This is a genomic window from Paenibacillus sp. Y280, assembly GCF_056786335.1.
In genome coordinates this window covers 1-56,165 of record NZ_JBXCIW010000002.1, presented here as the reverse complement: position 1 = coordinate 56,165, position 56,165 = coordinate 1, and the positions used below count along the sequence as shown (strand labels likewise).

Annotated in this window: 67 protein-coding genes and 7 pseudogenes (1 of these 74 running past the window's edge); 57 read left to right on the top strand and 17 right to left on the bottom strand. The window is 43.1% G+C overall.

The features are described from left to right. From pucD to fabI, 14 genes and pseudogenes are all read left to right on the top strand, one after another. Positions 1-936, top strand: the 3' portion of a protein-coding gene (gene pucD, locus AC1TPC_RS02985) for a xanthine dehydrogenase subunit D (RefSeq protein WP_482065391.1). The gene continues 1,341 nt to the left of window position 1, outside the view; only the last 936 of its 2,277 coding nucleotides appear in the window; its start codon lies beyond the left edge, outside the window; the stop codon is at positions 934-936. Positions 937-942: 6 nt separating this feature from the next. Next, the gene (locus AC1TPC_RS02980; protein ID WP_482065390.1) at positions 943-1,443 is read left to right on the top strand and encodes a (2Fe-2S)-binding protein; all 501 of its coding nucleotides are present in this window, start codon (positions 943-945) and stop codon (positions 1,441-1,443) included. Next, the gene (locus AC1TPC_RS02975) at positions 1,440-1,925 is read left to right on the top strand and encodes a nucleoside deaminase (RefSeq protein ID WP_482065389.1); all 486 of its coding nucleotides are present in this window, start codon (positions 1,440-1,442) and stop codon (positions 1,923-1,925) included. Before AC1TPC_RS02980 ends, AC1TPC_RS02975 begins: the two co-directional genes overlap by 4 nt. Beyond that, the gene (gene uraD, locus AC1TPC_RS02970) at positions 1,922-2,422 is read left to right on the top strand and encodes a 2-oxo-4-hydroxy-4-carboxy-5-ureidoimidazoline decarboxylase (RefSeq protein ID WP_482065388.1); all 501 of its coding nucleotides are present in this window, start codon (positions 1,922-1,924) and stop codon (positions 2,420-2,422) included. The genes AC1TPC_RS02975 and uraD overlap by 4 nt, the downstream gene beginning before the upstream one ends. Positions 2,423-2,438: 16 nt before the next feature. After that, a complete protein-coding gene (gene pucL / locus AC1TPC_RS02965) occupies positions 2,439-3,425 on the top strand; it encodes a factor-independent urate hydroxylase (protein WP_482065387.1) in 987 nt (328 codons plus the stop codon). Next, on the top strand, positions 3,394-3,789 hold the full coding sequence (uraH, locus tag AC1TPC_RS02960; RefSeq protein ID WP_482065386.1) for a hydroxyisourate hydrolase: 396 nt from the start codon (positions 3,394-3,396) through the stop codon (positions 3,787-3,789). Before pucL ends, uraH begins: the two co-directional genes overlap by 32 nt. Before the next feature lie 79 nt (positions 3,790-3,868). Next, the gene (gene add / locus AC1TPC_RS02955; protein WP_482065385.1) at positions 3,869-4,930 is read left to right on the top strand and encodes an adenosine deaminase; all 1,062 of its coding nucleotides are present in this window, start codon (positions 3,869-3,871) and stop codon (positions 4,928-4,930) included. Between the two features lie 383 nt (positions 4,931-5,313). Continuing rightward, on the top strand, positions 5,314-5,853 hold the full coding sequence (locus AC1TPC_RS02950; RefSeq protein WP_482065384.1) for a hypothetical protein: 540 nt from the start codon (positions 5,314-5,316) through the stop codon (positions 5,851-5,853). A gap of 57 nt (positions 5,854-5,910) precedes the next feature. Further along, positions 5,911-6,186 (top strand): hypothetical protein, encoded by a 276-nt coding sequence (locus tag AC1TPC_RS02945; protein WP_482065383.1) that lies wholly within the window; start codon positions 5,911-5,913, stop codon positions 6,184-6,186. A 534-nt stretch (positions 6,187-6,720) separates the two neighbouring features. After that, positions 6,721-7,185, top strand: coding sequence for a GNAT family N-acetyltransferase (locus AC1TPC_RS02940; protein ID WP_482065382.1), 465 nt, complete (start codon positions 6,721-6,723; stop codon positions 7,183-7,185). Positions 7,186-7,226: 41 nt separating this feature from the next. Next, positions 7,227-7,664 (top strand): hypothetical protein, encoded by a 438-nt coding sequence (locus AC1TPC_RS02935; protein WP_482065381.1) that lies wholly within the window; start codon positions 7,227-7,229, stop codon positions 7,662-7,664. Positions 7,665-7,686: 22 nt separating this feature from the next. Beyond that, positions 7,687-8,541, top strand: a complete 855-nt coding sequence (locus AC1TPC_RS02930) for a DinB family protein (protein WP_482065380.1) — start codon at positions 7,687-7,689, stop codon at positions 8,539-8,541. Between the two features lie 108 nt (positions 8,542-8,649). After that, positions 8,650-8,718 (top strand): annotated as a pseudogene (locus AC1TPC_RS02925) (tunicamycin resistance protein); the annotation flags it as partial. Positions 8,719-8,812: 94 nt separating this feature from the next. Further along, a complete protein-coding gene (fabI, locus tag AC1TPC_RS02920) occupies positions 8,813-9,589 on the top strand; it encodes an enoyl-ACP reductase FabI (RefSeq protein WP_482065379.1) in 777 nt (258 codons plus the stop codon). Between the two features lie 205 nt (positions 9,590-9,794). On the opposite strand, the gene AC1TPC_RS02915 is transcribed toward fabI, so the two are convergent. Next, entirely contained in the window at positions 9,795-10,094 is a 300-nt protein-coding gene (locus AC1TPC_RS02915; protein WP_482065378.1) for a hypothetical protein, read from the bottom strand. A gap of 248 nt (positions 10,095-10,342) precedes the next feature. Between AC1TPC_RS02915 and AC1TPC_RS02910 the strand changes: the two genes are divergently transcribed. Then, positions 10,343-10,834, top strand: a complete 492-nt coding sequence (locus tag AC1TPC_RS02910) for a P-loop nucleotide/nucleoside kinase family protein (RefSeq protein WP_482065377.1) — start codon at positions 10,343-10,345, stop codon at positions 10,832-10,834. Positions 10,835-10,940: 106 nt separating this feature from the next. Here AC1TPC_RS02910 and nagZ read toward each other — a convergent pair whose 3' ends face one another. After that, complete coding sequence (gene nagZ / locus AC1TPC_RS02905; protein WP_482065376.1) at positions 10,941-12,218, bottom strand: beta-N-acetylhexosaminidase; 1,278 nt, start codon at positions 12,216-12,218, stop codon at positions 10,941-10,943. A 220-nt stretch (positions 12,219-12,438) separates the two neighbouring features. Here nagZ and AC1TPC_RS02900 point away from each other — a divergent pair. From AC1TPC_RS02900 to AC1TPC_RS02890, 3 genes and pseudogenes are all read left to right on the top strand, one after another. Beyond that, positions 12,439-13,337: pseudogene (locus AC1TPC_RS02900) on the top strand (cupin domain-containing protein); the annotation flags it as partial. A 6-nt stretch (positions 13,338-13,343) separates the two neighbouring features. Further along, entirely contained in the window at positions 13,344-13,826 is a 483-nt protein-coding gene (locus tag AC1TPC_RS02895; RefSeq protein ID WP_482065651.1) for a helicase C-terminal domain-containing protein, read from the top strand. A 15-nt stretch (positions 13,827-13,841) separates the two neighbouring features. Further along, the gene (locus AC1TPC_RS02890) at positions 13,842-14,540 is read left to right on the top strand and encodes a metal-dependent hydrolase (protein WP_482065375.1); all 699 of its coding nucleotides are present in this window, start codon (positions 13,842-13,844) and stop codon (positions 14,538-14,540) included. 389 nt (positions 14,541-14,929) lie between these two features. Here AC1TPC_RS02890 and AC1TPC_RS02885 read toward each other — a convergent pair whose 3' ends face one another. Continuing rightward, a complete protein-coding gene (locus AC1TPC_RS02885; protein ID WP_482065374.1) occupies positions 14,930-15,424 on the bottom strand; it encodes a hypothetical protein in 495 nt (164 codons plus the stop codon). A gap of 138 nt (positions 15,425-15,562) precedes the next feature. Beyond that, on the bottom strand, positions 15,563-16,933 hold the full coding sequence (locus AC1TPC_RS02880; protein WP_482065373.1) for a S1 family peptidase: 1,371 nt from the start codon (positions 16,931-16,933) through the stop codon (positions 15,563-15,565). Positions 16,934-17,092: 159 nt separating this feature from the next. Here AC1TPC_RS02880 and AC1TPC_RS02875 point away from each other — a divergent pair, with 159 nt between their 5' ends. From AC1TPC_RS02875 to AC1TPC_RS02765, 23 genes and pseudogenes are all read left to right on the top strand, one after another. Beyond that, positions 17,093-17,425: an NPCBM/NEW2 domain-containing protein gene (locus tag AC1TPC_RS02875; RefSeq protein WP_482065650.1), complete on the top strand. Its 333-nt coding sequence runs from the start codon at positions 17,093-17,095 to the stop codon at positions 17,423-17,425. 515 nt (positions 17,426-17,940) lie between these two features. Continuing rightward, a pseudogene (locus AC1TPC_RS02870) lies at positions 17,941-18,171 on the top strand (oxalate decarboxylase); the annotation flags it as partial. 145 nt (positions 18,172-18,316) lie between these two features. Beyond that, positions 18,317-18,894: pseudogene (locus tag AC1TPC_RS02865) on the top strand (MFS transporter); the annotation flags it as partial. Positions 18,895-19,017: 123 nt separating this feature from the next. Continuing rightward, positions 19,018-19,116: pseudogene (locus AC1TPC_RS02860) on the top strand (aldo/keto reductase); the annotation flags it as partial. 155 nt (positions 19,117-19,271) lie between these two features. Beyond that, complete coding sequence (locus tag AC1TPC_RS02855) at positions 19,272-19,670, top strand: MmcQ/YjbR family DNA-binding protein (protein WP_482065372.1); 399 nt, start codon at positions 19,272-19,274, stop codon at positions 19,668-19,670. A gap of 17 nt (positions 19,671-19,687) precedes the next feature. Then, on the top strand, positions 19,688-19,918 hold the full coding sequence (locus tag AC1TPC_RS02850; RefSeq protein ID WP_482065371.1) for a hypothetical protein: 231 nt from the start codon (positions 19,688-19,690) through the stop codon (positions 19,916-19,918). An 83-nt stretch (positions 19,919-20,001) separates the two neighbouring features. After that, positions 20,002-20,679, top strand: coding sequence for an HAD family hydrolase (locus tag AC1TPC_RS02845; protein ID WP_482065370.1), 678 nt, complete (start codon positions 20,002-20,004; stop codon positions 20,677-20,679). 92 nt (positions 20,680-20,771) lie between these two features. After that, positions 20,772-21,524, top strand: a complete 753-nt coding sequence (gene hisA, locus AC1TPC_RS02840; protein ID WP_482065649.1) for a phosphoribosylformimino-5-aminoimidazole carboxamide ribotide isomerase — start codon at positions 20,772-20,774, stop codon at positions 21,522-21,524. 160 nt (positions 21,525-21,684) lie between these two features. Further along, positions 21,685-23,490, top strand: coding sequence for an ABC transporter substrate-binding protein (locus AC1TPC_RS02835; protein ID WP_482065369.1), 1,806 nt, complete (start codon positions 21,685-21,687; stop codon positions 23,488-23,490). Continuing rightward, positions 23,477-23,794: a DUF1905 domain-containing protein gene (locus AC1TPC_RS02830; protein ID WP_482065368.1), complete on the top strand. Its 318-nt coding sequence runs from the start codon at positions 23,477-23,479 to the stop codon at positions 23,792-23,794. Before AC1TPC_RS02835 ends, AC1TPC_RS02830 begins: the two co-directional genes overlap by 14 nt. Before the next feature lie 34 nt (positions 23,795-23,828). After that, complete coding sequence (locus AC1TPC_RS02825) at positions 23,829-24,764, top strand: aminoglycoside phosphotransferase family protein (RefSeq protein ID WP_482065367.1); 936 nt, start codon at positions 23,829-23,831, stop codon at positions 24,762-24,764. After that, positions 24,761-25,186, top strand: coding sequence for a hypothetical protein (locus AC1TPC_RS02820; RefSeq protein ID WP_482065366.1), 426 nt, complete (start codon positions 24,761-24,763; stop codon positions 25,184-25,186). Before AC1TPC_RS02825 ends, AC1TPC_RS02820 begins: the two co-directional genes overlap by 4 nt. Before the next feature lie 87 nt (positions 25,187-25,273). Next, positions 25,274-25,711, top strand: coding sequence for an N-acetyltransferase family protein (locus tag AC1TPC_RS02815; RefSeq protein ID WP_482065648.1), 438 nt, complete (start codon positions 25,274-25,276; stop codon positions 25,709-25,711). Between the two features lie 43 nt (positions 25,712-25,754). Continuing rightward, a complete protein-coding gene (locus tag AC1TPC_RS02810) occupies positions 25,755-25,904 on the top strand; it encodes a hypothetical protein (protein ID WP_482065365.1) in 150 nt (49 codons plus the stop codon). A 62-nt stretch (positions 25,905-25,966) separates the two neighbouring features. Further along, a complete protein-coding gene (locus tag AC1TPC_RS02805; protein ID WP_482065364.1) occupies positions 25,967-26,137 on the top strand; it encodes a hypothetical protein in 171 nt (56 codons plus the stop codon). Beyond that, positions 26,130-26,648: a YfiT family bacillithiol transferase gene (locus tag AC1TPC_RS02800; protein WP_482065363.1), complete on the top strand. Its 519-nt coding sequence runs from the start codon at positions 26,130-26,132 to the stop codon at positions 26,646-26,648. Before AC1TPC_RS02805 ends, AC1TPC_RS02800 begins: the two co-directional genes overlap by 8 nt. A gap of 20 nt (positions 26,649-26,668) precedes the next feature. Further along, a complete protein-coding gene (locus tag AC1TPC_RS02795) occupies positions 26,669-27,064 on the top strand; it encodes a GNAT family N-acetyltransferase (protein ID WP_482065362.1) in 396 nt (131 codons plus the stop codon). A 34-nt stretch (positions 27,065-27,098) separates the two neighbouring features. After that, positions 27,099-27,818: an alpha/beta fold hydrolase gene (locus tag AC1TPC_RS02790; protein WP_482065361.1), complete on the top strand. Its 720-nt coding sequence runs from the start codon at positions 27,099-27,101 to the stop codon at positions 27,816-27,818. A 16-nt stretch (positions 27,819-27,834) separates the two neighbouring features. Beyond that, entirely contained in the window at positions 27,835-28,533 is a 699-nt protein-coding gene (locus AC1TPC_RS02785; protein ID WP_482065360.1) for an SDR family NAD(P)-dependent oxidoreductase, read from the top strand. A gap of 318 nt (positions 28,534-28,851) precedes the next feature. Continuing rightward, the gene (locus AC1TPC_RS02780) at positions 28,852-29,118 is read left to right on the top strand and encodes a hypothetical protein (RefSeq protein WP_482065359.1); all 267 of its coding nucleotides are present in this window, start codon (positions 28,852-28,854) and stop codon (positions 29,116-29,118) included. Then, positions 29,099-29,860: a hypothetical protein gene (locus AC1TPC_RS02775; protein WP_482065358.1), complete on the top strand. Its 762-nt coding sequence runs from the start codon at positions 29,099-29,101 to the stop codon at positions 29,858-29,860. The genes AC1TPC_RS02780 and AC1TPC_RS02775 overlap by 20 nt, the downstream gene beginning before the upstream one ends. 301 nt (positions 29,861-30,161) lie before the next feature. After that, on the top strand, positions 30,162-30,497 hold the full coding sequence (locus tag AC1TPC_RS02770; RefSeq protein WP_482065357.1) for an ArsR/SmtB family transcription factor: 336 nt from the start codon (positions 30,162-30,164) through the stop codon (positions 30,495-30,497). Positions 30,498-30,516: 19 nt separating this feature from the next. Beyond that, the gene (locus AC1TPC_RS02765; protein ID WP_482065356.1) at positions 30,517-31,026 is read left to right on the top strand and encodes an SRPBCC domain-containing protein; all 510 of its coding nucleotides are present in this window, start codon (positions 30,517-30,519) and stop codon (positions 31,024-31,026) included. Between the two features lie 1,066 nt (positions 31,027-32,092). On the opposite strand, the gene AC1TPC_RS02760 is transcribed toward AC1TPC_RS02765, so the two are convergent. Further along, complete coding sequence (locus AC1TPC_RS02760; protein ID WP_482065355.1) at positions 32,093-32,500, bottom strand: hypothetical protein; 408 nt, start codon at positions 32,498-32,500, stop codon at positions 32,093-32,095. Positions 32,501-32,972: 472 nt separating this feature from the next. On the opposite strand from AC1TPC_RS02760, the gene thyA reads away from it, so the two are divergent. From thyA to AC1TPC_RS02720, 8 genes are all read left to right on the top strand, one after another. Then, positions 32,973-33,806, top strand: coding sequence for a thymidylate synthase (thyA, locus tag AC1TPC_RS02755; protein WP_482065647.1), 834 nt, complete (start codon positions 32,973-32,975; stop codon positions 33,804-33,806). Beyond that, positions 33,796-34,323, top strand: a complete 528-nt coding sequence (locus AC1TPC_RS02750; RefSeq protein WP_482065354.1) for an N-acetyltransferase family protein — start codon at positions 33,796-33,798, stop codon at positions 34,321-34,323. Before thyA ends, AC1TPC_RS02750 begins: the two co-directional genes overlap by 11 nt. A 287-nt stretch (positions 34,324-34,610) precedes the next feature. Next, a complete protein-coding gene (locus AC1TPC_RS02745) occupies positions 34,611-35,546 on the top strand; it encodes an ABC transporter substrate-binding protein (protein ID WP_482065646.1) in 936 nt (311 codons plus the stop codon). 144 nt (positions 35,547-35,690) lie between these two features. After that, positions 35,691-36,065, top strand: a complete 375-nt coding sequence (locus AC1TPC_RS02740) for a glyoxalase superfamily protein (RefSeq protein WP_482065353.1) — start codon at positions 35,691-35,693, stop codon at positions 36,063-36,065. Position 36,066: 1 nt separating this feature from the next. After that, positions 36,067-36,912, top strand: coding sequence for an inositol monophosphatase family protein (locus AC1TPC_RS02735; RefSeq protein WP_482065352.1), 846 nt, complete (start codon positions 36,067-36,069; stop codon positions 36,910-36,912). 61 nt (positions 36,913-36,973) lie between these two features. Then, the gene (locus tag AC1TPC_RS02730) at positions 36,974-37,429 is read left to right on the top strand and encodes an SRPBCC family protein (protein ID WP_482065645.1); all 456 of its coding nucleotides are present in this window, start codon (positions 36,974-36,976) and stop codon (positions 37,427-37,429) included. Positions 37,430-37,533: 104 nt separating this feature from the next. Then, on the top strand, positions 37,534-38,499 hold the full coding sequence (locus AC1TPC_RS02725; RefSeq protein ID WP_482065351.1) for a nucleoside hydrolase: 966 nt from the start codon (positions 37,534-37,536) through the stop codon (positions 38,497-38,499). A gap of 2 nt (positions 38,500-38,501) precedes the next feature. Further along, complete coding sequence (locus tag AC1TPC_RS02720; RefSeq protein WP_482065350.1) at positions 38,502-39,014, top strand: acyl-CoA thioesterase; 513 nt, start codon at positions 38,502-38,504, stop codon at positions 39,012-39,014. Between the two features lie 115 nt (positions 39,015-39,129). On the opposite strand, the gene AC1TPC_RS02715 is transcribed toward AC1TPC_RS02720, so the two are convergent. After that, positions 39,130-39,804, bottom strand: a complete 675-nt coding sequence (locus AC1TPC_RS02715; RefSeq protein ID WP_482065349.1) for a succinylglutamate desuccinylase/aspartoacylase family protein — start codon at positions 39,802-39,804, stop codon at positions 39,130-39,132. 295 nt (positions 39,805-40,099) lie between these two features. On the opposite strand from AC1TPC_RS02715, the gene AC1TPC_RS02710 reads away from it, so the two are divergent. Then, entirely contained in the window at positions 40,100-40,243 is a 144-nt protein-coding gene (locus tag AC1TPC_RS02710; protein ID WP_482065348.1) for a hypothetical protein, read from the top strand. Between the two features lie 230 nt (positions 40,244-40,473). Here the strand turns inward: AC1TPC_RS02710 and AC1TPC_RS02705 are convergent, their stop codons facing one another. Then, positions 40,474-40,998 (bottom strand): superoxide dismutase family protein, encoded by a 525-nt coding sequence (locus tag AC1TPC_RS02705; RefSeq protein ID WP_482065347.1) that lies wholly within the window; start codon positions 40,996-40,998, stop codon positions 40,474-40,476. 328 nt (positions 40,999-41,326) lie between these two features. Between AC1TPC_RS02705 and AC1TPC_RS02700 the strand changes: the two genes are divergently transcribed. After that, positions 41,327-43,069 (top strand): fibronectin type III domain-containing protein, encoded by a 1,743-nt coding sequence (locus AC1TPC_RS02700; protein ID WP_482065346.1) that lies wholly within the window; start codon positions 41,327-41,329, stop codon positions 43,067-43,069. A gap of 63 nt (positions 43,070-43,132) precedes the next feature. Here AC1TPC_RS02700 and AC1TPC_RS02695 read toward each other — a convergent pair whose 3' ends face one another. The 3 genes from AC1TPC_RS02695 to AC1TPC_RS02685 form a co-directional block, all read right to left on the bottom strand. After that, complete coding sequence (locus AC1TPC_RS02695) at positions 43,133-43,771, bottom strand: HAD hydrolase-like protein (RefSeq protein WP_482065345.1); 639 nt, start codon at positions 43,769-43,771, stop codon at positions 43,133-43,135. 208 nt (positions 43,772-43,979) lie between these two features. Then, the gene (locus AC1TPC_RS02690; protein ID WP_482065344.1) at positions 43,980-44,516 is read right to left on the bottom strand and encodes a MerR family transcriptional regulator; all 537 of its coding nucleotides are present in this window, start codon (positions 44,514-44,516) and stop codon (positions 43,980-43,982) included. Positions 44,517-45,035: 519 nt separating this feature from the next. Then, positions 45,036-45,521, bottom strand: a complete 486-nt coding sequence (locus tag AC1TPC_RS02685) for an SRPBCC domain-containing protein (protein ID WP_482065343.1) — start codon at positions 45,519-45,521, stop codon at positions 45,036-45,038. A gap of 344 nt (positions 45,522-45,865) precedes the next feature. Here AC1TPC_RS02685 and AC1TPC_RS02680 point away from each other — a divergent pair, with 344 nt between their 5' ends. Beyond that, positions 45,866-46,711: an EamA family transporter gene (locus AC1TPC_RS02680; protein ID WP_482065342.1), complete on the top strand. Its 846-nt coding sequence runs from the start codon at positions 45,866-45,868 to the stop codon at positions 46,709-46,711. Between the two features lie 147 nt (positions 46,712-46,858). Beyond that, positions 46,859-47,230 carry a hypothetical protein gene (locus AC1TPC_RS02675; RefSeq protein ID WP_482065341.1) on the top strand — a complete coding sequence of 124 codons (372 nt, stop codon included), beginning with the start codon at positions 46,859-46,861 and terminating at the stop codon, positions 47,228-47,230. Positions 47,231-47,337: 107 nt separating this feature from the next. Here AC1TPC_RS02675 and AC1TPC_RS02670 read toward each other — a convergent pair whose 3' ends face one another. Both AC1TPC_RS02670 and AC1TPC_RS02665 read right to left on the bottom strand, forming a co-directional pair. Beyond that, positions 47,338-48,342, bottom strand: coding sequence for an aminoglycoside phosphotransferase family protein (locus AC1TPC_RS02670; protein WP_482065340.1), 1,005 nt, complete (start codon positions 48,340-48,342; stop codon positions 47,338-47,340). Between the two features lie 462 nt (positions 48,343-48,804). Then, positions 48,805-49,209: a CBS domain-containing protein gene (locus AC1TPC_RS02665; protein WP_482065339.1), complete on the bottom strand. Its 405-nt coding sequence runs from the start codon at positions 49,207-49,209 to the stop codon at positions 48,805-48,807. Between the two features lie 438 nt (positions 49,210-49,647). Here AC1TPC_RS02665 and AC1TPC_RS02660 point away from each other — a divergent pair, with 438 nt between their 5' ends. The 3 genes and pseudogenes from AC1TPC_RS02660 to AC1TPC_RS02650 all read left to right on the top strand — a co-directional run bounded on the left by AC1TPC_RS02660 (position 49,648) and on the right by AC1TPC_RS02650 (position 50,299). Continuing rightward, positions 49,648-49,872, top strand: a complete 225-nt coding sequence (locus AC1TPC_RS02660) for an S-layer homology domain-containing protein (protein WP_482065338.1) — start codon at positions 49,648-49,650, stop codon at positions 49,870-49,872. Continuing rightward, positions 49,821-49,949: pseudogene (locus tag AC1TPC_RS02655) on the top strand (sugar ABC transporter permease); the annotation flags it as partial. The gene AC1TPC_RS02660 and the pseudogene AC1TPC_RS02655, both read left to right, overlap by 52 nt. Before the next feature lie 71 nt (positions 49,950-50,020). After that, positions 50,021-50,299: a hypothetical protein gene (locus tag AC1TPC_RS02650; RefSeq protein WP_482065337.1), complete on the top strand. Its 279-nt coding sequence runs from the start codon at positions 50,021-50,023 to the stop codon at positions 50,297-50,299. Positions 50,300-50,705: 406 nt separating this feature from the next. Here AC1TPC_RS02650 and AC1TPC_RS02645 read toward each other — a convergent pair whose 3' ends face one another. The 4 genes and pseudogenes from AC1TPC_RS02645 to AC1TPC_RS02630 form a co-directional block, all read right to left on the bottom strand. Further along, the gene (locus tag AC1TPC_RS02645) at positions 50,706-51,719 is read right to left on the bottom strand and encodes a zinc-dependent alcohol dehydrogenase family protein (protein WP_482065336.1); all 1,014 of its coding nucleotides are present in this window, start codon (positions 51,717-51,719) and stop codon (positions 50,706-50,708) included. A 21-nt stretch (positions 51,720-51,740) separates the two neighbouring features. Then, positions 51,741-52,651, bottom strand: a pseudogene (locus AC1TPC_RS02640) (LLM class oxidoreductase). A 179-nt stretch (positions 52,652-52,830) separates the two neighbouring features. Continuing rightward, a complete protein-coding gene (locus tag AC1TPC_RS02635; protein ID WP_482065335.1) occupies positions 52,831-53,136 on the bottom strand; it encodes an ArsR/SmtB family transcription factor in 306 nt (101 codons plus the stop codon). A gap of 127 nt (positions 53,137-53,263) precedes the next feature. Then, entirely contained in the window at positions 53,264-54,337 is a 1,074-nt protein-coding gene (locus tag AC1TPC_RS02630; protein ID WP_482065644.1) for a phosphotransferase enzyme family protein, read from the bottom strand. Between the two features lie 845 nt (positions 54,338-55,182). On the opposite strand from AC1TPC_RS02630, the gene AC1TPC_RS02625 reads away from it, so the two are divergent. Next, positions 55,183-55,467: a hypothetical protein gene (locus AC1TPC_RS02625; protein ID WP_482065334.1), complete on the top strand. Its 285-nt coding sequence runs from the start codon at positions 55,183-55,185 to the stop codon at positions 55,465-55,467. Positions 55,468-55,648: 181 nt separating this feature from the next. Here AC1TPC_RS02625 and AC1TPC_RS02620 read toward each other — a convergent pair whose 3' ends face one another. Continuing rightward, positions 55,649-55,966 carry a hypothetical protein gene (locus AC1TPC_RS02620; RefSeq protein ID WP_482065333.1) on the bottom strand — a complete coding sequence of 106 codons (318 nt, stop codon included), beginning with the start codon at positions 55,964-55,966 and terminating at the stop codon, positions 55,649-55,651. Between the last annotated feature and the right edge of the window lie 199 nt (positions 55,967-56,165).

Below are 56,165 nucleotides of genomic sequence, written 5' to 3'. Positions count from 1 at the left end.
GGCGCTGGTCTTGGCGTCGGTATTCCCGATCCGGCTGGCGGACGATTGGCGCTCGCGGCCGACGGGAGGATTGAAGCGGTGTTCGGGTATGAGGAATTTGGCCAAGGCTTGCTGGCAACACTTGAGCAAATGCTCATTGAGCAGTATGGTTTTGCCGCAGAAGATATTCGAATGATTATCGGGGATACCGATGTCGTGCCCGAGAGCGGATCAACGACGGCATCTCGTGCAACCGCCATGATGTGGAAATCGCTGCAGCGGCTGAAGGAGCCTTTTACGGAACAAATGCTGAAACGCGCAGGTTCTATCCTGAATCTTTCGGAGGAGAAGCTCCGATTAGGCGCGGGGGGCATATGGGAGGAAGCTGATGATAAGCTGCTGCTCTCCTACGAGGATTTAGCAAAAGCGGAAGGCAGCCACATAAGCTGTGAAACGTCATTTGCATTTCCTACTTCACCAACGGATCGGGTTGGCGCTCATTTTATGTACACGTACTCGGCCGTTGCCGTTAAGGTTGAGCTCAATTCATTAACCGGGCGAGTCAAGGTGCTTCAGCAATATCATGCGGTGGCGGCTGGACCTGTCATCAATCCGCAGGGCTTCCTCGGTCAGATCGAAGGAGGCAGCAGCATGGCGCTGGGCTTTGCCCTTATGGAGGACGCCATTATGGATAAAGGCCATTATATAACTCGAAATTTGGATACGTATCTCGTACCGACCATTGTCGATCAAAGCGGCTTGGTCGAGGTTGAGGCCATTGAACACTTGCCGGAAAATGATGACTATGGCCCGCGCGGCATCGGCGAGGTCGGCTCTGTAACGCTGGCTCCTGCTATTGCGGCAGCCATTCGGCAGGCCAGCGGCAAATGGGTAACGAAATTGCCGGTTGAGCCTAGCTTTTTGCAGGAAGCGCCATTTTTTCTGACAAAGGGGTGAGAGGGAATGATTGATAAGGCTGCGCAGTCTGGAACGAAATTTGAACTGCAATGCTTCATTAATGGAGGAGAGAAAACGATTGAGGCAGCGCCTTCAACCCGCTTGCTGACGATACTCAGGGATGATCTGGTGCTCACCGGAACGAAGCGCTCTTGTGATATCGGACGGTGCGGCGCATGTATGGTGCTGATCGATGGCAAGGCGGTCAATTCATGCTTGACGATGGCTTATCAATGCGCAGGATCTGAAATTACGACGATAGAGGGCGTTGCTCCCAGCGGTATCGATCCGATTCAGCAAGCCTTTCTGGAGGAGGGCGGCTTTCAATGCGGCTATTGCACACCTGGGATGATTATATCCGTCAAAGCGCTGCTCGATGAACAACCAGATCCTTCCGATGATGAAATAGCTGAGGCATTGTCCGGCAATATATGCAGGTGCACGGGGTATGGTGGCATTTGGCGAGCGGTTAAACGAGCGATTGAAGGGAGACGTCAAGCGACATGACAAACACGGATAAGCATTTATTCTATTTATTGCGCAGCATCGAAGTGTCGCGGAAGGCGAGGGAGTCTGGGAATACACCGTTCGGCGCTATTCTCGTGAACCCAGAAGGCGAAATCGTGCTCGAGCAAGGGAACATTGAGATTACGGAATCCAACTGCACCGGGCATGCGGAAAGAACGCTAATGGAGGCAGCCTCCAAACGATACAGCAGAGATGAGCTATGGCATTTTAAGCTCTATACGACGGCTGAGCCTTGCGCGATGTGTGCTGGTGCTATTTATTGGGGCAACGTTGGCACGGTCGTCTATGGCATTTCGGAGAAGCGTCTAGCGCAGTTAACGGGTGACGATGAACAAAATCCGACGTTGGATTTGCCTTGCCGCATCGTATTTGCGCAGGGCCGCAAGCCCATTCAAGTAATCGGTCCTTTCCCAGAGGTTGAGGATGCGGCGATCGCGGTTCATGAGGGGTATTGGAAATGAAGATAACGATTGAACAAATAAATGAAAGCAGCCTTGAGCAATTCGTAGAGCTCTTGGGCGAGATTTTTGAGCATTCCACTTGGATCGCCGCTTCGGCTTATGGAGCTCGTCCATTCGCTTCGGTTGAAGCTCTGCATGCAGCCATGATCAATGTGGTGCGGGAGTCCAGAGTAGAGACGATTGTTGACTTATTCCGTGCTCATCCCGATCTCGGAACGCGGCTTGCGGTTGCCGACTATTCCGCGCAGGAGCAGCAAGGAGCTGGACTGGACCAATTAACGACCGAGGAATATGACCGCTTCTACGGCTTGAATCAGACTTATCTGAAAACCTTTGGCTTTCCTTTTATTTTGGCGGTGAGAGGGAAGAAGAAGGAGGATATATGGGAAGCGATGGAAGCTCGAATAGGGAACTCGGCAAGCGATGAAGCAGAGCAGGCGCTGCTTGAAATTGAAAAGATATCCGGTTTTCGTTTAAAAGATCTCATCATAGAGTAGAGAAGGGACGATTGTCATGTTAAAATTACGCAGTGGTCGAACGCTTTATTATGGAAAAGGGGATGTGCTCAGCTATCGAACATACGCAGCCCCGCTCTCGGTTAAATCAATTCCTGAATCGCGCTTCACGGGAGATAGCAACGTAATTTTCGCGCATAACATAACCTTCTCGGTAAGCAGCGAGGTGCTGCTAACCTCCTTCACGGAAGGCGACAATACGCAGGTCGTAGCTACCGACTCTATGAAAAATTTCATTTTGCGCCAAACGGCAAATTATGAGGGAAGCACGACGGAAGGGCTGTTAGCCTTCATCAGCCAAAAGTTTCTTGAGCGTTATCCGCACATTGACGCCATTGAGATTCGCGCTGATCGGCTGCCGTTCAGCTCGGTAACCGTTGCGGAAGGAAGCGATTGGAGCGATAGCCAGCTCGTCTTTCGAAGATCGCATAATGAGCATGCCAGCGCTGCCCTGAAATGGATTCGTGCGACGGACGGCGCAGCGCTTGCAGAGCAGGAAAGCGCATTGTCGCATATTCAGCTTATTAAAGTTAGCGGCAGCTCCTTCTATGGCTTCGTTCACGATGAATATACGACGTTGCCTGAAAGCTATGATCGGCCTTTATTTATTTTCCTTGATATTTTTTGGACATATGAGCATGCAGAGGATGCTTTCGATAGCGAGCGCGGCGGGTATGTTCCTTCCGAGCAAATTCATGATATTGCCCATACGCAGTTTCATTCGGAGAAATCGCCGTCGATCCAATATTTGATTTACCGAATCGGGAAAAGCATTTTAACGAGGTATCCGCAGCTTGCAGAGGTTCGCTTCGAATCCAATAATCGCACATGGGAGACTGTTGTGGAGCCGGATCATGCTGCAGCAGCCGGCGTCTATACGGAGCCGCGTCCTCCTTATGGCTTCCAAGGCTTTACGCTCACGAGGGCTGATCTCGATGAAGGGACGGAGCATCATGAGCGGACGGATCACGACGCATGTTCTTGATCTTGCGGGCGGGAAGCCGGTTATCGGGATAGCGATCGAGCTCTGGTATTTGGGGGAGGCAGCTGGATTGGCTGCTGGAAATTCGGAAGGACTGCAAGCACCTAAGCTGATCGGTGCGTATAAGACGAATGAGGACGGGCGAGTCGATCACCCCTTGCTTGACGGTGACGATATGGAGCCGGGCATCTATGAGCTTATATTCGCAGCTGGCGATTTTTTTCGGCGAACGGCCCATTTGTCAGCCATTGAGGGGAGCATCTTCGAATGGATACCGATTCGGTTCCAAGTTCGCGATGCGAAGGAACACTATCATGTCCCGCTCCTAGTGGCGCCTGGCGGGTATAGCACTTATCGCGGAAGCTAGCAATCGTGCCGTGCTGCGTGAGAGGTATACAAGCTTTTTGGGATGTGAATGATTAGGTACTATGAAGGGGGAGCCTGCGATGACGTTAACAAATGAACAATCGGCAGCAGGTAAGGCGTTATTATCGCAGCTGCCAAAGATCGATTTGCATGTGCATTTAGACGGAAGCGTAAAGCCTGAAACGTTGAAGGAGCTAGCACAGGAGCAAGGCTTGCCGCTGGAAGCAGGCTCGGATGCCGATCTGCTGAATCAAATGCGAGTGGGAGAGCAATGCGAGAGCTTAAAGGAATATTTAAGTAAATTCAGCTTCGTGCTTCCTTATTTGCAGACGGGTGAAGCTTTAGAGCGTGTTGCGTTCGAGTTGGTTGAACAAGCCGCGAAGGAGAAGGTGAGATATATTGAGGTTAGATTCGCGCCTCAGCTGCATCGACTGCAAGGGCTATCCAACCATGAGGTCATTCATCATGTTGTAGAGGGCTTGAAGCGCGGCGAGCAAGCCTTCGGTACGGTAGCGAGAGCCATCATAATTTGTTTGAGAAGCCATTCCTATGAATGGAATAAGGAAGTTATCGAAGAAGCGGCACGTTTTTATAAAAAAGGGGTCGTCGCCGTCGATCTGGCCGGTGATGAAGCATCGTTCCCGGCTAAGCTGTTCCGACAGCTGTTCGAAGGGGCTCAGCAGCTAGGCTTGCCGGTCACCATTCATGCGGGCGAGGCCGCAGGCGCGGAAAATGTTCGCGAGGCGATAACCTCTCTCGGCGCCGTCCGAATCGGCCATGGCGTACGAATGCTGGAGGACCCCGAGGTTGTGGCGCTTGTGAAGGAACGGCAAATTCCGCTAGAAATGTGTCCGCTCAGCAACATTCAGACGAAGGCAGTTTCAGGATGGGATGCTTATCCGCTGCGCCGTTATTTGGAGCAAGGCATTCTCGTTACGGTCAATACGGACAATATGACGGTCACAGGTACGACGATTCAGAAAGAATATGAGCTGCTGATGGACCATTGCGGCATTACGCTGAATGAGATCGTGACAATCGTGATGAACGGCGTACATGCAGCCTTTTTGGACGGAGCAGAGAAGCAATCGTTGATTGCGAGGTTTAAGAGCGAGTTCGCTGCTGTCGGCATTCAAATCTAATAAACGTTTTGTTTGAAGCAAGTGGAGGCTTTGCGCCTAGATATAGGCGCAAGGCCTTTTCTTGCAATCACGCCGCTGGCGGTAAGCGAACCTTAAGTTTCGCTAATTGGGGTTGGATGATGTTTCCAAATGATACTAGCGTTGTTATACTGGAAGGAGCGATAGGCGATTCTACGCTAAAATGGAGGTTATCAATACGATGACTAAAGTACGCGAGAGGGCTTTGTGACGGAGATGCGCTGGCTGGTCCCTATTATGGCACAGGCGCATTTCCAGAAGGATGGATGAATCAGCTGGCAAGATTGGATGAGATTCACCATCTGTGCAACAGATTCGAAGCAGCATTAACCACATAATATTTGCAGACCAAGGGCGGCGATAAGTTGGATCCACAAGAACAAAGAGCAAAAGAGCTGTTTAACGCTTATTTCGGGAGTTACTTCCAGATGCACCGTGATGGGAAGTATGAAGAATATAAAACGTATGAGGTGACAAAGGAAACCGAATCCGAATGGCTTGAGGAATCGATTGCAAAATATACTGCTGAGCTGTCCATAAGGAACTGGGATGCCGTTACTCTGCTATTATCAATCGCCAAAAACTTCCCCGACAGCCGTATACTGGACAATGTGATTGCTTTTACTTCTAGACATCTCATGTCGTCGGATAGCATCGTCAAGCTGATGTATGCCGAGCATATTGTAGCGATACTTAAGCTGGTTAAAGATAAATGCTCGACCGAGCAGCTGCACAATGCTTATAAAGTGACTGCGCTCCTATTAGAGGACATTATTTCTAAGCCGCTAATCATCGATCCTGGTCATGAGCTGTATGACTTCCAAATCAAAGATAAAAAATCTTTGAATAATCGAGCGGCGAAGAGCATTGAATTGATCAAGGAGATGCTGCATGATACGAAATAGGGAGTGATTGTTAGTATCGCGTATAGAGAAAAGGTATTTTGGAGGTTTTAGTTTTATATGAACAAACAGAAAAGAATACTACTAAGCGTGGTATTGATCATCCTGCTGCTAGTGTTATTTCGATGGAACCATTTTACGACTCAAACCATTGCTCAGGTGAAAATAATCGAAGTAAGTGCGGATGAAATCGTCGTTGAGAACATGAGTGGGATCCGTGAAACCGTACAAATACCAAAAGGCATTTTTAAGTTAATTGAAGTAAATAAACAATATTGGATCACGTATGAGCATCGTAAGTGGGAAAGACCGACACTAGTCTCCATTGAGCCTTAATTGGGATATCGTCAGCGTTAGGCATGCTGATTGTAGAGGTGTGGCGTAAGTTAAGTGGCAATGGAGGGTAGTGGAGTGTGCCTAACATGTGCCTTATGGATGCCTTATTGGTGCCATATTGTGCCAAATTGGTACCTAACGTGTACCATATCTGTGCCTTATGGGTGTCTAATGGGTGAATAATGGGTTCCATATGATTCTTACGGGTGCCTTGGGACTTTCCTGCCCCTTCAACTCTCCATTCGACTCATGCAAGCAGGAAGATTAGCATTAACAGGAAAAACTCCTGCTAATTTCGCCAAATGCTCGCTTTTACATGAATTAGCTGGAATTTCTCCCTTTAATTTATAGGAAATAGGTGAATTCACGGGATACTTACCGGATTAACAGGAGAAATTCCAGTTAAATGAAATTCTGTAACATTTATATTGAAAATAACGGGAGTTTTTCCTGTTAAGTGCTTCATTTCTCCATCGGACAGACCTCATGTATTCAAATTAATAATCGACTAACACAATAAGAGGAGTATTTGATATGCAAAATGTTACTTTAACCGTAGTTTCGCCTGAGAACGAGGATTTACAGATGCTGATTCGCCAGCTCGATGAAGATCTGCTGAAGCGTTACCCCGCTGAAGAGATTTTTGGACTGGATTTTACGGATGAAAAGGTTAAAGAGATTGTATTCATCGTTGCTTATTGCGATGGAATACCTGCTGGCTGCGGTGCGATTCGGCCGCTAGATGATGAAGCGACGGAGCTGAAGAGGTTCTTCGTTGCTGAAGGCTACCGCAATAGAGGTATTGCGCAGCAGATATTGTTCGAGCTTGAGGAGAAGGCGAAGTCCATGCATTTTCGCAGCATCAAGCTCGAAGCAGGGAGAGAGCAGCCGGAGGCGCTCAGCTTTTATAGAAAGCATGGTTATACACCAATCGATAGATTTGGCATTTATGTAGATAGCGAGAGCAGTGTTTGCTATGAGAAGCGGCTGCAAGAGTAATTGAATTCAAAATGCTAAACCAAGAAGAATGGGAGGGATAAATGTTGGATCAAACATACGACCAAGCTGCATTTTCGATAAAGCTGCCTTACTCGGCTGCCCATTATGTTGCCATCTTCACTTTGACTTATATTGGATCAGCTTTCGCGACTGAGGCTTTTGACTTTGGCGAGTGGAAAAATAAGTTTCAAATAGGCGTGATCGTATTTATGGTCATTATTGCAATATTGATGCTGAAAAGCATGCTAAAGCACCGCAAGCTCATTATTGAAGAAAGCCGCTTAATCATTGACGGTGTTTCCTTATCAGCCCAAGATGTGACGAAAGCTTCGATCAATACGTTCTACATAGAGCTTGCAACGTCTAAAAAGAAGTGGTTGGAACGATATATTCGGTTTGATTTTAAAGGGGAAGACAAAAAGCTGAACCGAAATCATTTACTCAACTGGCTAAAACTCCATGACATTAAAGTAGAATAGTGTGAGTTGAAAAGGGGTATTGATGATGAATCTGCAACCTTCAAAAACATTTGGCTTGATGATGATGTCGAGTTCGTTCTTCGTTATAAATGCCATTATCCAGTTTGTGAACATATATGAGAAAGATGGCTCCGAGTCTCTAGGTTTCTTATTCTTTCTTTCAGGGCTAATTCTGCTTACTCTTTTAATTATTTTGATTATAGATGTTGTTACTAAAAATCGGTTTAACATCCAAGCTAAGCTGGTCAGCAAGCATAAAAATATCATCTACTTCCTAAGGGAGGATGGAAAGGTCAAGCGAATTAGAATTGTTGTTCCGGACATTTTGGAGCAATTAGTACCAGATCAGCATGTTGAGATTACATTCTCCTCGCTCGCGCGTATCCCGCTCCATATCATCTCAATTGATCAACCTAATACGGCTTCGACGCTCAAAACCTTTAAACATGCAGCTTGGGCAAACCAACAAATTTTTGATGTTTTTCAGAAAGGCAACGGACCTGAGGAGAAGCAACTGCGCTTGTTTGGCCATGTTCTAGCTGCGGAGCAGGTGTGGCTTGCCCGGATCAACGGAGAGGATGCTTTGGTGTTTTCGATATGGCCTGAGTATTCCCTTGAGGAGTGCGAGCAGGTAATGAAGCAAAATATTGTTGGCTATCAAAATTTATTTGAAAAGCTAAAAGAAGCTGATTTTGCTAAAATAATCACTTATCCAAATAGCAAGGGGATTGTGTTTCATACATCGATATTCGATATTTTAACCCAAGTTTCCCTGCACGGCAGTTATCACCGCGGGCAAATCGCAACATTGCTCAGACAAGCTGGAGAAGAGCCTGTCATGACGGATTACATTGTTTATGCGAGACAATTGGAATAGAGGCGATATCAGTCCAGAATGACATAGAATAAGAAATAGAAGTTGAATATGTTAAAAGTTATCGTTAGTATAGAACAGTGATATGAGATTGGCATCGAGGTGACGATCATGATCATATGGATTAATGGCGCTTTTGGTGCAGGAAAGACGCAAACTGCGCATGAATTGCATAGAAGAGCGGAGGTATTTTGAAAAAAGCGTATGACCGCGTATTAACGCAGGTTAAACATATACGATTCTAATGACGGATGAACCAACTAGGAGGAGCAGCATGTCTAACTTAATGCAAAACAAAGTAATCGTCGTAATGGGAGTAGCAAATGAGCGCAGCATCGCATGGGGAGTGGCGAAGTCACTGCATAACCAAGGAGCTAAGCTTATTTTCACTTATCGCAAGGAAAGATCTTTGGAGAAGCTGAAGAAGCTATTGGAGCAGCATCAAATAGAAGCGCTGCAGGCGGTATCCTGTGATGTGCTGGATGATAGCAGTGTAATAGAAGCCTTTAAAGAAATTGAGCAAAAATCGGGAGTTATTCACGGTTTGGTCCATTCGGTTGCTTTTGCCGATAAGGATGAGCTGCAGGGTGAATATGTCGATACGACGAGAGAAGGGTATCTGCTTGCACAGAACTCAAGCTCCTATTCCTTGGTGGCGGTTGCGCGCGAAGCGAAGCGGCTGATGACGGAAGGCGGCAGTATCGTGACTCAAACGTATATTGGCGCAGAACGCGTTGTGAAAAACTATAATGTAATGGGCGTAGCCAAGGCTGCGCTGGAAGCAAGCGTGATGTATTTAGCCGAGGATTTGGGGAAATACGGCATTCGTGTCAACGCGGTTTCAGCTGGACCGATTCGCACACTCGCTGCCAAAGGCGTATCGGGATTTAACGATATTATGTCCACGCTTGAGGAAAGAGCGCCGCTTCGCCGCAATATTGACCAAGATGAAGTGGGAGATGCGACGATGTTCCTTCTGAGCCAATTGTCTAGAGGCATTACGGGAGAAGTGCTGCATGTCGACGCCGGTTTTCATATTTTGGGCATGTAAGCAGCTGATTGGAATAATATCTAAGCAAAAGGACAGTGGATTATCGCTGTCCTTTTGCTCTATTTATGCAGAAATCGTAGGCGTGCGTGCGAGTGAAAAACAAGCTCACTGATGGAGCGAATTCAACTCGACGTTAACGTATAGTGAAAAAACCTCCTGCATATAGAAGCAAGAGGTGTGATTTCGTGATCTTTGACGTTTTGATTTATCTACGTCTGCCGAATTTTTTCCTGATGATCTTCTTATTGACTTTGATCGCGCTTTGACCGCCTTGCTCATCGTTCTTCTTCCCGGCGATTCCGCTTCTCCCGTTGCCGTTGGCAAACTGGGAAAATTTATTTTTCGTTCTTCCGCGAACGGCCGTCTGACCGCCTTGATTCGAATTCGCCCCCACATTGCGGTTGATCTGTCCTCCGCCCTCCGCTCTTTGTTCAATACGTACGTTTTTTCGGATAAAAATGAAATTAATGGTGAGACCACACTTCCGCTTCTTGAAATTTCTCATCTCCAACACTCCAATCTACCAGTTTATTAGTAATGTATGTGAAGAGAATGAAATGGCTTGTATACTTGTTCGGTTAAGAATAAACCGAAGATAAACGACCCGTGTTTACAAGTTAATTTCTAAAATTAATCTAGATGATTCTAATGATGAGGTGATGATTTCAAAAAAAATATTTTTCGAAAAAGTCTATACAAGTCGTGCAGGTACATAAGAAGAATAGCTGAGGTTTTTAGATTGGAGGGATAAATATGTTTGAAAAGTCGAGCATTGATTATTTGATTGATCGAGAAAGAGATATTGATTCTCCTTTAGTCGTATTAATGTGTGGAATAGCTGGATCGGGAAAGACAACCTTCTCTCAAAATATGGAAAAGGAAGGTTTCGTACGTCTTTCTATCGATGAAGAAGTATGGTCAACAAATGGCCGCTATGGAATTGACTATCCAATTGAAAAATACAGAGAATATTTGGATGAAGCGCATATAAGATTACGCAATAAATTAATAAAGTTAATACAAGATAAAAAACAGGTTGTGGTTGACTCTAGTTTCTGGCAACGCTCTGAAAGAGATGAATTTAAACAGCTTATTGAAATCTCTGGAGGTAAATGGAGACTTATTTATCTGAAAGTAAACCCTGATGAATTGCGAAAGCGCCTTAAGATAAGAAGCCAACGTTTTGATGCAAATGCAGCTTTTACTATAACGGAAGAAATTCTAACAACCTTCCTTAATGGATAGAACCAAGAAACGAGGGAGAGATTGTTATAACAAATTAGAGGAAAAAGTTCCATTTACGATTAATGGAACTTTTTTATTTATCGCAATTATGACAATGAACAAGAGCTTATTTCCCCGCTTCTAATGCGTCTTTAATTTGTTTGTTCACCGCTTTAACATCTATGCTTCGCACGGCGGTGTCGGTTATCTCATACTTTGCTTTTAGCTTTAAAATACGATATACGCTCCGATCGAGCATCTCCCTCGTAATTTCGCCATCCCGCGCGCTTTGTTTGAGCGCCTTGAGTACGGATACTTGAATCCCATTATCATGTCCGACAAGAATAATGTCGCTGCCGGCTTGAATCGATCTGACAGCAGCTTCGCCGACATTGAAATGATCTGTAATGCCGCCCATGGTCATATCATCCGTGATAACGACGCCATCGTAGCCCAAATCCTCGCGCAGCAGCTCTTTAATAATCCTCTTGGAAATGGAGGCCGGATACTTCTCGTCGATTTTTGGGATCAATAAGTGAGCTACCATAATGGCATCGGCCTTCTGTTCAATGGCTTTAACGAAGGGAAGCAGCTCAAATGCCTCAAGCTCTTCCAAGGTTTTGTTCACGACAGGCAGATCGAGATGAGAATCAACCGATGTATCGCCATGGCCCGGAAAATGCTTGACGACTGCGGCAACTTGCTTGGACTGTATCGCTTTCATCGTTTCAAGTCCATGTTCTATGACAGTACCTGTGTCAGCGCCAAAGGATCGGTTGCCGATAACCGGATTTTTTGGATTGCTGTTGATGTCGAGGACAGGTGCAAAATCCATATTAAAGCCAAGAGCAGACACTTCTTCTCCAAGCGCTTCGCCTATTAGCTTCGTGTATGCAAGATCGTCTGCTCGTCCGATATCTGCTGCTGGAGGAAGCTTGGCAAACTCAGCAGGCATTCGACTGACTTTGCCGCCTTCCTGATCAATACTAAGCCAAAGAGGAGCGGAATTCGCTTGATTGGCTGCCTTCAATTGATTGAGAAACTTTAACGTTTGTGCTGCGCTCGTTATATTATCTTTATATAAAATAAATCCGCCTATTCGATATTGGTCGATCATTTTTTTGGCATTTTTTCGCATAGAAGTGCCATCTAAACCGACCAGCACCATTTGGCCAATTTTGTCATCCAGCGTCATTCTGGCAATTTGCTCTTTGATGGGATCAATAGTTTCTGTTGGTTCGGGAGTTGGTTCAGCCGTTGGATCAGCCGTTGGCACGGTAGATGGCTGTAGGCTTGGACTACTTATAGGCGCTTGTGATGGAGCTGGATTAATTGCAGCATTCGGCTTGCTGCAGCTGGCACACAGGATTAAAAGTGAGAGAATGGCAACTATTATCTTGATCATTACTTATTCCTCCCTCGTTGCAATATCCCCTTGAACGGGTGTTTGCATACCTTACAATGTTTTTTTATCCTGACGACTGGTTTCTCCCAATAGTTGCAGATGCGATTGTAGGCTTCATTCCAAAGAGGGGGAATAGCAGTATATTGCACATTTCTCAATCATAAACTGTATAGGTTATGAAAGCTATTGTTACCTTATCTGATCTAAGAGGAGGAGACTAATGGACCATTCGCATCGGAGCCCATACAGCTACAGTCATGTTCCGCAGCCTATTAGAAAAAGTGATGGTGCAGGCGGCGTTGACCTGGGACCTCGAGATATAATGCGCGATAAAGAGAATCCGAATATGTTTGTGCCGCCTGTAACGGACGCAGGCTTGCTGCCTAATATGAAGTTCTCCTTCTCAGATGCACATATGCAGTTAAATCAGGGAGGATGGTCGCGCGAGGTTACCGTCCGTGATTTGCCCATTGCAACTACGCTAGCTGGCGTTAACATGAAGTTGACGGCTGGGGGCGTTCGTGAGCTGCATTGGCATCAGCAGGCAGAATGGGCGTATATGCTGCTCGGCAAAGCGCGCATTACCTCCGTCGATTCGATTCAGGGCCTGGAGGGAGGCTGCGAGTTTTTGCTTGTCTTTGATGACGGCAGCTTTTCTGATTTGAATACCTTATCGATTTCGGATTGGTTTGCGCATACGCCAAAGGAAGTGCTTTCTGCCAATTTTGGCGTACCGAGGATGCTTTCAGCGATATTCCGCCCGGTCAGGTTTATATTTTCCAAGATGAGGTTCCCGGCTCATTGGAGAGCCAGCGGGTGCAATCCCCATACGGCACGGTCCCGTTAAGCTTTACGCATCAGTTGCTGGCGCAGCCTCCAATCAAAACGCCAGGCGGCAATGTAAGAATTGTGGACTCCACCAACTTTCCGATTTCCAAAACGGTCGCTGCTGCTTTAGTAGAGATCGAGCCGGTAGGAATGAGGAAGCTCCACTGGCATCCCAATAACGATGAGTGGCAGTATTATCTCGCTGGTCAAGGCCGAATGACCGTATTTGCCGGAAACGGGGTTGCGCGAACGTTTGATTATAGAGCTGGGGATGTGCTGTTCACGAGTTTCGATACCATGAACCAGGTCGCCAAGAAATTCCAACAGCATTGTATCGACTACGGTTATTGCTTGCTTACGCAGTATTCTGGTTGTGACCGGGAGAAGATCATTCACCAACTCAAATCGGATTCACGAACTATCGTATTTGGCTGCTCCAGCTTTTGGACAGGGGTAGATGTCGCCGGTGATGCACTTACAACGCTTGTCATTCCAAAGCTGCCGTTTCCGATGCCTAATGAACCACTTATTCAAGCACAGCTTGAATTGATTGAGAAGGCCAAACGGAGCAGTTTTTTTGACTTCATGTTTCCTAAAATGATGATCAAGTTGAAACAAGGATTCGGCCGTCTCAACCGTTCTATTCATTGTCAAGGAGCTGTCATTATTCTGGACAATCGAATCCGAACGAAGCGATATGGAAAAATGGTGATTAAAAGCCTGCCGAAGTGCAAGTATTCTGGTACCCTGCAAGACATGATCCATATATTGCCTGTTTAGAAAGGAATGGTCGACATGATGGGAAAATCCCACCTGATTATTAGCACTGGCATCACACTTTCCATTCTCGGTATGGCAGACTATAAGATTTCGCTTCCGGTTGCCGCCGTAACTGCTGTCAGCGCGCTTCTGCCGGATATTGACGAGCCTAATTCTCTGCTTGTATCCCGAGCGATCCCAAAGCGCTTCATCCAGTTATTTCAGATCACGCTTCTTGGCCTCGGCGCCGTGATCTTATTCCTGGGTCAAGCATTTGCTCCATGGAATATTCTGCTTGCCGTGCTGGTTGGGCTAGTTTCTTTCATGCCAACCCGATCCCTTCGTAACGTCGTTATGATTCTGATCGCGCTCGGTCATTCCCTTATACCGTGGAGCTATCTTATCGGTTGCTTGTTGATCGTATGCGCGCTGCTGCCACACCGTGGACTGACGCATACGCTTTATGGATTAGTCGGTTGGATTTTGATTTTATTTTTCTCGACTCATCAGTACGATTCTGCAATATGGATAGCAGGTGGTCTATCTTACCTGCTTCACTTGTTAGCAGATTCAGTGACTAATCGAGGCATTCAGCCGTTGCCCCCATTTGAGTGGCGCCTAAAGCTTAATCTCATGAGTACCGGAACATGGAAGGGGAAAATTGTTGAAAACGGCTTTATCGGTCTAACTGCCGTATTGGTGTGGTTCGTATTCTTTCGTGATTTACAGTTATAACTACCTTTTACAGGAGTATCGCCAACAAAACGCGAAAAACGTACGCTAAGGAAATAAGAAGAAAAAGCCGGAATTCCCGTATGCTAAGGAGTTCCGACTTCACGAATCCGATAAAAGTCATTCAGGAGATACTAGCCCAGGCTCAATATGAAACACAGATGTAATTTGAGCTGATGAATGCCAGGTAAGAAAGAATCGGTCAAACTGCATTTACTGCGTTAACGATGATCTGGAAAGTATCTGCTACCACGTGAGCCGGTGCCGAAGTGATCGTCGTAAAGAATTTTATAAGACATTCTAATCAGATAGTTTTTATAGAGTGGCAATTTACTCTCTTTTTGAGGTTTTTCTATTTTAATGAAACTCATACTGTCATATTCAATGTTGCACTAAGAAACTGTAATTTTTAGGTTGTCCTTAGAAATCATATAAGTTACTTTTTTGGATATATCTCCTTCATTTCGAGAGTAAAATTCTTTTGTTGTAACAACCCATTCATCTGGTTTTTCCTCTATTTTCAAAATGGCCGGGTAATAATTATTCCCATTTTTCTCAAACATATCTTCAAATAAAAGTTTCAAAATTGTCTTTTCTGGTTTAGGGACATCGATTTCTGAAAGTGTAGCGGGAGCATTAGAGGGAAACGTACTTTCTACCGCATCTTCTTTGTAACGCACTTCCACTTTACTACCAATTTCCAATTTACTCTTTCCGTCTTTGATAAGAACTAGAGGAGGTTCTTGATCTTTCGTTCCCACTATAACAGTTCTATTATCATCTTTTGTAAATATATACCCTATAAAATCCAGTTCTTTCTTGGCACATCCGTTAGTAAAAACTATAGTAACAATCATCAAAATTAAAAATCCGAATTGTTTATACATTATAACACTCCTTTTACAACCATGAAGCTACAAATAACATGTTTAGCCTTGCTGAATTAGCAAGAGCATGTTATTTGTAGCTTCATAAATAGTAGATAATATTATTTCACATTTGTATTTGATGCCTCATATACGAGACTAAAAAAGTATGTTTATTGGTTGACCCGCTGCATTTGATAGATCCGTTAAGACATACTGTAAATGAGAATACATTGCATCGCCATTACTTAGAGTCCCTTTGTTAACTCCTTTTAACTTATTACCATTATAAACTATACCTCCACTATCACCCCCATTACTAGTGTAGTCCGCTGATCTTAGCTTAGTAAAAGAGTAGCCACCTACAGTAACCGATATATTTGTAGATGTTATATTTCCACAGCTAACGGTGTTAGTATCAGTTGAAGCTCCTGACATACAGACGCCTTCTCCGACAACATCTTCACTTGCATTTTGCGTTATTGTATATCGTCCATTAGTAACGCCATCATTATAGATTTTTCCTCCTTGATAGGTCACACTTGAAGGACCCCCACCTATTATACCAGCGTCGGAATTCCCACTCTGATTTTTGAAAGGCATTTGTCCAAGACTAGTTGTACCTTGATAGAAATATGTCGATATTGCTGGGCGACAATGACCGGCTGTAACAACGTATTTATTTGTCCCATCTGAAACCATAAATCCTACAGAACAACGGTAATTTGTTCCTCCATTAGAGTAGGAAATTTTCGCCCCGGCCTGCATTGGGTTCCAAGTAGAAGCACGATTAGCATCATCTCTTGCTGAAATAGCTTCCGTTACTTCAATTACATCTCCATACTTTTCAAATAATTGTTTTACTTTCTCTTCCGTAAGATCTATTATACCGACTCTAATTTTTTGGTTTATAACGTCTGAAGAGACTTCATTTATGGTAATCCCCGTACTTTCAAGACTATCTCTTGAGTTCCATATCTGATCGTGGATTTCATCTAAATCTTTATTCGATTTTTTCGCTTTCATTACTTTTAGTTTTTTCTCATCCGAAAACAATGCTTTAATATCTTTTAAATCAATATCAGTATTTTTTAAACCAATATTAACTATTCCTCCATTGGCCTGATCAATATAGATTATATAATCACCATTCGTTTTTTCATCAAGCTTTTGTTTTATTTTTGGAATCGTTGTCTCTTGAAATTCAAACCTTTTATCTATTTCCAATTCTTCATCAGGTGACAGATGAACGCCATATTTACCACTCTTATATTTTTTGATTTTATCTTTAACAATATCTTGATTTGTTTCAAGTCCAAATTTTTCCCTAAATTCTAATTCTTTTGCTTCATCTGCGACTAAAACGTCATTGTCTGGATTTTCTTCTGCGACTGTATTTACTGAGCTTTCTTCAGAAACGGTATTTGCTTTGCTTTCCTCATTAGTGTTATTGGCTAAAGCAGAACTCCCCATTAATAAGGTGGTGACGATTGACATTATTGCGATTAGAGTAAGAATTTTACTTTTCATTATAGAGCTCCTTTTTAATTTAGTAATCAGAATATATAGAGAGTACATTTTAGCTTGCCTAATCACACCTCCCAGCATTCTAAAACACAAACTTGGAATTTCTACCATAATATAGACGTTCGAATGCAGATAAAAGTTGCGTAAGGTAAGAATAAAACGATCTGGATTGGGAAAAAAGAAGGGAACTTCAAATATCTCTCCGATATAGAATATGCTAGAGCTGAGAGGAGAGCGACAGAGTACCTATATTTTAAACAATGGGCAGCGCCTGCCGGGTATAACTTTCATATTGCTGGAACTAAATATTTGAATGGCATGGGAATTATCTTATACGGAGAATCCTCTGGAGAAATTTCTTACAATTTGAACGGGAATTATAAAAGGTTTTCTGCATTAATTGGAATAGATGACTACACTAAGAATGCTAAGGCTCTTGGTCGAGTAACGATCATCGGTGATGGTACTGAGTTGTACTGGTTGGGGGCGATTTAGCAAAAGAAGTAAATTTGGATTTAAGCGGAATTTTAAAGTTAGAAATTAAGTTTAATGGTTTTAATGACTACGATCAGCTAGATATTGTTCTAGCTGAGGCCAAATTGTACTAAATAAAAAGTTGCTTAGCGCAACTCGAATTCGCAAGCGGCTTTTACATAGTGAATACCATTTATCGTAACAGTGTTTTCGTCTTGCTTCTCACTTATTTTCCTAGAAATTCAGCACAAATAGCCGAAAACCCGTCGGTTTTCAGCTAAATTATTAATTTTGCTTCGAGTGCAAACTTAATAATCGAGTCGACTCGTTGTTTAAATCATATGTAGCAGCGCCGCAAATACGATTTAAGAATAGTATTTCCAAATGGTAGAATTATAGACATGTGCATGAAGAACTTCAATAGAGGAATGTGGAAAGTATGTCCGCATGCGGACAAGAATCAAAATGATAGGGGAGACCATCGGCTGGGAGTCCTCTCGGGACGATTGCCTGATTCGTTGCCTAAAACAGTTTATCCGGGCGCTAATGGACACTACATTCAAAATACGGGTGATCAGTCGTTATGGTTTTTGGAAATGTTCAAGAGCGACCGGTTTGTCGATGTGTCTTTGAACCAATGGATGGCTTTGACGCCGCGCGCGCTGGTTGCGGATAATTTGCATGTCGGACCGGAGCTGCTGGACGAGCTGCGCAAAGAAAAATGGCCAGTTGTGCGATATCCTGGCTATACTTATGTGCCGGAATAAGATAGCTATACAAAAGAAGAATTTCCAGATTGCAAATCAGGCAATCGGAAATGCTTCTTTTTGTTATTTATTGAGGATACTCTCTTCCAGCATTTCAAGCTTGTTGCCATATACCTTTACGATATGATTTTCTCCCCAAGAACAATCTTTTGGAGCACCGATCCTGACTTCTTTAACGTCGAAAATACCGCGAAAAGCGTTGTTGCTTTGGATAATGGTCATTTTTATTATGGGGAAACACGATTGCGGCAACTGCTTCATCGGTTGAGATTCTTCTTATCACTAGAATCATTTCAGCGTTGTCGCATGGTGTATTTATGTCGATTGGCTCAACGATAGCAGCTGACGTCGTACCGCCGAATCGGCGATCAAGCGCAATTGCCATCATGTTTACAGGTCTTATTGCTCATCTTTCTTATTACGGCATTAGGGTAGATGGGATTGTTCCACTTCATGAATGTGGCGGGTCTACAGGTTTATGTCGTTACGCTTGCCGAACACTTTATGCCCGGCGGTGTGGATGTAGCATCCGCACTCAATATAGCCGCATTTAATGCCGGCATTGCAATTGGCGCCTATTCAGGCGGAGTCGTTACAGATTCGATCGGTCTGATCCACACCTCTTGGTTCGGAGGAATCATGGTTGTTGCAGCTGTCATCTTGACGGGCTGGAGCATGACTTTAGAGCGCAAGGATCCACAAAAAGCATCTAATTATTTATAACGAATTAATCATACCGAATTAATCATAACGAATTAATCATACAGAACAAATTATAATTGGAGGAAATAACATAATGAATCATTTACAAGCAACAACAACTTTGCATAACGGTGTAGAAATGCCTTGGTTGATTTTGAACTGTCACCAGAGGATATGGAGCGGATCAGCGGACTGAATGAAAATCTTCGAGAAGGACCGGACCCGGATAACTTTGATTTTTAATAAATGCTAATAGATGAGAGTAAAGCGTTAAGACAAAGAATTCATTTCTTTGTCTTTTTTGCTGTACGCTGCGCTTCGAGAATTATTTTGCTCAGTTCAACTGACGATATGGTAAAATATATCCAAGATGCTAAAACGGTTGGAGGTACAGTGACGTGGAGCAAGATGAAATGGATCATTCATATGGCGAATTATTTGATCGAATAAGAGCATTATGTTTGTCCTTCCCAGGCACTAGCGATCGAATAAGCCATGGTGCGCCTTCTTTTTTTGTGAACGAGAAAAAATCGTTTCTGCAATATCGCGTAAACCATCATAATGATGGGAAGCTCGCTTTATGGTGCGCTGCGCATCCGGACATGCAAGCTCAGCTCATTGAATCGAATCCAGACATTTATTTTAGGCCTGCCTATGTCGGTCATCTTGGCTGGATTGGGGTTAGGCTGGATCGTGATGCAAGATGGGATGAGCTGGTGGGTGTTATGCAAGAGGCTTACTTAACAAGAGCGCCTAAGAAGTTGCTTGCTGCGCTGAAGTATGATTCCACACTTTGATTTGCGGAGGTCATGAAATGGATGAAAAGCCAAACAACATTCATGAAACGCAGGCATCAACGAATGATACGGGAAGAAGCGGTTCGTTTGATTCGCAACTTGAGGATGCGCAGCGAATCGAAGGCGGGGGAGCTCCGCAAAAAATTATTTGGAGTACTTTGCCAACAGGGATCAGAGTGGTCGGTTATGTTTTTGCAGCCATCGTCGTTGCGATGCTCGTATTTGCGCTAAGTACTAATTTCTTTTGAAATTGCAACGAAAGAGAAGAGCATTAGCATGTGAATTAACGAACATATAACAATCATTTGTGAGAAAGCAGGGAATAAGCCACATGATAAAAGCACTCGTATTTGATTTTGACGGATTGATTATTGATACGGAGACGCCGTCTTATTATGCTTTTCGGCAAGTATATCAAGAGTATGGCGTAGAGCTTCCTGTAGCTTTGTATGCCAAATGCGTTGGAACATCCATGGATCATTTTAATCCTTATACCTACATCGATGAATGCGTTGCGGAAGCTATTGATTTGGAAATGTTCAAGTCGAAGTTTAAAGCGATTTATGCGGAGCTATTGAAGGATGCTGTGATTCGTCCAGGCGTTCTTGCCTATTTGGAGGAGGCGAAGCGGTTAAACCTGAAGGTCGGACTCGCTTCAAGCTCGCATATGGACTGGATTGAGCCTTATCTGATTAAACATCAATTAGCTGGTTATTTCGATAGCTTTAGTACAGCGGATGAGGTTGCGAACGTGAAGCCAGATCCCGAGCTGTACTTGCTTGCCCTGCAGAAGCTTGGCGTAACAGCAAGCGAAGCCGTTTCCTTCGAGGATTCATTAAATGGATTCCGGGCAGCGAGTGCGGCTGGTCTGCATACGGTAATCGTACCGAATGAGCTGACGAAGGACTTTACGTTTGCTGATTACGATTTGATGATTCCTTCTATGAAGGATTTGAGTCTTCCCGATTTGATAGACTATATGGCAAGCAAGTCGCAACTCACGAAATAGATTGGCTGCTATAGTTGATTTATAAATGACTTTTAGGTTATTTTTCATATAAAGACATTCGATCATAGAACATACAGAATAGAGGAATCATGTTGAAGTTTAGACCTTGTATCGATTTGCATGATGGGAAAGTGAAACAAATTGTTGGTGAAACGCTTAATACCGAAATCATAGAAAATTTTGTGTCCAAGCAAGATTCGGCCTATTATGCCGAGCTATTTAAGAAGGATGCGCTAACGGGCGGCCATGTCATTATGCTTGGCGGCGGGAATGAAGCGGCAGCAGTTAACGCGCTTGAGCAGTATCCTGGCGGCTTACAAATTGGCGGCGGCATCACCTCGGACAATGCATCGTTTTATTTGGAGAAGGGCGCATCCCATGTTATCGTTACGTCCTATATTTTCAAAGACGGTCAACTGAATGAGGAGCATTTGGCGAAAATCGTGTCCGAAGTCGGCAAGGACCGCTTGGTAATCGATCTGAGCTGCAAGGAGAAGGACGGCAAATGGTTTGTCGTAACAAACCAATGGAAGCAGTTCAGCGACTTTGAAGTGAACCAACAAAATATAGCTTACTTGGAGCAATTTTGTGATGAGTTTCTCGTTCACGCCGTGGATGTGGAGGGGAAACAGCGCGGCATTCAGCAAAGCCTTGTAAGTGCGCTCGCCGATTGGGTGACCATCCCGACTACTTATGCCGGTGGCGCTAGATCGATTGCGGATATGGATCAATTTAATGAGCTGTCAAACGGCAAGCTGGACATTACGATTGGCAGTGCTTTGGATATATTTGGCGGCAGCTTATCTTATGATGAAGTCGTTGCTTACAGTAAGCAGCAAAAGTAAATATGGAATGACAGCGATAGAGAACTACTGACTGATGCCATCATAGTCGGTAGTTTTCTTTCATTTGACCGTGCTCCAGCTGTAAATTATACTTTTGTAAAAAGAGGAAGAACATGCGAAGCCTGCTTCAAAAGGGTTTCGTCTTTTAGGCGGTGTGTACATGGAAGTCGATGATTATTATGGCATGCTCAGAAAAACCTTTGTTCATGTACCCGAAAGGGAGAGCTTTCCGCTATCAATGGATCGCATTTGCGACATTCTCTCCTGCACGCGCAGGAACGTACAAATTCTTTTGACCAAAATGATTGAGAAGCAATATATCGAGTGGCTGCCAGGGCGCGGACGCGGCAATCTCTCGCAGATCGTATTTCTCATTTCTTATCGCGAGATGGTGTCGAGGAAAGCCAAAGGTCTAGTGGAGAAGGGCAAGATCAATGAAGCATGGTGCATGCTGGAGATGGATCAGGACCAGGCCATAAAGTCAGAGATCATGGGATGGTTAACCGAGCACTTTGGCTTGAAGCGGGATACGGAGGAGAAGGATGTTCTGCGATTTCCATTCTATCGTCGCGTATTGCGATTGGACCCGGCTTTTGTTAGTCGGCGTACGGAAACGCATTGGATCGAGCAGGTTTTTAATACGTTGATCAAGTATTCGCTGCAGGAGGGCAAATTTATTCCGCAGCTTGCTCATCACTGGGAGAGTGACGATACGAAAACGAAATGGACGTTCTTTTTGCGAAAAGGGATTCGATTTCATCATGACAAGATTATGACCTCACGGGACGTTGCATTCACATTCCATAGGCTGCTCGTTAATTCTTCTTCCGAGTGGATGACCTCCATGATTAGTGAGATAAGAGAAATCGGGAAGTACTGTATATCGTTTGAATTAAAGGAGCCGAATGCATTATTTCTTCATTTCCTTTGCACGGAGCGTTACTCCATCATACCGGATCTGACAAGTGAACCGGGCATTGAAGAGAGGTTTGAAGCGCTGCCAATCGGTACAGGCCCCTTTCATATCATCCAAAATAATGAATCTATGCTTGTTGCTCAGGCAAATGAGCATTATTTTGAAGGCTGTCCTCATTTGGACCGGATCGAGATGTGGGTATGGCCAAATTATGAGGAAAATCCGCGCTTGTCTCAGCCGGAACAAGAGGAGCAGCTCGTCTATTTTGACGCTCAAATCAAGAGGGGCTTAAGCAACGCATTAACACAGCTAGAGCAAGGGAGCACCTTCCTGACTTTTAATGAGACAAAAAATAATATCATTCAGCAGATCAAGTTCCGCCAAGCAATTCATTACGGAATAAACCGACAGCAAATGATCGATGATTTGGGAGGCATTAGACAGAAGCCTTCTGCAGGCTTTATTTTGGAAGAGAGGGATGATATCTACTGCTCCTCATATGATCCAGCCCATGCCGCCCAATTGATGGAAGAGTCCGGGTATAATGGTGAAACCTTGACCTTGTACACGTACGAGATGCCAGCTAATGAACAAAGCGCCAAATGGCTTCAAGAAGCAAGCGGAAAAATCGGGATTTCCATCGAATTGGTTGTCTTGCCGGTCGAAGAGCTTTATAACCCTGCTATTATTGCACAAGCGGATTTAATACTAAGCGGCGAGGTGCTTGGACAGCAGCCGGACCTTTCACTCATTGAGATGTATATGTCAAGAAATAACTGCATTACAAATCACAGGAATCCAGCGGACAAAAGCTTTATTCAAAATCAAATTTCCATGTGCTTGAAGGAAGAGAATCTGGCGATTAGAATGGGTTATTTGGCAAATATTCAGGCGCAGCTAAAACGCAATTTCAGTTTATTATTTCTTCACCATAGTCTGCAATTAGTCGGCCATCATCAAACTCTTCAAGGAATCTCACTTAATGCTTGGGGCAAAATCGATTATAAGGATGTATGGTTAAGAAAGGAGCAGCCCTTTGAAGACGTATAGCTTTAAGGCTGAAATATTGAAGCATGATGGTATGGATGCCGCTTATATTACATTTCCGTATCAAGTAGAAGAGGAATTTGGCGTTAAAGGACAAGTGAAGGTAAGATCGATATTCGATGAAACCGTTGAATACAGAGGCTCTCTGGCGAAAATGGGGCTGGAATGCCATTGTCTCGGCTTGACTCAGAAAATAAGGAAGCAGCTGGGCAAGCAGGCTGGAGATGTTATTCGCGTGAGTCTCCATGCTGATCTAGAGCCAAGTAGACTGGAAGCTGCGCTTGGGGAGCTGAAATTACGTTCATAGAGTTGATCATATGCTTAAGTCAGGGGGAGATCGATTGAACGGAGAGGGATTATCCGAACGATTAGTAAATGAAATTAGTCTGCTCCATGGAAGCAGTCGTATATCGAAAATTAATAAAGGTTATTCCAATGACCAAAAATTTATTGTAGAGAACGATGATCAGACGTATTTGTTAAGATGCTTTTCGTTGGATGAGCGATCCGCTAAGCAGGCTGAATATGATGCGATCTGTCAAATGGTAAGCTATGATGTCTTATGCTCGAAACCAGTAGAGATAGGCGTTTTGCCAAATTCAAATATCGGATATATGCTTTTGACTTATATTGAAGGGGACGAGGCAACGGATATTTTGCCTGCCTATTCGCCTTCCATTCAGCAAGCGATCGGATTGGAAGCAGGCGCGGAGCTTGCGAAGATGCATAGGTGGCAAGCACCAGCAGCTACAGCTCCTTGGCATGAGCGCAAGCTTGCAAAGCACAAGCGTTATATGGAGCAGTATTTGAACGGTGAGGCACGAATAGCGGGAGATGAGCAGTTTTTAGCATTCATTGATCGGCATCTGCATCTGATGGAGGGAAGGCCAAACGTCTTCCAGCACGACGATTTCCATGTTGGCAATTTGATCGTGAAGGATAAAAGATTAGCAGGTGTTATTGATTTTAACCGTCTAGACTGGGGAGATCCTGTTCACGAATTTTTGAAGGCGGGAATGTTCAGCAGCGAGGTAAGCATTCCGTTCACGATTGGACAAATTAAAGGATATCATGATAACAATGAGCCAGATGAGCAATTTTGGACGCTATATTCGGTTTATTTGGCGATGACAATCGTTTCTTCTATCGTTTGGATCTTGCAAGTGAGGCCATCCGAGCTTGGCATTATGACGCAAAAGCTGGAGAGAGTGCTTCGGGACCATGATCATTTTAATAACATTATTCCACGGTGGTATTTGGAGGAGCAGCAGCGATGAGAGCAGATTATTATAAGCTAATGTACGATTTTGTAAAATGGGCAGGCGGGCAATCGCATATTGCAGGCATCGCTTTGGTTGGCCCCTGTGCAGATGATGAGAATGAAGAAGCGGATGCGGATTTGAGCTTCCTCATTATTTCAGATAAGAAGACTAAGACATTGGAAGCTATTCTTCATCAGTTTCCATTCGACAACATCGAGCAAGCGTCGAAGGAGGAGTGGGGACTGCTAACCTCCTTGCGAATCGAATATGCGAGCGGACTCGAAGCCGAGTATGGCGTTGCAGGTGAAGAATGGCTGCAGCTGCCAGTGAATCAGGAGATGGGTGACGCCGTTATGAAAGGATTCAAAGTGATTTGGGAGCGGGAAGAGCTGTTTGAACAGATTTTGAGATATATTGCGACTCATGAATTTCAATAGACTGATCAATTGCCACCTTAATCTTATCAATAGGTACCTTGTTGCTCCATTAGTCGACTCACATTTAGTAAAGGAGATTAGCATTTGATGGTCATACGTCCGTATCAAGCTGACGATGTAATGGACATAACCGAGCTTATGCTGGATTTAGGCTATTCTACATCTATTGAGCAGATGAGAATTAGAATGAGCAAAATAGATTCTTTGCAGGGTGCCTTTACCTTCCTTGCAGAAATCGAGGGAAAAGTTGTAGGCATGATGGGACTTCGCGAGCTTTATTCCTATGAAGAGGAAGACCCTGTAACGCAAATCTCCTTGTTGGTTACGAAGAAGGAATTCGAGGGACAAGGCATCGGAACAGCCCTCGTTCAATTTGCAGAGTCGTGGGCACTTGATCGGGAATCGCATACCCTCTATTTGACCAGTGGAATAAAGCCTGAGAGAATGCGAGCGCATCATTTTTACAAATCGCTAGGGTTTGAGTCGACAGGTTATCGATTTGTAAAAAAACTGACTATTCGTTAGCTCCTAATAGTTGTATAATCATGAAAATGAAGGGGGCTTTGATGTGGCGGATATTAAAGCAGTCATCTTTGATTTGGATAATACCCTATTGGATCGTACATATACATTTAAGTTATTTGCTGCCTCGTTTCTGAGTCATTATTTCGAGCATTTGGAATCGCATGATCAGCTGCTTGCTCTCATTATCGAATGAGATCAGGATGGCTATAAAGACAAGCGGGAGCTTTTCCGAGAATTGATGGATCATTGCCATGGATGGACAAGCCAGATCATCAAGAGCTTATGGATTACTACAGCGAGCATTATGTAAGAAGCGCGGTTCTTGCCCTGGCGCGAAGAGTTATCGGCAACACCGCTGCATACGGTTACAAAATTGGACGAACTGCTAGCTATTCTATAAGTAGAAAGAAGGATTTGTATGGATGAAAGATATCCGATTGGAACATTCAGCCTAACAGGCGAGATTTCGGTGCAGCAGCGAGAAGCTTGGATTGAGGAAATCAAGCAGCTGCCAAGCCTTCTCCGCAGCAGTGTTGACGGTTTAAACGAGGAAGAACTGAATACCCCTTACCGCGAAGGCGGATGGAAAATCAAGCAAGTCGTACATCATGTTGCGGATAGTCATATGAACAGTTACATACGTTTTAAGCTTGCATTGACAGAAGAGACTCCAACGATCAAACCCTATTACGAGGAGCGGTGGGCAGAGCTTCATGATACAGTAGATGCGGATATCGAGCTTTCATTAGCCCTTCTTGACCATCTGCACAAGAGATGGGCCATTTTACTGCGATCATTGACGGACGCGGATTTTAAAAAGCTATTTTTCCACCCGGGGTCGAAAGAAACCTATGCACTAGACTATACACTCGGAAATTACGCTTGGCATGGCAACCATCACGTTGCTCACATTTTGGCATTCCGGAATAAACAATAGGATGGTCATGGAGGGCAACTATGATTCGCTATGAAAATAGTAAAGCATTATCTGCGTCTGATCTTTCGCAAGTATTCGCAAACTCAGGCATAAAGCGCCCCTTTCAGGATTTAGAGCGTTTGCAAAAAATGATTGATAACGCTGACATTATCATTAGCGCCCGGGACGGCGATAAACTTGTTGGCGTTGCTCGCGCCATTACGGATTATGCTTATTGCTGCTATCTTTCGGATCTGGCCGTCGACAGGGAGTATCAACGGCTTGGCATTGGCAAGCAGCTGGTCGACAGCTTACGCGAGTCGCTTGGCGCGGAAGTTTCACTCGTACTACTTTCTGCGCCTACAGCTGTCGAGTATTATCCGCGTATCGGCTTTACCCAAACAGATAAGTGTTTCCTTATTGCTAGAGAAAGATGATTGATGATTAGGAATCGCTTGAGGGGGTTTACCTATGTTTGAATCAGGTCTAGCTGCTAATCAAGATGTTAATATTCATTATCTGGATACTTTGCGTGTGGCTGATCATCAGCTCACACCTATCATTATTTGCCCAGGATTATCGGAAGCGGCAGAAGAATATGAGGATTTGTTGGCCTATTTGCTGCCGCGAAGAGCGATCGTTCTCTCGTTTCGCGGGAGAGGCCGAAGCGATACGCCGCGAACAAAATATGATTTGGCAGATCATGTGTCTGATTTGTCAGCGGTTGTTCAAGAGACAGGTATTGAACGTTTCCATTTGATGGGCAACTCTCGCGGTGTATCCTATGCGCTTGGGTTTGCTCAAAATCATGCAGATCAGATCGTATCGCTTATTGTCGAGGACTATCCTGCTGAACATAAAGAAATGTCTGCCGAATGGGCTGACCACTATATCAACCAATATCTGATTCCAACGGGCAGAAATAAGTTCATTCGGCAGCAGGCGGTAAAAGGCATACAACGGGAATCAACGCAAATACGGATGGAGGCTAAGCTTGCGCTTCCCGCCATGGTTATTAGAGGTATGCTTGAAGACTCATTGTTAAGCGAAGCGGATTTGTTGCATTACAAGGATATGTTCACTGCGGTAACCGTCAAAGAATTTGCTTACTCTGGACATGCCATACGCGAGAAGGAGCGGGATAAGCTTTATTTATCCATAAAGCAGTTCTTGGATGAGCAGGAGGCATAAGGTAGGGAGGTGTACGTTGAAAGCATTTATAGTGACAGGTACGTCTCGTGGATTAGGTTTCGAAATTTGCAAGCAGCTTATGAATCCTAACCACCTTATCTTCTCGATATCAAGAAGCGAGAATGATAACCTAATTTCACTTGCAGCAGAACATAACTGTGAGTTTCATTTTATGAAATATGATTTGCAGAACGTAGAGGGCATCTCTACTTTCATGCATGAAATGTTCAAACTTATGAATCATTCCGATATAGAATCCATTACATTAATTAATAATGCAGCAAAAGTAACGCCTCTTGGCGCTATCGATTGCTGCTCCTCTGAAGACTTGATTAGAAATGTACAAATTAACTTGCTTGCTCCAATTTTGCTTACTCAATCATTAATAAAGGAGACAGAGCTTTGGGATGCGCACAGAATAATTGTAAATGTCTCATCAGGTTCAGCCCAGTATGCAGCAGCCGGTATGAGCATCTACTGCGCATCGAAATCGGCTTTAAATATGTTCACATCATGCGTCCAGCTTGAGGAGCATCGATCAGTTACAATCTATAAGGTAGACCCAGGCATGGTTGACACGGATATGCAGGCAGAAGCGCGCAGCGTAGAAGGTCAGCCTATATTTGATTATTTTAGGCAAGCGATGATAACTGGTTCTTTGAAGACCGCCGAGAGCGTTGCGGAAAATATTTTAAAAAGGGTCTTATCGTCTTAAAAGAGTCCTGCTCTCATCAATTGCAATTGGAATTACAAAATAGTCAATAACAAGTGATATCCATTGAACCTTTTGCGGACACAGAATCCGTTATATGCTTTAAATCTGCTGTTTTCTAGATACTTTCGGACTCAGAATCCGTTATTCACTCTAAAAATCATGGATTAGCTTAAATATGTAAGAAATAACGGAACTGGTGTCCTCTTGCACGTTCAAAATGATAAAAAACACAGAAATAGCGGAACTACAGTCCTCAAACTATACTCAAATGCAATTTCCATCAATTAAAGCAAGCGGTTAACAACGAGCCCGGAAAGCTTGACAAAGGCAAATGCATTGGACTTTGACTTTACAAAGTTACTAAAGAGTGGACTTTTTGCAGCGGCGCTTGCAATAGGACCTACGGCAGCTGTGCCATTTTCTCAGGCGGCTGCTGGGTCAACGGCAAAGGATCTTTTCAGCGGGACTCCGGCAGGTGATTCAACCTTTCATTTTAGCGATATACAATTTCTTAACGGGACAACTGGACGCGCGGCAGGCAACGGATTCTTGATTGGAACTTCGGATGCAGGTGCATCTTGGTAGTATCGCTCTTGAGCGTATTCATTTTACAGATACAAAAAACGGCTTCGGATATACACGGGCTATTGCCTATAAAACGGCGGATGGCGGGAAAACTTGGACGAAAATAACGACGCCAGCTAATACTCGCTATGCCGAATTTACGGATGCTAAGCATGGATGGACGCTTATCATAGTACCAGGCTTTGGCTACAAGCTATCTCGGACAACGGATGGCGGTGCGACTTGGTCAACAAAACTGAGTGTGAAATCAACGGAGATCAGCGGTGGTGAGATTTATACGAGAAGCAGCCAAATTTGGGCTGAGTTTTATGGAGGAGCTGGCATGTCCCAGCAATCATATTCTCTCTATGCCTCATCCGATAATGGATCAAGCTGGAAAAAAGTGATTAGTCAAGTTACAGCAGGAGGCGGCCAAGCTCCGGGTGGAGCTGTCGGTGTAGTGAAGCAAGGGCCGGCTTCGCCTGACGGTCATCCCAGCAACATGGTGCTGGTCGAAGGAGCAGCTATTTTTGGAGGCTATTCTCCCGCAGGTGAAGTCATTGGAGTTGGCCGTTCTTTAGATGCAGGAAAGTCATGGACCAATCTCAAGACCATTAAAGGGTTTGAGAGTGTTATTTCGTTCACAAGCAAGGATTTAGGATGGATGGCTGATACAAGCACGTCTAGCCCTGCGGTGTATAGAACAACCGAAGGCGGCAAAACTTGGTCGAAAAAAATAAGTATTCAAAGTACAAACAATTAAACATCGTATGTGGAACGAGGCATGAATAGAAAATGACTGAGATTGGTACCTGACATGGTGCCAGTCTTTTTTTGTGTAAAAGCAAAAGATTCGAATGTAATAGCAGCGAAATGAAGCCAAACAGAAATGGAGTGATTTTATTGAATATTCATTGACAGGAATATTCCTTAAGTGGTATATTGAGTTCAAGAGATAGAAGCGCAAACGAGATGAGGTGGATTGATATGAATGGTTTTGGAAGTAAAGCATGTGCTGCGCCTGATACAACAGCTGGTTCAACCATTCACGGAAAATCAAAATCATGAACACATCGACTTTTAGCGCACTCGCCGAGCCCAATCGCTTACGAATTGTGGAGCTTTTGCAAGGCGGCCCCTTAACGGTAGGGGAGATCGCCGATCGACTTCATATCCGCCAACCTCAAGCCTCAAAGCATCTGCGCGTTTTGCTTGAGGCAGGACTAGTTGAAGTACAGGCTGATGCCAATAAGCGGAACTATAGTCTCCGAATAGAGCAGTTCAAAGCTCTCGACGAATGGCTCGAAAGCTACCGAAGGACTTGGAGTGAACGATTCGACAACCTGGATCATTACTTGCAGAAGCTGCAATTCGAACAATTAAATAAAAATAAAAACTAATTTTCAGGAGGAATTTTCGATGACAAACAAAATGATTACCAAGATAGAGGGTCAAGAACTTATTCTAGAGCGTGTTTTTAATGCACCGCGCGAGCTTGTATTCAAAGCTTTCTCGGAGGCAGAGCATTTAAAGCAGTGGTGGGGACCTCGCGGTTGGACACTGACGGTATGCAATGTCGATTTTCGTCCGGGTGGTATTTGGCATTACTGTATGAAGTGTATGGATAAGAATCAAGGGGACTTTTTCGGTTTCGAATCTTGGGGTAAAGCAATCTATCAGGAGATTGTGCAAGATGAAAAAATCGTCTTAGTCGACTTTTTCTCAGATGCTGAAGGTAATGAGGCTGAAGGAATGCCTTCCGCTCAGGTTACAATAACTTTTCTAGAGCACGAAGGCAAGACGAAGATTGTTAACCGAGGCAAATATGCTTCCGCAGAAGAACTCAAAAAGGTTATGGAAATGGGAATGGAGCAAGGAATTGCTGAAACTTGGGATCGCTTTGAGGAGCATCTACAATCGTTGCAATAATGGCTTATACGTAAAACCTTCAACGATGATCATAAAGCAAGTGAAAGACTGCCGGGTGTTTTATTGACATTGTTTACGACTTGAAGATACACGAAACACAATATTAGATATGATGTGACACAATTAATAGCCCCTTAGAACTTATACAACGTTCTAGGGGGCTATTTCCGTTCATCCATTAGGCTATCGTACCCGTAAGATTAACGATAGAAGTAGAGATTAACATTCTTACAAAATTGGTCTTGAGCGTCGATTTCCCTTCCGTGGAACAATCGTAAAAAAGGACCGTGTTCGCATCGTTTGCGACCGGTCCTTTTTTTCATTTTCTTAGGCTAGCTTTCAATTGCTCTGTTTTTCATTTTTGAAGAGGCTGGACTTCTTCACAAAATGAGGAATTTTGTACAGATGTCCGCTTTCCTATCAAAGAATTTCTCAAAATTATTTAAAGGTAGAATAACTGTAAGCGTCAAATAGCCCAGATCCTGTGATCAGGTGTGCGCTATTTCTACGTAAAATCAATCCCAAAAAAAGCAGCTTAGCGAATTGTTCGCAAGCGGCTTTTCGTATGAAAGGGTATTCGTAGTATAATTAATTGTTAAAATCGAGTCATTATTGTAAGTGAATACGACAAAAATTTGATGATCTTTCGAAATCAAAAAATCTTTCTCTACAATCTGATCATTTACCTCTACTTTAAACTTGAAATTTTCTTTTGGAAATTTAAAATAATAATTTTCGGTTGCTGCAGTAACTTTACGTTGCGTATCAATGAACGAGTGAATTCTACATGGATAGCGTTATATAATCTATAGAGTCCATCATTGAACTCCCTCAGTACGATATAGTTTTCTCACGAATGCTGGATTTCAAAGAAAGCACGAGTACCGGATGCATTAAACCAAAGGGCACCGACCCGTACCGTTAGCAAGACCGGCCTCCACCCCTTGGATAGGCGTAACGAAGGAATGAGAGGGCATAGACCCGTTGAGACGTGTGAGTGGAGAACCTCCATGGGCGGCGTGGAGAATGCGTGCAGTAAATGGAATTATCTAGGGCAGCAACATTCCTACAAGTCCTTTGCAACCATTTCAACTCGTTTATCTTTAGGGGTACGGGAACCTTCGTAGTTATAAAAAATCAAGACATTCGCGACCTGGTATCTTCCATGTTCCGTCACATCTGCCGCTGCCGTATTATCCTCGAAATCCTTTATTCCTTTCTTGACGCCAGAACTGGATGAATAGACATAAATACTGATTATCTGTTCATCATTAATAATAAAAGGTTCAGGTGTGACACCATTTAAAGTCATTAGAAATACACTATCCATATTTAATTCTATTGGCTTTACTAAAGGAATCCCATGTTTTTCAAATAAATCTTTGATCTGTAATAACGTAATTTTTTTCTTGTCATTAATGCACCCTGTTATAATGCAGCAAATTGCTAGCAAGACTATCATAAATTTTTTCATTATAATCCCCCTTTTCAGTATAACGTTAGGAGATGGATGGATGTTGCAAATAACATGGATCTATTGAGCTAAACTGCCGGTAAGCTTAATGGTTGAAGGGAAATAGCCCCCTAGAACGATGTATAAGTTCTAAGGGGCTATTAATTGTGTCACATCATATCTAATATTGTGTTTCGTGTATCTTCAAGTCGTAAACAATGGCAATTAATAAAACGAGCGGCAGTCTTTTCTTTAGCTTTTGTGAATATTGAAATCTTATAAGATGAAGTTTTACTCTTTATGGTCGTTATTTTCGTTGTGAAGACCCTTATTATGATCAACATATCTTTTTATGCCAACAATTAGATTTAAACCCCCTGCAAGCATGACACTGATGAATGATATTATTTACATACATTGTATCATTTAGTTTATGTTAGGTGTCTGTTTCGATATAATTAGTAAGCACATGAATGATAATGGAGGTTCTATGATGGGGAAAGCTGATCAGATTTACAGTGAATTAGTCACTGAAATTCTTCATAATGGGGATTGGGACAAAGATCAGAACATAAGGACAAAATGGGCAGATGGTACAGCAGCCTATACGAAAAGTTTGATATCCAAACAACTCCAATTTGATAATACTGAGGTTCCTATCCTTACAACAAAAAGAGTGCCGTGGAAGTCGGCCATACATGAGCTGTTGTGGTTTTATGTTAAGCGAACAAGCGATTGCACCTATCTGGATGAAAATAATGTGAAGATATGGAAAGAGTGGACAAACACGAATAATAATATCGGCAAGGCGTATGGTTATCAGCTAGGTAAGCCTATCATGCTGAAAGGTAAGATTACAAACCAAGTTCATCATTTAATTGATCAACTCATCCATAATCCTGCATCTAGAAGGCATGTCATATCCCTTTGGAACATTGATGATCTTGATCAAATGGAGCTTTTTCCATGTGTATGGAACAACCAATGGCTTATAAAACAAGGAGCACTCCATCTAGTGGTCAATGCAAGGTCAAACGATATCGGATTAGGAAACCCTTTTAATGTATTTCAATATTACGTTTTACAACGAATGATTGCCCAAGTAACGGGATATAAATTAGGAACATTTACGCTCAATATTAATGATGCTCATATTTATGAGAGACATATAGATCCGTTGAAGGAGCAGATTCAACGTCTTGCCTACCCTGCGCCTGAGCTTTGGATAAATCCAAATATAAAAAGATTCGATGATTTTACGATTGATGATTTTGAATTAAAAAATTATGTGTATCATCCTTCCATCAAGATGGAGATTGCTATTTGAAATGCGGATACGGCAGGCTTCTATCGATGATGCCCCTGGCATTGCTCATGTTCATGTTGCTAGTTGGAAGACAACATATAAAGGAATGATTTCGGATGAATATTTGAACAATCTAAGCGTTGAAGAGCGCATAAATAATTGGAAATGGGTATTTCATCATTTGAATCCCGATGAAGCAAACTTCGTATTGGAAAATGACGCTGGAGAGATAGTCGGTTTCTCAAATGGCGGAAAGTGCAGAAGCGAACAATATAAATACGACGCAGAACTCTATTCCATATACTTGCTGAGAGAATACCAAGGAAATGGTTATGGAAAAGCATTGTTTTCTACTATCGTAAATCATTTGAGACAACATAACTATCGATCATTAATGGTATGGGTTTTAGCTGATAATCCCGCGACAACCTTTTATTCCAGATTAGACGGCAAGGTTTTTGCGGAAAAGGATATCCAATTTGGCAACGGCCATTTGGTCGAAATGGCATATGGTTGGGATGACCTCTCAATAATATAAATTGTTCATTCGAAGGAAAGGAAGTGCTTTAAACGATGCCGCCTGATGGTGGGGTGATGACGTTGCAGGTGCATGCATAAACATTTCGAACAAGAATTTATCAGATGAGCTGCCTCGGTGTCCTAGATCGCAGGTTTAAAAATTTAAACCGCGCGATTGACAATGAAAATGATAATTGTTATCATTAGTTGTCTTTGAGGTGAATGAGATTCACTTCAACAATAATAAGTCATTTAGGGGGAACGATCGTGTTTATTCGCAATAATAAGAGATTTGTACTTTTACTTATGAGTTTGATTGTGATGTCGCTTTGGCTTGCTGCTTGTGGAGGAAACAATAATAATGAACCGGCTGCAACTGATGCACCACCTGCTGCAGAAACGCCTACTGAGCTTAAATTAACGGATGCACTTGGAAACGAAGTAACGATACCTGCAAACCCACAGCGCATTATCGCTTCATATTTGGAAGACCATCTTGTAGCTTTGGGAGTTAAGCCTGTCGCACAGTGGTCCGTTCAAAACGGTACGCAAGATTATTTGAAAGATTCGCTCGACGGCATTCCTCCCATTCCTTATGATCTGCCGTTTGAAGCGGTAACAAGCTTTAACCCTGATCTTATTCTAATAGGCGGTAATAGTGCAGTTGAGGGCGACAAATATGCGCAATATTCAAAGATAGCTCCTACCTATACACTTGGCGATGAAATTAACGCTGATTGGCGCAAATCGTTGTTGAAAATCGGCGAGGTTCTAGTAAAGAGTGAAGATGCTCAAAAGGTTTTAGATGATTATGAAATAAAAGCGAAAGAAGCAAAAGAGAAACTTCAAGGCGCAGCAGCAGGCGAATCTGCCGCAGCAATTTGGCTAGTTCAAAAGAGCTTCTTCGTCGTTAGCGATAAATTATCAAGCGGCGCTGTCCTTTACAATGACCTCGGTCTAACGGCTCCTGAAGTCGTGAAAGAAATCGCTGCAACCGGTACTGGCAACTGGAATGCTATTTCTCTAGAGAAGCTGGCAGAGCTGGATGCCGATCATATCTTCCTCATCAACAGCGATATTGATTCTGGCTCTGAAACTTTGAAGGATCCGATCTGGCAAGCGATATCTGCAGTTAAAAATGGAAAGCTTTACGAATATCCAAACACGGCAAGCTGGTTATATTCAGGTGCTATTGCAAACTCGCAAATCATCGATGATGTGTTGGAGAGTATCGTAAAATAATTGGTGCTAAGATGAATAATGGACTGTATCTGTATGCGATTGTCGCAAACGGGTACGGTCCTTTTTCCTGTGATCAACCTTCCGTCCCACGAGGAATAAATGTATAATCATGAGGATATCTCACTGGATAAGGAGGTGTGACCGATGACTTTTCAGATGAAGTGTACTGTACCTATACTTCGGATTTTTGACGAAGAGAAGGCCAAAGATTTTTATTTTGATTTTTTGGAGTTCAAATGTGACTGGGAGCATCGCTTTGAGTCAGGCATGCCGCTTTATATGCAGATTTCGAATGGTGACTGCATCATCCATTTATCCGAGCATTACGGTGATTGTTCACCAGGCTCGGCTGTACGCATCCAGGATGATGATGCCAAGGGGTTGCAGCAGTATTTGCTTGGAAAAAAATATAAATTCGCTCGGCCGGGCTTTGATGACGAATGGAATCAAGTGAGCTTAACGGATCCGTTCGGCAATCGGCTCCATTTCTATACAGATAAAAAGAGTAATGATCAGTAATGTGGCTGATAGTATTGAAAAAATCAATAGAGCGGGGATCGACACTTTGGATCAAGTGACGTTGAATAGGGCAAGGGAAGTGGCGATAGCTGCAGCATACGAAGCGGGACGGCTCACGCGCGAGAAGTTCGGAACACTGGATCACTATGAAGAGAAGGATGACCACGGCGATATTGTAACGGAAGTCGATCATTTGGCTGAAGCTATTATTTTGAATAAAATTAGGCGTCTTTTTCCAGACCATAAGATTCGATCAGAGGAATATGGCGAAAATGATGTGCAAAGCGACTGGATGTGGCTGGTTGATCCGCTAGACGGTACGAACAACTTTGCGATAGGCATGCCCTTGTTTGGCATATCGATAACGCTTGTATTTGAGAGAAATGTTGTTCTTGCGGTTATTTACGAGCCGATGACGGATCGGCTTTATGTTTCAAGCGAGAACGAGGGTACATCTTGCAATACTAAGCTAGTCAGAATGGGTGCGGCAAAAGCATTTAATAAAGCAAGAGTAGGCTGGATTCTGGGTCATGCGGTTCAAAATGAACAGCGAGCCGTTAAGTTAAGACATTACATAGACGTCAATACGAAACGGATGATGAGGCTTTGGGCGCCAACGCTCCAATGGACGATGCTCGCAAGAGGCGATTTGGATGCTATAATCTTGTATAACTCGGAAGGCGAGGATTTGTATTCGGGTGTTCTCATAGTGAAGGAAGCAGGAGGCGTCATCTTTGATTATGACGGTAATCCGTTTACAGGCATGAGCGGGCAGCCTTATTTGATCGCATGCCATCCCGAGCATAAGTCTTATTTTATGAACATGATCAAAGAAGGCTTATCTTAGTTGTATGAAGTAATTGTATGCATACAGTTTTAGAATTTGAGACAGAAGAGCGGTGAATGGGTTGGTCGAAGTAACGACGAGCATAATTATAAAGGCACCGATAGAACGCTGCTTCGACTTGGCGCGAGATATTGATGTACATACGAGAACAGTTTGGAAGCATACGCGTGAGCGAGCGGTAGCCGGAGTGACGACAGGCTGTATAGGAGCAGGTGAGTTGGTTACGTTTGAAGCGACGCATTTTGGAATTAGACAGCGGCTTACATCGAAAATAACAGATTTTAATGTTCCTTATCTATTCGTCGATGAAACGCAAAAAGGAGCATTCAAGAGCCTAAGGCATGTTCACACATTTGAAAAGCATGAGGAAGGCACGCTAATGACGGATACGCTGCGCTTCGAGGCCCCACTTGGCTGGCTTGGTTGGATAACGGAGCGCATAGTTTTAAAGGCATACATGAATAAATTTTTGGAGCATCGCAATGAACAGCTAAAGCAACTGGCCGAGTTAGGCTAAACTTGGATTGTTATTATTAAATAATGAATAATTTTATAAAATAGGCTTGGTTATTGCTTCATTAATTGTTTACAATGAACGAAAGCAGAAGGGGGAGTTATGACATGTCAAACATAAACAGAATGCTGCTTGACGTAGATACAGGCATCGATGACGCCTTAGCCATTTTATACGCGCTCTTATCTCCAGAGATAAAAGTAGAGGGCATCACGACCGGAGTCGGAAATATTGATGTTGAACAAGCGACTGAAAATACATTGCGCGTCGTTCAAGTTGCGAACTGCGGGTATGAGGTTCCTGTTGCTAAAGGTGCTGCAGGACCGCTTAAACGTATATTTCCTGGGTCCGTGTCCCATATCCATGGGCATAATGGTATAGGAGATGCCATTTTGCCGCCGTCTCCCAAGCAGCTGGAAACGGAAACTGCCGCACAGTTCATCGTTCGAAAAGTAAATGAAAGCCCTGGCGAGCTTACTCTCGTTACCGTAGGCAGACAGACGAATTTGGCTCTTGCTTTGCAGCTGGACCCTACTATTGAAACCAAAATCAAGAAGGTTGTCATTATGGGAGGCAGCGTATTTGTACCAGGAAATAGTACGCCTGTCAGCGAAGCTAATTTTTACGGCGATCCGGAAGCAGCTGCCATCGTATTCGAATCGCAGCTTCCGCTTACGATAGTAGGTCTTGACGTTACGCAGAAGACTCGGTTAAGCAAGCAGCATATGGCCTATTTGTCACGTGAGATTGCAGAGGACAAACGAGAAATTTTCGATTTTCTGAATGTAGCATTAGAGCCTTACTTTGATTTCTATGCGTTCTCGAACGAATTTGATGGGGAATGCGCGATGCATGATCCGTTAGCTGTTCTCGTAGCCATTAACCCGTCACTCGTCCAAATCGAAACGATGAATGCGGTAATCGATTGTGGGACAGGCTATACGGCTGGAATGATCATTACGGATCGCAGAGTGCGCTCAACTGTCGGTCGCCCCATTGATTTTTGCTTAGAAGTCGATCAAGAGAAAGCCATTGCGCAGCTATTATCCGTTTTTACTAAAGGGGAAAAATAACCATGGAGCAAAGGTACTCGCGTGAATCCAAATGCTACAAAACGGCAAGGGTATTTCCCCCAGACGTTAACAATCATAATACGTTATTTGGTGGTAAACTAATGGCTTACATTGACGACATTGCTTCCATTGCTGCAACCAAGCATTGCAGGCGATCAGTCGTGACAGCCTCAACGGATTCCGTCGATTTTCTCCAGCCCATTAGACCTTCGGATTCCGTATGCCTGGAGTCATTCGTAACTTGGACAGGCCGTACTTCTGTTGAGGTTTTTGTTAAGGTGATTAAGGAAGATTTGTTAAGCGGAGAGCGCAAAGTTGCCGCAACGTCATTTTTGACGTTTGTCGCATTGGATGAGAATCGGAAGCCCATTCCCGTTCCGTTAGTCGTTCCAGAAACGGAAGAGGAGCTCAAGCTGTTCGAGACTGCTCCGCACCGCGCAGAAATGCGCAAGATTAGAAGAGATGAGAGCAAGAAGTTCGCTGGATTTTTGACTGTGAAGCAACCTTGGGACTGATTTGCGATATAGCAGGGTAGGCTTGTGATACCATTTGAAAATAAATGAAGACTGCATTGGCAGCTGCTGCCAATGCGGTCTTTTTGGTATTGCGTGAAGTGTCGCCATTATCTGCTTATTTCAATTGTAATTCATTCAAAAAACGATCTAGAATTGCCACTTGAAATTTAACGCGATCTGAAATAGGCAAACCGATAGAGGTCTCAATCGTTACTGCGTTTGCTTTTAAGTAGGTGTTGACAGCAGTGCGGCCAGAACCAGGCAAGTGATGCAACCGAGTAGAAAATTTTCTTTTTTTGTTGTTGATGGAACGATTCATATGACAGACGATTCGTCTTACCGTTGGGATTGCTTCACTCTTGGGATTCGTAATCAGCGTCTGACCAAGAGATCGTGGATTTACTTTAAATAACCCGTTTGCTTCATGCAGATCAAGATACCAGCTCGGCTGGAATTGCTTCGTTAAATGAAATAATGCTGCCGAAAGAGGATGATATGCTGCGCGATTAGGTCGTGGAAAAGTTCGATTCAAATCGGGCTTACCCCGGCTGCAGCTTTTATAGGCTTGTTGATTGACAATAGGAACAATGATAAGAACTCCTCTTTTGATATGGAGTGATCTTTTTTTTAATTGATTTAAAAGATGCTTTGCTCCATAAATGCTGCCTATTTCACTTCCATGGACTCCAGCCGTAATCATTACCTTGTTACCTTGCGAGTCACCCCGGACAACATAATAGGGCGTCTCAAATTTCGTGTTTTTCGCTAATTGATGCCTAGTTATATGCATAAAGCGACGATCACCTCCAACATTAACCACAATATGAACTAATCAATCGTATAGTAACGGACAGGTACCTATTTGTTGTTTTATTTGCATGTTTTAGCAAAAAAAGGGTATTTTATTCGAAAAATCAAATGTGCATAGAAGACACTGCTGCTCGGAAGATATGTATCTGACATTAAACCATTTAACTTACAAGGAACAAATGTTCTCAATGGTGTGAAGGGGAAAGCAGCCCACCTCCAGCTCTGATCGACAAGCTTGAGCGGAAAATTCAACAATTAAAAAAGGATAATCAAGCATGAGGTGGCAGCGAGCAGGAGTATTGGCAGTTCCAAATAAAGATATTCCTGCCGGCAAAGAGGTTGTCATTACAGCTTGGACGAAAACAATGGAGCTAACCGAAGCTCAACGCGGCCTGGCGCTAAAGAAGCCAGCACGTTGAAATTTTCTGCTATGATGAAGAGAAAATCGCCACTTTTAAATATAGCTATATCAATGAAGGGCCTGAGAAGATCCCTGCATCCATACGCGGTGGTGGCGGAACGATGTAAGAGGGGATTCGAAGTGAAAAGGGAGCTTTGAAATGAAAACGGAGCAATAAAAATAAACCGCGAGGTAATCGTTTGATTACTTCGCGGTTTATTCTTGTTGTTCAAGTGAGAAGGGAGTTCTCTATTTGATAACTCCGCATGCTATTCGATTTCCTGAGTTTCCAGATGGATCTGTCACATAATCATCCGCTTTTTCATGAATAATGATGGATGTTCCTTCAGGTTGAAATAACGAATTGGGTTTCCCATGTGCCAATGTTACGGTTTCACTAGTGATCATAGCTTTTACTTTACCATCTGCACCAACCTCAATGTTTGGCAAATCTCCATCATGGAAACCTTTTGGGTTATGGAAGCCATGTTGTTTGCTTTGAGGGTTGAGATGGGCGCCGGCAGTCGTGAAATCAGGGACATCGCATTTGCCTACAGCGTGGAAATGGATGCCATGGGTCCCTGGAGCAAGATTTTCAGCCTCAATGAGGATATGTACTTTATTAGCTTTTTGCGAGAGCTCCGCTGTACCTATCTGCTTCCCTTCACCATTGATGATATTTACGTGGACCGCATTTGCGCTCGCATGGTTCATTGCAGTTGCGAGAGTAAGAGCGGATATGATCAAACCGATTAACACCATTATTTTCTTCATATCATTCCTCCTGGTTTCTAATTAATGGGATTTCTATTTGTGGTCACCTACCTATTTTTAACAATAATTAATATTTTATGCGTTTAGCTATTCCTCCTCCAAAAGTAATTGGCGACTGTATTTGAGAGTATTTTATCCCTCTTTTATCCATTTTTGCTCTTGAGAAGAAAAGAGGGGATGGATTAAAGTGGAAATGTACGGGGCTTCTTGAGTGGATGATGATCATGACGGTATTATTTTGGATTTCTGAGAGAGGCGGTGGTTTAGGCTGCAGTATTTTTTCGGATAGCGTTTTGGTAACTGTATTGACAATTTAAGGAGGAATCTTATGAAGATTGTTTCGAACAGCCCATCGACTTTGAAGAAAATTTCAGCTATTTTGCTAATTGCAGTTTTAATCATCGCTTTAATGCCAGGAATGGCCAATGCAGCTGACCGAGGTGCTTGGGCGCCTAACACATCTTATGCCGTAAATGATACCGTAACTTATGGCGGAGCAAGCTATAAGTGCATACAAGCGCATACATCTTTAACAGGTTGGGAACCGTCTAACGTGCCTGCTTTATGGGGACTCGTCCAAGGAGGAGGAGGCGGCGATACGCAAGCGCCAACTGTTCCTTCAAATTTACGTGCAACCGGATCAACTACATCCAGCATATCGTTAGCCTGGAATGCATCAACTGATCAAGTCGGTGTTACTGGATACCATTTGTATCGGGCTTCTGCACTCGTTGGAAGTGTGTCAGGCAGTACATTGACCTTCACGGAAACGGGGTTAAGTGCAAGCACGACTTATACGTACACCGTCAAAGCGAAAGATGCGGCAGGCAATTTGTCCGCTGCCAGCAACTCTCTTAGCGTCGCTACCAAAAGCGGGGGAGGCGACACAATCGCTCCAACGGTTCCGAAAAATGTTAGCGTATCGGGAACAACATCGTCCAGCGTTACCTTATCTTGGACTGCATCTACCGATAATGTTGGAGTAACGGGGTATGACGTATACAGAGGAGGTTCATTGTCTGCGACAGCAACGGGTACAACGGCTACTGTAACAGGACTTGCAGCAAACACTACTTATTCTTTTACAGTGAAGGCGAAGGATGCCGCAGGCAATGCTTCAGCCGCAAGCTCAGCGGTTAGCGGCAAAACCAATAGCTCAGGCGGAGGAGGGTCACTGCCGAAACATATCCTCACAGGCTACTGGCAAAACTTCGTAAATGGCGCAACGAATCTCAAACTTAGCGCAGTGCCAAGTCAATATGATATCATTGTGGTGTCTTTTGCAGATATGGACATGTCCAAACCAGGCGGAGTCACTTTCAATGTAGATTCTTCATTGTCCTCGGCACTTGGAGGCTATACGAATGCCAATCTTATTAGCGATATTCAAGCTAAGCGTTCGCAAGGCAAGAAGGTTATCCTCGCTATTGGAGGGCAAAATGGCAACATTGATTTGAGCAGCTCGTCTCCGAATGTAGCCAATTTTGTAAACAGCATGTACAGCTTAATTACGCAGTTCGGCTTTGACGGCATTGATATCGATTTAGAAAATGGGATGAACGTTGCCAATTTAACTAGCGCAGTTCGTCAGCTTCAACAAAAAGTTGGACCAAGCTTCATCTTAACGATGGCTCCGCAAACGATTGATATGCAAAGTCAAAATACAACTTATATGCAGCTCTATAAGAACCTCAAGGATATTACGACGGTTATTAATGTACAGTACTACAATTCCGGCTGTATGCTCGGCCGTGATGGCGTATGTTATGCTCAAGGCACAGTTAATTTCTTAACAGCGTTGTCCGACTTGTCGCTGCAGTGGGTAGCGCCTTCGCAGCTTGGTCTTGGTCTTCCAGCTACGACATCCGCAGCTGGTGGAGGTTATGTCAGTCCTACTGTCGTAAACAATGCGCTTAGCTGCTTAGCAACAGGGAATAATTGCGGAACGTATAAACCTGTTGCGAAATATGCGGATATTCGCGGCGCGATGACGTGGTCGATTAACTGGGATGGGAAAAACAACTATGCTTTTGCAAACACGGTGAAGCCTTTCTTAACAAATATGCCATAATTTATAATATCGTCAACGTATGAAGAATTTAGGCGGCACATGGGATGATCATTGTGTCGCCTTTTATATGAGAAAATCGTGAGGAAGTAATTCCATGATTTCGTGAGGTTCATTTACTATAAAATCTGGATTGTAACTTTGAAGCAGCTCAATTGAATCATAACCCCAAGTAACGGCAATCATTTTTATGCCCACCCGTTTGCATGCCTCTATATCTCTTAACTCATCACCAACGTAAATCATTTGTTCTTTGGATATATGATGTAATTTGAGGTAATTATTTATAACTCGATGTTTACCGAAAATATTATTCCCACTAAATATTGAACCAATCGTATCCGATAAATGATTCCGTTCTGAAAATGTCTTAATATTTTCGACGGTGTTAGAAGAGATAATATCTGGTTTAAATCCGTTGGCCGATAAGGATGCAAATAAGTCGGAAATTCCTTTCACTGCAGATAACGTATGTACTTTATCCTTGTAACATCTCTTAATATCAAGAACAAGCTTTGGCAAATGAACAGCCGGAATATTTAGTTCTTTTATTCGATTTGGAATACTTAAGGAACTAAGATGAGGTACATGATGCTGCTCAATTCGTTTATAACCTCTTGCACCAGCTAATTCGTTATAGATCTCAATAGCAAGTGGTTTACTATTTACCATCGTTCCATCAAAATCAAATACAATTCGTACCATTCGCAGCTTCACCTCGTTGCAAATTTTTGTAGTGTAACCAGTAAACTAATTTCAGATCATTATCTCTTTCGCAGCTCAGGCAAGTCAATACTAGCTATTTGATCATTTCGATCGATAGGGGATCGGATCATGTGCGCATAAATAAAAGAGGCAGCCTTGGACTAATCGAGTCCAGGCTGCCTCTTTTTTCGAAATGAGCGAAAGCCATTTACAAGAATGAGAAAATGGATTTCAAAAGGCCGCGCTTCCTTGGCGAAGCCTGATGTTCGGCGATGGGAGCGGGGTGAATCACCTCGGGTGACAAATTGGTTTTGCTGCTTGAAATTTGTATCGTTTCTATGGATGCAGCTAGCTGTACGATCATTTGGCGCAGCTCCTCCAGTTCCTCGCGCTGCTGAAGCAACTGCACCGAGACGACTTCGTCGGCTTTCTGATCTAGCGAGCGCTCGATATCCTCGACACGGGTTAACAATTCCATTGACGGATTATGTGTGTGTACCGGAGTCTCATCGTGCAAAGTCTGAGGCGGCTGCTTGTTAGTCATGAGAACAATGCGGTCCAACGTTTCGCCATGATCGATTCGGTCTTTAATGTGAATAAGCAGGTCAATTTCCTGCTCCGAGAATATATAGTGGCCAGACCGATCTTTTTGAAAAAAATCGGGAAAAGTGGAAGCCCAACGTTTGATAGTCGTTTGGCTGACAGAAAGCAGATCTGCGGCATCTTTCGTTTTCAAAATACCCATTTCGATCCCTCCGTTTCAGGTGTTCTGTTATGGATATTCGCTGTTAGTAAGAGACTCCCTGCACGGGTGACAAAGGAAGTGCTGATTCGATAAATAAAGTGTTAATACGAGCGAAAAGGCTATTGTAACCTGTTTTTTTTACGAATGGAACCAAATAAAGGGATAGTTTAATAAAAATACCGATGATCCAAAGCAAGACAAACAAAGCATCGACGTTCTGGATAAAGTCCATTACAGAAATATGTACCTCGGTTCGCTTGTGGCATTTTGGAGATTGTTTATCTAACTTGTTAAAAATGACTCGGGTACACGCCACAGGCTGACAGGGTGGAGGATCGGAGATTTTCTTGATGGAGACCAAATGGAGATCCATAGTCGCAACCATACTTTACGGCTGTATCCACTTTTTACAGAAAACGTGAACATTTTAGAGTAAAGTGATTCTTCATAGAGGGAGGATAGTTATAAACAAAAAAACACCGGTGGTCGGTGTTTTTAGCTTCAGCAATATCAAATTGTTTATATCTTCAGGTATTCGGCTAATTGATCGAAGGTTCCGGTAAATCCGTTCTGAACGATCTCACGTGAAGAATTGAAGGTTTTATTCTCTTCCTCAGACGGGGACACGGGAACAATAATCGTTGTAAGAGTTGTTTTTCCATTGTCCTCGATGAACGTCATGGTATTCAATGTTTCAAGTGGCCAATTTACGTCAAAGGGTGCACGTACAACGTTACCTTCCTCATCAGAAAAGAAACTGGTGTATACGATTTTCTCCGATGCAACAATTTCACTATATACAAATTCAACCCACATGATGTCGCCGTCAGCAGGTTTCTGGCTGTAGTGAAAGACACCGCCCGGCTGGAAATCTGCTTTCTCAACATGAAACGCCCAACCTCTTGGTCCCCACCAGTTCCGCAGATGTTGTGATTCGGTGAATGCCTTAAACACAAGTTCTCGTGGAGCGTTGAAAGTATAAGTAATTTCGATTTGAGTTGACATTGCGATTCCTCCAATAATCTTTTTTGTATTCCTCTCATTTGCAGATCCTTCCACGAGGAAATACGAGGTTCGAGAAAGAAAAAGACTCATTGGTATGATGTTAGTGGGTCCCAGAGCTGGCCGGCGACCGGACCAAAAAAACCAAAGAGACTACAAGATGAATTCTACTCAAAATGAACGCATTAATCAACGAATGGTTTCAAAACAAGCACGAAGAAATAGAGGCTAACACGATGGATAGAGGGAGTATACATGAATTATTTTAGAAGACAACTCACGCTGTATGTGGATTTTATGGTAAAATGTTGAATTATTCAGACTGATATTGGATGGTGGCAGATCTAGTGTTTAGTTTAGCTGTGATACTCGTACTCTGTTCTGGTTGCCTTCATTCCATTTGGAATCTTTATACTAAAAGAAGCATAAATAAGAATGTTTTTCTTTGGTTTTGTCAACTTGTCGCAATTATCATATTTTTGCCGTGGGCTATAGTTGAATGGGATAGCAGCATAACGATTACTGGGTGTTGGGCAATATTTGCATCCATGTTCCTGCACGGACTGTATATCAAATTACTAGCTGCTACATATTCAGTAGGTGACTTGTCACAGGTTTATCCAATAATGCGAGGAACTAGCCCATTATTAGTACCACTTTTAGGAGTGACTTTACTTAACGAAAAGTTAACTACCTTTGGTTGGATAGGTGTAACCTGTATTGTTTTAGGAATCGTTTTGCTAAGTAACATAACACTCAAGAGTAATGAATTATCATCATTAAAGGCACCGTTATTGGCATTGGCAGTGGGGGTATGCATCGCTAGTTACATTGTTATTGATAAGATAGCATTAAACTATGTTTCACCGGTAGTTTTAAACGAAGCAACAAATATAGGAAATTTACTAGCTCTTTCATGGACAACTTTTAACTCCAAAGGCATACGTAAAGAACTCAACATTAACTGGAAGATCATTTTGTTTGGTGGGATTATAGCACCCGCTGGTTATCTATTGTTCTTGTTTGCCTTATCACTTGCCCCTGTAGCTCAGCTCGCTCCTATGAGAGAAATAGGAACAGTATTTGGTACGGTCATGGGAATAATTATTCTCCAAGAAAAACAAGGCACAAGACGGCTACTTACATCTATTTTAATTACGCTAGGAGTTATCATCGTAGGAGTATGGGGGTAATTTCCAAAAAGAATCAATTCATTTCTGAACATATTTTGTTACGCTAACTAAGGACGAGCGTTCAATTGTAATTTGACTGGCGTACGAGCAACGATAGTTTGTTCAACAACTGATCCTAATTAAAAGCATAGAAGGATGATGAGTAAAATGAAAGATAGTATTTATCAAGAGTGGCCATCCAACGAACATGCTAGATGGATCAAAATGGGGCATTTCTTCGGTAAGACACTAATGGATGAAGTTAAAGGGTATGCAAAAGGGAAAATTAATCCTAATTGCTCTTTAGAAGAAAAAGATGTTGCAGAAAAAGCTATCAGCGATACCTTGTATGGTTTAATGATGCTATTGGATGGAGTTATCGAAAGTACTATCGATAAGGATCATGGCGTTGAATTTGCATTGGTTGCAAGAGTATATGATCAAAATACTAGAGAATATTTAGAAGAAATCGAATTGGCCCCAGATGGTGATGGTTTGTGTATGGGGATTCACATGTGGGAAGATGGAGAGTTTGAATAGAGTTGGTGAAAAGCCAACGGTTAATGATAGCACCATGCACAAGGCTGCCGGCCAACCGGCAGCCTTTATTGATGTAACAAGCAGGTGATCGCGGTGCGGCCGCCGCTTTAACTGTCGCCATATTTGGCGAGATACAGCGGGTACGAATGAAGATGAATGGCCCTGGCCTTGCGCTGGGACTCCTCCCGATACTCCGGCACCTGCTCAGCCTCGACATAATCAGCCAGCACGTCGATGACATCGTCGAGCAGCTTCGCCCGAAAATACAGTTCCAACCGTTTGACTGCCGCAGCACCTGCTCCTGCCAGTACTTTCTCTATCCATATCTGCCATGACGGATCATGCGTTAGTGGCCAAAGCAGTACCGAGTAGTCCATCGCCGCATCGCCTTGGCCGGAAAGGTCGTCCCAGTCGATGATCCGGAAACCGTCCCTGCCGCAAGTTAGTACGTTGTTGCCGTTAAGGTCGTTATGAACAACATCGACCGCAGGGAGTTGAAATGCAGGTGTCTGACGGACTGTTTCCCTCAACCTTCTGATCTCTTCCCCAAACCACGAAATCGCCTCGTCCGACACGAAATCCCTGAGCAGATCGCGTGACTTTCGGATTCCGTCGAGATCATCCGAAAACCGGGAAATATACTCGTCCTCGAATGCCTCCGCATAAGTACGCGTCTCAGCCTTAGGCAGCATTCCGCGAAGACGATCGTCGTGATGGAGCTTAGCGACGGTCGCTATGACACCTGTCATTGCGACCTCGGGATTCCGTACTTCCGCAAGTGGGGTCGCATCTTCGATATATTCGAAAACTAGGCCGTAGGGATATCCTGGCACGATCTCGCGGTCAATCGCATGAACCAGCTTGGGCGCGGCGTAGTGCTCAGCAAGATAATCGCTGACGTCTGCCCACTGCCGCAGCCGAGCGGCTTTGTCAGGTGGGGCTAGCTTAACGTGAAGCCGCGTGCGGTCGTCTGTCAAACGGATAGACAAATTGCCGAAGCCTCCGGGGTTATATATATATGACGCCTGGATCTTATTCGGGACTAAGCCAATTGCATCGGCGTTCGCCGATGCCCACTCGGCAATCATTCGTTCTGCTAGTTGTACCTGCATATCTACAATATGCCTCCTTGGCCAAAAACTTAATGGATTCATTATATTATCTTTTTATTTTTATTAGGTTTGAACCACAGAATCCTGTACTATATCAACTTTTACAAAAGTACCAATACTGGTTTCATGAGGACTTAAAAATTAATCATAGTTCAATTCGAAAGTTAATAAATGAATTGAAAATAGTTAAAGATCACACATACAAAGCAACTATTATCTCTGAACTTAAGAAGATAAGATTGTTTGAAGGAGCTAAAAATATGAAAAGGATTTATCAAAATATACTTCCGATCGAGTACATTTTAAAAAGTTTAATAAATGTTATAGATCAAAAGGAGACTGAAAAGATAAGTATTATCTCTATCTCGCGACGGGTAACGATAGCTCGCTAAACATTATGAACAAAGATAAGGCTACCGGCGAACGGCAGCCTTCATGATCCGCAAGATCAGGTCTTTCCAACTAATCAGCAATATTCCGGGTATAGTATTCGATAATATCTTTGCGGCGAATAATACCGAGGAAGACGCGATCGGCGTCTACGACCGGAACGAAGTTCTGATCGGCTGCCAGCGTCAGCATATCGTCCAAATCGGCGCTGATCTCGACGCATTCGACTTTCAACCGCTTTTTGATGGAGACGACAGGAATTTCGTCCATCGTATCGAAGCCGAGGCCGGGTGTGCCTTTCAGCTTCCATAATAAATCTCCCTCGGATAGCGTTCCGAAATATAAGCCGTTATCGTCCAAGATCGGAATGGCTGTATAATGGCTCGCCTCCAATTTATCCAAGGCTTCTTTCATATTAGAGGAAGTCATGAGGTAAGAGACCTTGTTCTTGGGATATAGAAACGATTTGATGTCCATTGAATCACGCTCCTTTGGTATATTAAAGCATATTTCGTCGCGGGGCGCATTTGGAAGTGACTGGGGTACTACTTTGTCCCAACTCAACACGTTTCCCAGCTTCTCTCGTATTGGTAAATCTTTATGTCTTAATTGTATCATAGGATTAACCAAATAAAGTCCTCTGAAAGTTATATTTTCGTCCTTAGATATTAGTCAACATCTATCTCAACTACCTCGATACGATGTGGGAAAAACGGTAACGGACCGAGACGGCATGCCCGACGTCTGAGAACAAGCAAAAGGATTGAACCCGAATGATTCGTGCGACGGAAACGGTGACAACAATAGAGATGGCTATACCCATCTGGAAGATTATTTGAACGAGCTGGCGATTTCCGGATCCCCTGCAAATATTCCGCGCATGTATCAAGTGGAATTTATGATGCTGCAGCAGAAATGGTCACATTTGAAACCACCCGTGCGGGGACATTCACCGTAGTGTCTGTTTTTAAAACATTTGACGATCTGGAACAATACGCATGGGCAAAAAAATCGGTAAACGTCTTGGCATCTAAAGGCATTTTCAACGGAACCGGAGATAAACAGGATAGTGATAGCTGTCTATGTTCCATATTACACTGCCTACTTTGTTCCCAACCATACTTGTATTGTTCCTATTGAATATTGGGAATTTCTTGGAGCTTGGCTTTGATCAGATTTATAATTTATTGACGCCGATGACGTATTCAGTAGGGGAAGGATAAACGAACGGTAATGTAGCTTCCCGCTGTAATAGTAAAACAAAATCAGACCGAACTGGTTCTCCGGAATGAATGACGATGGAACGGATTTCGGAGCAGTCATGCGGATCATTCCGGAGGGCGGCAGCATCAAAGCGGAGGGAAACGTAATTCGCATTGAGGGAGCGAGGCGGTTACTAGTGCTTATGAAGTTGTTCGTCCTGGGTGAGCGCTCCAAGGACTGGGAGCGGCTGAAGCAGGAACTGGCCGAGCTTGTTGTTGATTCCTCCTATAAAATACGGCTTGAGCGCAAAATTGTCATGGATCGCTGTACCATTCAGCCACAACTGGAGCTCAAGCTGAAGTAAAAGGAATGTAATAAGATGTATTTCTGAGATTGCTTTTAGATTATCCTGATATGAAAAAACAATCTGTTGAATTTAATAATGAGACGATGAAGAACGCTACATTCACTATTGGACAAATCGTTAATTGAAAGACCTCACAAATAGGATTTTTCTTGTTTTTCTTTTTCGTGTAGGGAATGAGACAAAGTTCTTGTCATCCGACAACAACATACAAGGCTAAAGTAAGAATTGATTTTCTACTTTACATACTTCTTCACAAAACTCGTATTTTATACATATGTCCGAATTCATGAGTCTGAGTGAGGAAGCTGAATCATTTCGAGGGAGTTGAACAAAGACAACCGATCATATTGACCGGCTGCCTTTGTGTTCTTATTGAATTATCGTGTCCCGTAGTGTAATAATGTTATTCGGATACACGGATAACAATTTTCCCAAAAGCCCCTCTGTCGAGATGCTTGTATGCTTCTTTTGCTTCGGAGAATGGGTAAACCGTATCAATAACCGGCTTAATTCTCAGTTCATCAAATGCTTTATTCATATCATCGAAGGATTTACGATGGCCGACATAAATACCTTGTACACGGGCTTGTTTTGCTAAGAGTGAAAACAAATTAACCTCTGCCATCATACTTTTTAGAAAACCGATGATATAGATATGCCCTTGTGGAGTAAGTGCATTGATAGAATGATTGATGCTATCTCCACCAACAACTTCCAGGATATGTTGGGCTCCTTTACCATTCGTAAGCCTTAGGACCTCGTTTTCCCAATCAGGATTTTTTACGTAGTTAATGACTTCCTTTGCTCCTAATGCCTTGACTCTCTCGCCCTTTTCATCGCTGCTTGTCGTTGCGATTACACGTGCTCCCAAAGCCGATGCAATTTGTATCGCGTATATGGATACTCCTCCTGTCCCTTGGACAACTACTGTATCGCCTGCCTTCATTTTTCCATACTCCACCAAGGAGAACCAAACCGTTAAGGCTGCGATCGGAAGCGTAGAAGCCTCTTCGTCCGTCAAATTGGACGGTGTCATTACGGCTGCATCTTCATCAAGGAGCATGTATTCGGCAAGTCCACCATTATTAGGCCCTCCAATTGCGAATGGTGCATCATCATCGTTTGGAGCACCCTCAATCCATTTCGTGTACAAATGAGAAGTTACTCGGTCGCCGACATTAAAACGGGTTACATCTGTACCAACACTTACAACCTCTCCGGCTGCATCCGACACCGGTGTGAAAGGCTTACTCATTAAATAAGGCAGATAAATGCCATCAATAATCGCTTTATCGCGGAAATTAAGCGATACTGCTTTTACACGAACGAGTAGCTGCTTAGGACCGGGTGTTGGTGTTTCCACCTCCACTAATTTCAGGTTTTCCAAACCTACGCCTTGTTTTTGCCATGCTTTCATATGATCATTTCCTCTCTGAATTTAATTTGTAATGGATGGGAAAAATGGGACTATCTCTTCACCTAGCTCGTCAATAACCTCGGCCGCTGGCCGCTGACTATTCTGTAAAACAAATATGACATGATTAACGCCAACCATTTTCAAGCGATAAATGAGTTCCTTAAGAGCGTTTCGACCTATTCTATATCCAAGATGAATGGGAACAGGTTGTTGATTCGGGTCATCCGATAAATCAATATATAATGACTGTACAAACGGTTTAAAGTCTGACGTTAACGATCGCCATTCTTGTATGCGCTCATACTGCTGGCTTACATTTCTCGGATAATAAATCCAGCCATCCCCATGCTCTGCAATCCATTCCAAAAATTGGGAAGAATGACCTGTAATGAGTAAAGGAATAGATGAATAACGCGGCTTAGGCAGTAGATCGCCCTCCTCCATATGGATACGAGACGTTTGAATAATCTGGTGACGATCTTGCCACACTTCCCTCATAACCATGATCGCTTCTTGAAAAAGGCTACTTTTTTCATGGGGATCTACTTGAAAAGCAGGAAACTCAATGGGCCGATCTCCGGTTGCAACGCCAAGGACTAGGCGCTCTCCAGAGATCCGATCGACTGATGCTGCTGTTTTGCAACATGTAACGGATGTCGGACTGTCAGTAGGATACTAGCCGTCCCAAGTGCAATTTCTTTGGTATGAGCTGCTAGATACCCAAGAAATACAATTGGATCATAGATCTGTCCAGCATCGCCAAACCACGGGTTGTATAGTGGAACATCGCGAGTAAACAATGACGCAAAACGAAGCTTTTCAGCCCGTTTGGTTAGAGCCATTTGCTGCTCCAAATTCATTTCCGGAATGCCGCCTTGGTAAGCCTCTAAAGGGAAAATCAGACCAAGTGTCAATTCATCTTCTTTAAACATACGTGCGTAGCCTTTGTGTTTCTTGTTAATGAGTATCACCTCCTTCCAAAATAAATTAACACTTCGAAATATATCAATATGTTTGAACAAAAAAATAAATTCATAAATTGCAAATTGTCGATATATCGTAAGGAAAGAAAACTGAATTCATTGTTGAATTCAGTGGCTATTATGTCACACTACGAATCTTTTTGAAGAAACAAACCAATACGATTAATTGCTTCTTCATTTCGTTTATAGTATGTCCATTTTCCTAAACGAGTTGCATGGACCAGCCCAGCTCGTTGTAATAAAGAGAGATACTGAGACGCGGTCGATTGATTCATATTTAATTTATTGGTAATCTGGCTTACACATACCCCAACATCAATGAGATCAATCCCTTCCTGGGGCGAAAAATGGATTTCAGGGTCCTTTAACCATTCTAAAATTTGAAGTCGGGCTTCATTGGATAATGCTTTGAAAACGTCAATTGGATTGGTCATGGGTCTGATTATATATTATAAGTTTGAAATATGTCAAATCATCCACATGAACATTTTATAGCAATAAGAGTTCAAAATAAATTCGTACAGTTATTGGAAGTAACCTGCTCATTAGGATTCCTGTAAACTAAATATTTCGTTCCTCATATTCAAAGGGTTCTTCACACGAGTAAATTTCATGGAAAAATCCCATATACGGGATATCTTCTTCCAGGCATTTTATACGATACGACAACTCCTCATCACACTCCGGCTCTTCGCCGTTGTTCCGCATTACCTCGAATGCATCTACAATAGCTTCCATGAGGGTTACTTGGATAAATAAGGGCAATTTATCCAATATCGAATTTTCGATTCCGGTCTCGGATCTGTATCCCGCAAGGACTGTTTCAAAATAATCATCCATAAACTTTTTGCGTTTAACGGCGTCTTGCTCACGACTTATCCAGCCCACTCCGTTCGTCCAGAGACCCGCTAGGTCAAACATATACCAACCGAAACATGAATTATCGAAATCATATACGGTTATTTGCCCGGTATCAAAATCTATCGAATAATTCCCATCGTTGTAATCAAAATGGATCATACCGTAAGACTCACGGCTCCTGTCCATTTCTTCTAAGGTTTTAAGGAGTTGTACCAGCTTCTCCTTGAGCAATGTTAACGAGCTGGGTATCAGTTTATTGATATATTCGGCATTGTATTTATCAAAAAATCGATACCGGCGATTTACAGGAGTATATCCTTTCGATAATTCGTGAAGTTTTCCCAAAACTTTACAGCGATTATAAAAATATTCGGTAATCGGAACTCCATCCCGGTACCGATAATTATTTTCCACAAGCATTTTACCTTTGGCCTTTTTAAACAGGCAGATAAAAAAGGTATGATTATTATGAGTAATCTCTTCCAGCAGATCCCCTTTCCGGGAGCTGACTACATCGGAAACACTTCCGCCATGCTCGAATAAATACCTGACATACTCAAGTTCACCCAAAAAATCTTCCCGGCTTCTGTCATTTAAGAAGGCGATTCTAAGTATTTTTGCATCGGTGCCTTCTTTCTCGCAGGTATAAATGACATTACGCCCTCCGTCATGTGCTTTAACCGGCTTGATTTCATAGCCTTCTAATCCGTATAACAATGATACGAATGGAAGTAAATATGCATCACTGATTTTAACAACCTCGTTATATTTTATAATATTTATTTCCTCCAGTTAAAATTGTTGCAACGACTTCCAACATTGAAATTACCACAAAAGAAACCCGAAAATGAAAAAATCGTTCTGTGGACTTAAATGATAATCACCTTGTTTAACATGGAAACATCACTCTTTCAGCTTTTTCTACCTTATATTTTACCTAAAAATGCCAACTGAATTATAGGGAAACTTTTTATATATAAATTCTTTACCAAACAACATTCATTTCTCTGAACCATTTGAATTTACGTCTAAATCGAGTTGCTGCCAACGATGTTGTTATGGACCATTTGATTTTATACTGATTCTTGGGAAATCTTCAGGGATAGTGCTGCCTCTATACTGACTTAAAAAATCACTATATTTTTCGATTATTCCCCTGTTATAAGGGGTCAATATGAAAGCTATACTCACCTTCGAGCGACTCCAGAATGCTCCTTATTTGCTCAATTAATGCGATGAGTTCTCTGCTTTCATCAGCATTATAATATCCACCTCGTCCAGGATCATTTAGTGAAACGGCTGAGAAGGCCGTTTTTGTTCGTCTTATGGGCATGTACGTCTGGTTCTCGCCTTGTTTCCCGGCACCGATTTGCTGCAGAAGGCCAGAAGTGAAGAAAATTGACCGCTGGATGCAAACAGCTGCCACCGTTCTCTCCGGTGATGAAACGAAAAAGTTACTTTTTTATTGACATTTTAAGTTACTTTAATTCGAGAGGGGTAGTTGATATGAATTGCATGAACTGTGGTAGCAATCACGACGTTATTGATTTTTATCGGGGAGAGGAAAGAGCATTCTGTGCGCCGGCTGCCGGTATAAGCTTGCCAACGGCCAGAAGGTCGTGGCTGTCAAGCAGATCGGCAGGCCGTCCCTCGGTGTTACGAAAAAGGTGTCGCTCACGCTGCCAGAAGCCGTTTGGGAGCATCTTGACAGCGAAGCGAACGGGAGCCGCTCGGAGTATCTCCGCAAACTGATCGACCGCATATGTGGTCACAGATCGGGAAGCAGAGAATCGAAGCTACGTGAAGAAAAACAAAGTAACGTATATTTGCACTTTTCGAATGAAAACGGGCTTCATGATACGGTTTCACCGCAGCGAAATCGCCCCCTCCCTAATCTACTGTAACGAGCGTTCAGAGGTAATCCTTTGGGCGAAATCAAGGGGTGAAGGCGACCGACCACGAGATAAATACAATAAAAAAGATGATTTCTGATGAATACAGAAGTCATCTACTGTGGCTAGTTAACCAGAAGGCTGTTTATAAACATTATCCCCACTGGATCAGTTTAGGAACTCGCTTGTGATTTTATTTATCTGCTTGCCAAAGGAAAGAAATTTTCTCCCCTGTCTCTGCATCATAAATATTTGTAATTAAGGGTTTATTGATCTTTTTTCCTTCATAATCAAGTTCTTCGTCAGACTTTACTTGGATAACATAAACCATTCGATCAGGATCGATTTCATAAATGATTTGATCGGTATAACCTTGATTGTAGCTCTCTTCATAAGTCATTAGATTCTTTGCTTTATATTTGGCATTTTTCAATTTTTCATCTGAAACAAATCCCGGGAGCTCTTCAATCTTTTTAAATTGATCAACGTTTTTTTGTTTGTTAGATTTCAACCTTACATCATCTTGCTTTTTTGTTGTTTCTTTATCGATTTGAATTTCATCTTTGGCTTGTTTATAGGATTTTCCACCAATTATCCTGAATTTCGAAAGTGAAATCTTATAAAAACGTAAAAAAGTGCCCTGATCTTTGGTAGAATGGTGTTTGTCTAGAACACATCACCCAAAAGAGAGGAGCACCTTTATGGTGAAG

Bases quoted from the DNA above. Each gene is read 5' to 3' on its own strand.
- AC1TPC_RS02930 (WP_482065380.1), top strand. From the start codon at position 7,687: ATGATGAATCTGCAACCTTCAAAAACATTTGGCTTGATGATGATGTCG.
- AC1TPC_RS02740 (WP_482065353.1), top strand. From the start codon at position 35,691: ATGACTTTTCAGATGAAGTGTACTGTACCTATACTTCGGATTTTTGAC.
- nagZ (WP_482065376.1), bottom strand. From the start codon at position 12,218: ATGATCAAGATAATAGTTGCCATTCTCTCACTTTTAATCCTGTGTGCC.
- AC1TPC_RS02850 (WP_482065371.1), top strand. From the start codon at position 19,688: ATGGATGAAAAGCCAAACAACATTCATGAAACGCAGGCATCAACGAAT.
- AC1TPC_RS02715 (WP_482065349.1), bottom strand. From the start codon at position 39,804: ATGCATATAACTAGGCATCAATTAGCGAAAAACACGAAATTTGAGACG.
- AC1TPC_RS02805 (WP_482065364.1), top strand. From the start codon at position 25,967: ATGGACAAGCCAGATCATCAAGAGCTTATGGATTACTACAGCGAGCAT.
- AC1TPC_RS02945 (WP_482065383.1), top strand. From the start codon at position 5,911: ATGAACAAACAGAAAAGAATACTACTAAGCGTGGTATTGATCATCCTG.
- AC1TPC_RS02745 (WP_482065646.1), top strand. From the start codon at position 34,611: ATGAGTTTGATTGTGATGTCGCTTTGGCTTGCTGCTTGTGGAGGAAAC.
- AC1TPC_RS02835 (WP_482065369.1), top strand. From the start codon at position 21,685: ATGGAAGTCGATGATTATTATGGCATGCTCAGAAAAACCTTTGTTCAT.
- AC1TPC_RS02690 (WP_482065344.1), bottom strand. From the start codon at position 44,516: ATGGGTATTTTGAAAACGAAAGATGCCGCAGATCTGCTTTCTGTCAGC.
- AC1TPC_RS02645 (WP_482065336.1), bottom strand. From the start codon at position 51,719: ATGAAAGCATGGCAAAAACAAGGCGTAGGTTTGGAAAACCTGAAATTA.
- AC1TPC_RS02675 (WP_482065341.1), top strand. From the start codon at position 46,859: ATGAAAGATAGTATTTATCAAGAGTGGCCATCCAACGAACATGCTAGA.
- uraH (WP_482065386.1), top strand. From the start codon at position 3,394: ATGAGCGGACGGATCACGACGCATGTTCTTGATCTTGCGGGCGGGAAG.
- AC1TPC_RS02710 (WP_482065348.1), top strand. From the start codon at position 40,100: ATGAGGTGGCAGCGAGCAGGAGTATTGGCAGTTCCAAATAAAGATATT.
- pucL (WP_482065387.1), top strand. From the start codon at position 2,439: ATGTTAAAATTACGCAGTGGTCGAACGCTTTATTATGGAAAAGGGGAT.
- AC1TPC_RS02880 (WP_482065373.1), bottom strand. From the start codon at position 16,933: ATGAAAAGTAAAATTCTTACTCTAATCGCAATAATGTCAATCGTCACC.
- AC1TPC_RS02815 (WP_482065648.1), top strand. From the start codon at position 25,274: ATGGTCATACGTCCGTATCAAGCTGACGATGTAATGGACATAACCGAG.
- thyA (WP_482065647.1), top strand. From the start codon at position 32,973: ATGGGGAAAGCTGATCAGATTTACAGTGAATTAGTCACTGAAATTCTT.
- AC1TPC_RS02910 (WP_482065377.1), top strand. From the start codon at position 10,343: ATGTTTGAAAAGTCGAGCATTGATTATTTGATTGATCGAGAAAGAGAT.
- AC1TPC_RS02650 (WP_482065337.1), top strand. From the start codon at position 50,021: ATGAATGACGATGGAACGGATTTCGGAGCAGTCATGCGGATCATTCCG.
- AC1TPC_RS02795 (WP_482065362.1), top strand. From the start codon at position 26,669: ATGATTCGCTATGAAAATAGTAAAGCATTATCTGCGTCTGATCTTTCG.
- AC1TPC_RS02940 (WP_482065382.1), top strand. From the start codon at position 6,721: ATGCAAAATGTTACTTTAACCGTAGTTTCGCCTGAGAACGAGGATTTA.
- AC1TPC_RS02670 (WP_482065340.1), bottom strand. From the start codon at position 48,342: ATGCAGGTACAACTAGCAGAACGAATGATTGCCGAGTGGGCATCGGCG.
- AC1TPC_RS02700 (WP_482065346.1), top strand. From the start codon at position 41,327: ATGAAGATTGTTTCGAACAGCCCATCGACTTTGAAGAAAATTTCAGCT.
- AC1TPC_RS02685 (WP_482065343.1), bottom strand. From the start codon at position 45,521: ATGTCAACTCAAATCGAAATTACTTATACTTTCAACGCTCCACGAGAA.
- fabI (WP_482065379.1), top strand. From the start codon at position 8,813: ATGTCTAACTTAATGCAAAACAAAGTAATCGTCGTAATGGGAGTAGCA.
- AC1TPC_RS02775 (WP_482065358.1), top strand. From the start codon at position 29,099: ATGCAGGTGCATCTTGGTAGTATCGCTCTTGAGCGTATTCATTTTACA.
- AC1TPC_RS02890 (WP_482065375.1), top strand. From the start codon at position 13,842: ATGATGGGAAAATCCCACCTGATTATTAGCACTGGCATCACACTTTCC.
- AC1TPC_RS02980 (WP_482065390.1), top strand. From the start codon at position 943: ATGATTGATAAGGCTGCGCAGTCTGGAACGAAATTTGAACTGCAATGC.
- AC1TPC_RS02790 (WP_482065361.1), top strand. From the start codon at position 27,099: ATGTTTGAATCAGGTCTAGCTGCTAATCAAGATGTTAATATTCATTAT.
- AC1TPC_RS02705 (WP_482065347.1), bottom strand. From the start codon at position 40,998: ATGAAGAAAATAATGGTGTTAATCGGTTTGATCATATCCGCTCTTACT.
- AC1TPC_RS02820 (WP_482065366.1), top strand. From the start codon at position 24,761: ATGAGAGCAGATTATTATAAGCTAATGTACGATTTTGTAAAATGGGCA.
- AC1TPC_RS02695 (WP_482065345.1), bottom strand. From the start codon at position 43,771: ATGGTACGAATTGTATTTGATTTTGATGGAACGATGGTAAATAGTAAA.
- AC1TPC_RS02800 (WP_482065363.1), top strand. From the start codon at position 26,130: ATGGATGAAAGATATCCGATTGGAACATTCAGCCTAACAGGCGAGATT.
- uraD (WP_482065388.1), top strand. From the start codon at position 1,922: ATGAAGATAACGATTGAACAAATAAATGAAAGCAGCCTTGAGCAATTC.
- AC1TPC_RS02915 (WP_482065378.1), bottom strand. From the start codon at position 10,094: ATGAGAAATTTCAAGAAGCGGAAGTGTGGTCTCACCATTAATTTCATT.
- AC1TPC_RS02770 (WP_482065357.1), top strand. From the start codon at position 30,162: ATGAACACATCGACTTTTAGCGCACTCGCCGAGCCCAATCGCTTACGA.
- AC1TPC_RS02975 (WP_482065389.1), top strand. From the start codon at position 1,440: ATGACAAACACGGATAAGCATTTATTCTATTTATTGCGCAGCATCGAA.
- AC1TPC_RS02885 (WP_482065374.1), bottom strand. From the start codon at position 15,424: ATGTATAAACAATTCGGATTTTTAATTTTGATGATTGTTACTATAGTT.
- AC1TPC_RS02895 (WP_482065651.1), top strand. From the start codon at position 13,344: ATGAACCAGGTCGCCAAGAAATTCCAACAGCATTGTATCGACTACGGT.
- AC1TPC_RS02765 (WP_482065356.1), top strand. From the start codon at position 30,517: ATGACAAACAAAATGATTACCAAGATAGAGGGTCAAGAACTTATTCTA.
- AC1TPC_RS02845 (WP_482065370.1), top strand. From the start codon at position 20,002: ATGATAAAAGCACTCGTATTTGATTTTGACGGATTGATTATTGATACG.
- AC1TPC_RS02720 (WP_482065350.1), top strand. From the start codon at position 38,502: ATGGAGCAAAGGTACTCGCGTGAATCCAAATGCTACAAAACGGCAAGG.
- AC1TPC_RS02665 (WP_482065339.1), bottom strand. From the start codon at position 49,209: ATGGACATCAAATCGTTTCTATATCCCAAGAACAAGGTCTCTTACCTC.
- add (WP_482065385.1), top strand. From the start codon at position 3,869: ATGACGTTAACAAATGAACAATCGGCAGCAGGTAAGGCGTTATTATCG.
- AC1TPC_RS02635 (WP_482065335.1), bottom strand. From the start codon at position 53,136: ATGACCAATCCAATTGACGTTTTCAAAGCATTATCCAATGAAGCCCGA.
- AC1TPC_RS02760 (WP_482065355.1), bottom strand. From the start codon at position 32,500: ATGAAAAAATTTATGATAGTCTTGCTAGCAATTTGCTGCATTATAACA.
- AC1TPC_RS02725 (WP_482065351.1), top strand. From the start codon at position 37,534: ATGTCAAACATAAACAGAATGCTGCTTGACGTAGATACAGGCATCGAT.
- AC1TPC_RS02660 (WP_482065338.1), top strand. From the start codon at position 49,648: ATGGTCACATTTGAAACCACCCGTGCGGGGACATTCACCGTAGTGTCT.
- AC1TPC_RS02935 (WP_482065381.1), top strand. From the start codon at position 7,227: ATGTTGGATCAAACATACGACCAAGCTGCATTTTCGATAAAGCTGCCT.